This is a genomic window from Buttiauxella cochleicola, assembly GCF_021283185.1.
In the GTDB taxonomy this organism is placed as follows: domain Bacteria; phylum Pseudomonadota; class Gammaproteobacteria; order Enterobacterales; family Enterobacteriaceae; genus Buttiauxella; species Buttiauxella massiliensis.
This window is the reverse complement of sequence record NZ_JAJSOS010000001.1, coordinates 575,364-633,034: the sequence shown is the minus strand read 5'-3', so window position 1 is coordinate 633,034 and position 57,671 is coordinate 575,364. Positions and strand designations below refer to the sequence as shown.

54 protein-coding genes (2 of these 54 cut by a window edge) are annotated in these 57,671 nt (G+C 48.8%); 40 read left to right on the top strand and 14 right to left on the bottom strand.

Going from position 1 to position 57,671, the window contains the following annotated elements; genetic code table 11:
* From LVQ76_RS02820 to dinB, 7 genes are all read left to right on the top strand, one after another.
* Positions 1-85, top strand: partial view of an NADH:ubiquinone reductase (Na(+)-transporting) subunit B gene (locus tag LVQ76_RS02820; protein WP_232904203.1) — the end only. 1,154 nt of this gene lie to the left of the window's left edge; the window shows 85 of its 1,239 coding nt (coding positions 1,155-1,239); its start codon lies beyond the left edge, outside the window; the stop codon is at positions 83-85.
* Complete coding sequence (locus LVQ76_RS02815) at positions 78-872, top strand: Na(+)-translocating NADH-quinone reductase subunit C (RefSeq protein ID WP_034461598.1); 795 nt, start codon at positions 78-80, stop codon at positions 870-872. Before LVQ76_RS02820 ends, LVQ76_RS02815 begins: the two co-directional genes overlap by 8 nt.
* A complete protein-coding gene (locus LVQ76_RS02810) occupies positions 865-1,503 on the top strand; it encodes an NADH:ubiquinone reductase (Na(+)-transporting) subunit D (protein ID WP_232904202.1) in 639 nt (212 codons plus the stop codon). The genes LVQ76_RS02815 and LVQ76_RS02810 overlap by 8 nt, the downstream gene beginning before the upstream one ends.
* 6 nt (positions 1,504-1,509) lie before the next feature.
* Positions 1,510-2,106, top strand: a complete 597-nt coding sequence (gene nqrE / locus LVQ76_RS02805; protein ID WP_034461600.1) for an NADH:ubiquinone reductase (Na(+)-transporting) subunit E — start codon at positions 1,510-1,512, stop codon at positions 2,104-2,106.
* Between the two features lie 12 nt (positions 2,107-2,118).
* The gene (gene nqrF / locus LVQ76_RS02800) at positions 2,119-3,342 is read left to right on the top strand and encodes an NADH:ubiquinone reductase (Na(+)-transporting) subunit F (RefSeq protein WP_232920899.1); all 1,224 of its coding nucleotides are present in this window, start codon (positions 2,119-2,121) and stop codon (positions 3,340-3,342) included.
* Between the two features lie 11 nt (positions 3,343-3,353).
* The gene (nqrM, locus tag LVQ76_RS02795) at positions 3,354-3,578 is read left to right on the top strand and encodes a (Na+)-NQR maturation NqrM (protein ID WP_034461602.1); all 225 of its coding nucleotides are present in this window, start codon (positions 3,354-3,356) and stop codon (positions 3,576-3,578) included.
* A 107-nt stretch (positions 3,579-3,685) separates the two neighbouring features.
* The gene (gene dinB, locus LVQ76_RS02790) at positions 3,686-4,741 is read left to right on the top strand and encodes a DNA polymerase IV (protein WP_232920898.1); all 1,056 of its coding nucleotides are present in this window, start codon (positions 3,686-3,688) and stop codon (positions 4,739-4,741) included.
* Between the two features lie 44 nt (positions 4,742-4,785).
* On the opposite strand, the gene pepD is transcribed toward dinB, so the two are convergent.
* On the bottom strand, positions 4,786-6,243 hold the full coding sequence (pepD, locus tag LVQ76_RS02785) for a beta-Ala-His dipeptidase (RefSeq protein ID WP_232920897.1): 1,458 nt from the start codon (positions 6,241-6,243) through the stop codon (positions 4,786-4,788).
* Positions 6,244-6,508: 265 nt separating this feature from the next.
* On the opposite strand from pepD, the gene gpt reads away from it, so the two are divergent.
* The 3 genes from gpt (at position 6,509) to crl (ending at position 8,916) form a co-directional block, all read left to right on the top strand.
* Positions 6,509-6,967, top strand: a complete 459-nt coding sequence (gene gpt, locus LVQ76_RS02780) for a xanthine phosphoribosyltransferase (RefSeq protein ID WP_232920896.1) — start codon at positions 6,509-6,511, stop codon at positions 6,965-6,967.
* Between the two features lie 242 nt (positions 6,968-7,209).
* Positions 7,210-8,457, top strand: a complete 1,248-nt coding sequence (gene frsA, locus LVQ76_RS02775) for an esterase FrsA (RefSeq protein ID WP_232864057.1) — start codon at positions 7,210-7,212, stop codon at positions 8,455-8,457.
* A gap of 57 nt (positions 8,458-8,514) precedes the next feature.
* Entirely contained in the window at positions 8,515-8,916 is a 402-nt protein-coding gene (gene crl, locus LVQ76_RS02770) for a sigma factor-binding protein Crl (protein WP_232864058.1), read from the top strand.
* A 46-nt stretch (positions 8,917-8,962) separates the two neighbouring features.
* Here the strand turns inward: crl and LVQ76_RS02765 are convergent, their stop codons facing one another.
* A complete protein-coding gene (locus LVQ76_RS02765; protein ID WP_232864059.1) occupies positions 8,963-10,063 on the bottom strand; it encodes a porin in 1,101 nt (366 codons plus the stop codon).
* Positions 10,064-10,358: 295 nt separating this feature from the next.
* On the opposite strand from LVQ76_RS02765, the gene proB reads away from it, so the two are divergent.
* The 4 genes from proB to LVQ76_RS02745 all read left to right on the top strand — a co-directional run bounded on the left by proB (position 10,359) and on the right by LVQ76_RS02745 (position 16,914).
* The gene (proB, locus tag LVQ76_RS02760; RefSeq protein ID WP_232920895.1) at positions 10,359-11,462 is read left to right on the top strand and encodes a glutamate 5-kinase; all 1,104 of its coding nucleotides are present in this window, start codon (positions 10,359-10,361) and stop codon (positions 11,460-11,462) included.
* A gap of 10 nt (positions 11,463-11,472) precedes the next feature.
* Positions 11,473-12,726 carry a glutamate-5-semialdehyde dehydrogenase gene (gene proA / locus LVQ76_RS02755; protein ID WP_232864060.1) on the top strand — a complete coding sequence of 418 codons (1,254 nt, stop codon included), beginning with the start codon at positions 11,473-11,475 and terminating at the stop codon, positions 12,724-12,726.
* Positions 12,727-13,220: 494 nt separating this feature from the next.
* Positions 13,221-16,160, top strand: a complete 2,940-nt coding sequence (gene ehaB / locus LVQ76_RS02750; protein ID WP_232864061.1) for an autotransporter adhesin EhaB — start codon at positions 13,221-13,223, stop codon at positions 16,158-16,160.
* 133 nt (positions 16,161-16,293) lie between these two features.
* Positions 16,294-16,914, top strand: a complete 621-nt coding sequence (locus tag LVQ76_RS02745) for a helix-turn-helix domain-containing protein (RefSeq protein WP_232864062.1) — start codon at positions 16,294-16,296, stop codon at positions 16,912-16,914.
* A gap of 37 nt (positions 16,915-16,951) precedes the next feature.
* Here LVQ76_RS02745 and ampH read toward each other — a convergent pair whose 3' ends face one another.
* Both ampH and LVQ76_RS02735 read right to left on the bottom strand, forming a co-directional pair.
* Positions 16,952-18,103, bottom strand: coding sequence for a D-alanyl-D-alanine-carboxypeptidase/endopeptidase AmpH (gene ampH, locus LVQ76_RS02740; protein ID WP_370640057.1), 1,152 nt, complete (start codon positions 18,101-18,103; stop codon positions 16,952-16,954).
* A 177-nt stretch (positions 18,104-18,280) separates the two neighbouring features.
* Positions 18,281-18,568 carry a hypothetical protein gene (locus tag LVQ76_RS02735; RefSeq protein ID WP_232864063.1) on the bottom strand — a complete coding sequence of 96 codons (288 nt, stop codon included), beginning with the start codon at positions 18,566-18,568 and terminating at the stop codon, positions 18,281-18,283.
* 396 nt (positions 18,569-18,964) lie between these two features.
* Here LVQ76_RS02735 and lpxP point away from each other — a divergent pair, with 396 nt between their 5' ends.
* From lpxP to sbmA, 3 genes are all read left to right on the top strand, one after another.
* Entirely contained in the window at positions 18,965-19,891 is a 927-nt protein-coding gene (gene lpxP, locus LVQ76_RS02730) for a kdo(2)-lipid IV(A) palmitoleoyltransferase (RefSeq protein WP_232864064.1), read from the top strand.
* A 56-nt stretch (positions 19,892-19,947) separates the two neighbouring features.
* Positions 19,948-20,469, top strand: a complete 522-nt coding sequence (locus tag LVQ76_RS02725; RefSeq protein ID WP_151995573.1) for an isochorismatase family protein — start codon at positions 19,948-19,950, stop codon at positions 20,467-20,469.
* Positions 20,470-20,567: 98 nt separating this feature from the next.
* Entirely contained in the window at positions 20,568-21,785 is a 1,218-nt protein-coding gene (gene sbmA, locus LVQ76_RS02720; RefSeq protein ID WP_232920894.1) for a peptide antibiotic transporter SbmA, read from the top strand.
* 36 nt (positions 21,786-21,821) lie between these two features.
* Here the strand turns inward: sbmA and LVQ76_RS02715 are convergent, their stop codons facing one another.
* The 3 genes from LVQ76_RS02715 to LVQ76_RS02705 are packed head-to-tail and all read right to left on the bottom strand — an operon-like array spanning position 21,822 to position 25,022.
* Positions 21,822-23,357, bottom strand: a complete 1,536-nt coding sequence (locus LVQ76_RS02715; RefSeq protein WP_232864066.1) for a DHA2 family efflux MFS transporter permease subunit — start codon at positions 23,355-23,357, stop codon at positions 21,822-21,824.
* Between the two features lie 10 nt (positions 23,358-23,367).
* Entirely contained in the window at positions 23,368-24,546 is a 1,179-nt protein-coding gene (locus LVQ76_RS02710; protein WP_232864067.1) for an HlyD family secretion protein, read from the bottom strand.
* 20 nt (positions 24,547-24,566) lie between these two features.
* The gene (locus LVQ76_RS02705) at positions 24,567-25,022 is read right to left on the bottom strand and encodes a MarR family transcriptional regulator (protein ID WP_232864068.1); all 456 of its coding nucleotides are present in this window, start codon (positions 25,020-25,022) and stop codon (positions 24,567-24,569) included.
* Positions 25,023-25,217: 195 nt separating this feature from the next.
* Here LVQ76_RS02705 and LVQ76_RS02700 point away from each other — a divergent pair, with 195 nt between their 5' ends.
* A complete protein-coding gene (locus LVQ76_RS02700; protein ID WP_232864069.1) occupies positions 25,218-26,327 on the top strand; it encodes a DUF1615 domain-containing protein in 1,110 nt (369 codons plus the stop codon).
* A gap of 88 nt (positions 26,328-26,415) precedes the next feature.
* Here the strand turns inward: LVQ76_RS02700 and LVQ76_RS02695 are convergent, their stop codons facing one another.
* Complete coding sequence (locus LVQ76_RS02695) at positions 26,416-26,742, bottom strand: DUF2755 family protein (RefSeq protein ID WP_370639828.1); 327 nt, start codon at positions 26,740-26,742, stop codon at positions 26,416-26,418.
* A 272-nt stretch (positions 26,743-27,014) separates the two neighbouring features.
* Here LVQ76_RS02695 and LVQ76_RS02690 point away from each other — a divergent pair, with 272 nt between their 5' ends.
* Positions 27,015-27,245 (top strand): DUF2754 family protein, encoded by a 231-nt coding sequence (locus tag LVQ76_RS02690; RefSeq protein WP_232920893.1) that lies wholly within the window; start codon positions 27,015-27,017, stop codon positions 27,243-27,245.
* A 3-nt stretch (positions 27,246-27,248) separates the two neighbouring features.
* On the opposite strand, the gene ddlA is transcribed toward LVQ76_RS02690, so the two are convergent.
* Complete coding sequence (gene ddlA / locus LVQ76_RS02685) at positions 27,249-28,349, bottom strand: D-alanine--D-alanine ligase (RefSeq protein WP_232920892.1); 1,101 nt, start codon at positions 28,347-28,349, stop codon at positions 27,249-27,251.
* Between the two features lie 133 nt (positions 28,350-28,482).
* On the opposite strand from ddlA, the gene LVQ76_RS02680 reads away from it, so the two are divergent.
* From LVQ76_RS02680 to adrA, 5 genes are all read left to right on the top strand, one after another.
* Complete coding sequence (locus LVQ76_RS02680; RefSeq protein WP_232864071.1) at positions 28,483-29,181, top strand: extensin-like domain-containing protein; 699 nt, start codon at positions 28,483-28,485, stop codon at positions 29,179-29,181.
* Positions 29,182-29,251: 70 nt separating this feature from the next.
* Positions 29,252-30,472, top strand: coding sequence for a multidrug efflux MFS transporter (locus LVQ76_RS02675; RefSeq protein ID WP_151995565.1), 1,221 nt, complete (start codon positions 29,252-29,254; stop codon positions 30,470-30,472).
* 230 nt (positions 30,473-30,702) lie between these two features.
* Positions 30,703-30,963 carry an anti-adapter protein IraP gene (gene iraP / locus LVQ76_RS02670; RefSeq protein ID WP_232920891.1) on the top strand — a complete coding sequence of 87 codons (261 nt, stop codon included), beginning with the start codon at positions 30,703-30,705 and terminating at the stop codon, positions 30,961-30,963.
* Between the two features lie 256 nt (positions 30,964-31,219).
* A complete protein-coding gene (locus LVQ76_RS02665) occupies positions 31,220-31,534 on the top strand; it encodes a PsiF family protein (RefSeq protein ID WP_232864073.1) in 315 nt (104 codons plus the stop codon).
* A 93-nt stretch (positions 31,535-31,627) separates the two neighbouring features.
* Positions 31,628-32,755, top strand: coding sequence for a diguanylate cyclase AdrA (gene adrA, locus LVQ76_RS02660; RefSeq protein ID WP_370640052.1), 1,128 nt, complete (start codon positions 31,628-31,630; stop codon positions 32,753-32,755).
* 34 nt (positions 32,756-32,789) lie between these two features.
* On the opposite strand, the gene proC is transcribed toward adrA, so the two are convergent.
* The gene (gene proC / locus LVQ76_RS02655) at positions 32,790-33,599 is read right to left on the bottom strand and encodes a pyrroline-5-carboxylate reductase (protein ID WP_232904190.1); all 810 of its coding nucleotides are present in this window, start codon (positions 33,597-33,599) and stop codon (positions 32,790-32,792) included.
* Between the two features lie 159 nt (positions 33,600-33,758).
* On the opposite strand from proC, the gene LVQ76_RS02650 reads away from it, so the two are divergent.
* From LVQ76_RS02650 to ppnP, 5 genes are all read left to right on the top strand, one after another.
* Complete coding sequence (locus LVQ76_RS02650; RefSeq protein ID WP_064553011.1) at positions 33,759-34,220, top strand: YaiI/YqxD family protein; 462 nt, start codon at positions 33,759-33,761, stop codon at positions 34,218-34,220.
* A 79-nt stretch (positions 34,221-34,299) separates the two neighbouring features.
* Positions 34,300-34,824 (top strand): shikimate kinase AroL, encoded by a 525-nt coding sequence (gene aroL / locus LVQ76_RS02645; RefSeq protein ID WP_232920889.1) that lies wholly within the window; start codon positions 34,300-34,302, stop codon positions 34,822-34,824.
* 44 nt (positions 34,825-34,868) lie between these two features.
* Positions 34,869-35,060: a YaiA family protein gene (locus LVQ76_RS02640; RefSeq protein ID WP_151995559.1), complete on the top strand. Its 192-nt coding sequence runs from the start codon at positions 34,869-34,871 to the stop codon at positions 35,058-35,060.
* 280 nt (positions 35,061-35,340) lie between these two features.
* Positions 35,341-36,018: an AroM family protein gene (locus tag LVQ76_RS02635; RefSeq protein ID WP_232904189.1), complete on the top strand. Its 678-nt coding sequence runs from the start codon at positions 35,341-35,343 to the stop codon at positions 36,016-36,018.
* An 80-nt stretch (positions 36,019-36,098) separates the two neighbouring features.
* Entirely contained in the window at positions 36,099-36,392 is a 294-nt protein-coding gene (ppnP, locus tag LVQ76_RS02630; protein ID WP_034457894.1) for a pyrimidine/purine nucleoside phosphorylase, read from the top strand.
* Between the two features lie 44 nt (positions 36,393-36,436).
* Here ppnP and rdgC read toward each other — a convergent pair whose 3' ends face one another.
* Positions 36,437-37,348: a recombination-associated protein RdgC gene (gene rdgC, locus LVQ76_RS02625; RefSeq protein WP_064516551.1), complete on the bottom strand. Its 912-nt coding sequence runs from the start codon at positions 37,346-37,348 to the stop codon at positions 36,437-36,439.
* A gap of 125 nt (positions 37,349-37,473) precedes the next feature.
* Here rdgC and mak point away from each other — a divergent pair, with 125 nt between their 5' ends.
* Positions 37,474-38,385, top strand: coding sequence for a fructokinase (gene mak, locus LVQ76_RS02620; RefSeq protein ID WP_232864077.1), 912 nt, complete (start codon positions 37,474-37,476; stop codon positions 38,383-38,385).
* Between the two features lie 58 nt (positions 38,386-38,443).
* Here the strand turns inward: mak and sbcC are convergent, their stop codons facing one another.
* Both sbcC and sbcD read right to left on the bottom strand, forming a co-directional pair.
* On the bottom strand, positions 38,444-41,599 hold the full coding sequence (sbcC, locus tag LVQ76_RS02615; RefSeq protein WP_232920888.1) for an exonuclease subunit SbcC: 3,156 nt from the start codon (positions 41,597-41,599) through the stop codon (positions 38,444-38,446).
* Positions 41,596-42,813 carry an exonuclease subunit SbcD gene (gene sbcD / locus LVQ76_RS02610; protein WP_232920887.1) on the bottom strand — a complete coding sequence of 406 codons (1,218 nt, stop codon included), beginning with the start codon at positions 42,811-42,813 and terminating at the stop codon, positions 41,596-41,598. Before sbcD ends, sbcC begins: the two co-directional genes overlap by 4 nt.
* A 191-nt stretch (positions 42,814-43,004) precedes the next feature.
* On the opposite strand from sbcD, the gene phoB reads away from it, so the two are divergent.
* From phoB to proY, 4 genes are all read left to right on the top strand, one after another.
* Positions 43,005-43,694: a phosphate response regulator transcription factor PhoB gene (phoB, locus tag LVQ76_RS02605; protein WP_232864080.1), complete on the top strand. Its 690-nt coding sequence runs from the start codon at positions 43,005-43,007 to the stop codon at positions 43,692-43,694.
* 22 nt (positions 43,695-43,716) lie between these two features.
* Complete coding sequence (gene phoR / locus LVQ76_RS02600) at positions 43,717-45,024, top strand: phosphate regulon sensor histidine kinase PhoR (protein ID WP_232904185.1); 1,308 nt, start codon at positions 43,717-43,719, stop codon at positions 45,022-45,024.
* A gap of 409 nt (positions 45,025-45,433) precedes the next feature.
* Entirely contained in the window at positions 45,434-46,756 is a 1,323-nt protein-coding gene (brnQ, locus tag LVQ76_RS02595; RefSeq protein WP_232864082.1) for a branched-chain amino acid transporter carrier protein BrnQ, read from the top strand.
* A gap of 71 nt (positions 46,757-46,827) precedes the next feature.
* On the top strand, positions 46,828-48,210 hold the full coding sequence (gene proY / locus LVQ76_RS02590) for a proline-specific permease ProY (protein WP_232864083.1): 1,383 nt from the start codon (positions 46,828-46,830) through the stop codon (positions 48,208-48,210).
* A 46-nt stretch (positions 48,211-48,256) separates the two neighbouring features.
* Here the strand turns inward: proY and LVQ76_RS02585 are convergent, their stop codons facing one another.
* Positions 48,257-48,550 carry a YicS family protein gene (locus tag LVQ76_RS02585; protein ID WP_232920886.1) on the bottom strand — a complete coding sequence of 98 codons (294 nt, stop codon included), beginning with the start codon at positions 48,548-48,550 and terminating at the stop codon, positions 48,257-48,259.
* A 171-nt stretch (positions 48,551-48,721) separates the two neighbouring features.
* Between LVQ76_RS02585 and malZ the strand changes: the two genes are divergently transcribed.
* From malZ to LVQ76_RS02555, 6 genes are all read left to right on the top strand, one after another.
* Positions 48,722-50,536 (top strand): maltodextrin glucosidase, encoded by a 1,815-nt coding sequence (gene malZ / locus LVQ76_RS02580; RefSeq protein ID WP_232904184.1) that lies wholly within the window; start codon positions 48,722-48,724, stop codon positions 50,534-50,536.
* Between the two features lie 177 nt (positions 50,537-50,713).
* Positions 50,714-51,355, top strand: coding sequence for a hydrolase (locus LVQ76_RS02575; protein WP_232920885.1), 642 nt, complete (start codon positions 50,714-50,716; stop codon positions 51,353-51,355).
* A gap of 3 nt (positions 51,356-51,358) precedes the next feature.
* A complete protein-coding gene (locus tag LVQ76_RS02570) occupies positions 51,359-51,901 on the top strand; it encodes an antibiotic biosynthesis monooxygenase (protein ID WP_232920884.1) in 543 nt (180 codons plus the stop codon).
* 23 nt (positions 51,902-51,924) lie between these two features.
* Entirely contained in the window at positions 51,925-53,793 is a 1,869-nt protein-coding gene (locus tag LVQ76_RS02565) for an amidohydrolase (protein ID WP_232864087.1), read from the top strand.
* Positions 53,794-53,933: 140 nt separating this feature from the next.
* On the top strand, positions 53,934-56,624 hold the full coding sequence (locus LVQ76_RS02560) for a DUF2339 domain-containing protein (protein WP_232920883.1): 2,691 nt from the start codon (positions 53,934-53,936) through the stop codon (positions 56,622-56,624).
* Positions 56,621-57,671, top strand: the 5' portion of a protein-coding gene (locus LVQ76_RS02555; RefSeq protein WP_232920882.1) for a DUF3999 domain-containing protein. Its footprint extends 347 nt past the window's final position; the window shows 1,051 of its 1,398 coding nt (coding positions 1-1,051); its start codon is at positions 56,621-56,623; its stop codon lies beyond the right edge, outside the window. The genes LVQ76_RS02560 and LVQ76_RS02555 overlap by 4 nt, the downstream gene beginning before the upstream one ends.

Below are 57,671 nucleotides of genomic sequence, written 5' to 3'. Positions count from 1 at the left end.
GATTTTGTTCGCCAACCTCTTTGCACCGTTGTTCGATTACCTGGTGGTGCAAGCCAATATCAAGCGGAGGAAGTCGCGTGGCTGAAGTAAAAAGTAACGATAGCATTGGCAGAACACTGCTGGTGGTGCTGGTGCTTTGCCTGGTTTGCTCCGTTGTGGTGGCGGGTTCTGCTGTTGGGCTTAAAGCTCGTCAGCAAGAGCAAAAAGCCCTCGATAAGCAACGTAACATTCTTGATGTTGCGGGCTTAGCCACACCAAAAATGACAGGTGAAGATGTTAAAGCAGTCTTTGAATCACGCATTACACCGCGTTTGTTGGATTTGAAAAGTGGCGAGTTACTGGATAAAGACTCGTCTAAATTCGACCAGGCGGCAGCATTACGTGACCCTAATCAGAGCAAAGCACTCACATCTGACGAAGATCGTGCCGGGATAAAAAATCGCAGCAATATTGTTGAGATTTACCTGGTGCGAGATGAGCAAAACAAAATCCAGGAAGTTGTCTTGCCCGTGTATGGCAAAGGCTTGTGGTCGATGATGTATGCCTTCGTTTCTCTGCAAACCGATGGCCGTACGGTTAAAGGCATCACTTACTATGACCAGGGTGAAACCCCGGGTCTGGGCGGTGAAGTTGAAAACCCGAACTGGCGTGCGCAGTGGATTGGCAAGAAGCTGCTTGATGATAATGGCAAGCCTGCAATTCGTGTTGTGAAAGGCGGTGCGCGTCAGGGCGATGAATACGGGGTAGATGGTTTATCCGGTGCCACGCTCACAGCAAACGGTGTACAACACACTTTTGATTTCTGGATGGGTGAACTCGGTTTTGGTCCATTCCTGAAACAAGTACGTGAAGGAGCGCTCAACAATGGCTGATATTTCAGACATGAAAGAGGTCAAACGGGTACTGGTTAGTCCTCTTGTGGATAACAACCCGATTGCCTTGCAAATACTCGGTGTCTGTTCGGCGCTGGCTGTAACAACGAAGCTGGAAACAGCATTCGTAATGACCATCGCGGTAACAGTGGTGACAGCGTTCTCCAGCATGTTCATCTCGATGATCCGTAACCTGATCCCAAACAGTGTGCGAATCATCGTACAGATGGCGATCATTGCTTCGTTAGTTATCGTCGTAGATCAGGTTCTGCGTGCTTACGCCTACGAGATCTCCAAACAGCTTTCGGTATTCGTTGGCCTAATCATCACCAACTGTATTGTGATGGGGCGCGCCGAAGCCTACGCCATGAAGTCACCGCCTCTGGCGAGCTTTATGGATGGCATCGGTAACGGCCTGGGTTATGGCGTGATTCTGCTGCTGGTTGGTTTCCTGCGTGAGCTGATAGGAAGCGGCAAACTGTTTGGTATCACGGTGCTTGAAACGGTTCAAAACGGTGGCTGGTACCAGCCAAACGGGATGTTCCTGCTGGCGCCGAGTGCGTTCTTCATTATCGGCCTGTTGATTTGGGCACTGCGTACGCTGAAGCCTGCGCAGCAGGAAAAGGACTAACTGACTATGGAACATATGATTAGTCTGTTTGTGCGTGCCGTGTTTATTGAAAACATGGCGCTCGCGTTCTTCCTTGGCATGTGTACCTTCCTGGCGGTTTCCAAGAAGGTTTCCACGGCATTTGGTTTGGGTGTGGCGGTTACCGTTGTTTTAGGGATTGCTGTTCCGGCGAATAACCTGGTTTATAACCTTGTGCTTCGCGACGGTGCATTGGTTGAAGGTGTTGACCTCAGCTTCCTGAATTTCATCACCTTCATTGGTGTGATTGCAGCGCTGGTGCAAATCCTTGAAATGATCCTCGATCGTTTCTTCCCGGCTCTCTATAACGCGCTGGGTATCTTCCTGCCGCTTATCACCGTTAACTGCGCCATTTTCGGTGGCGTATCGTTTATGGTGCAGCGTGATTACAGCTTTGGCGAATCCATCGTTTATGGTGTCGGTTCCGGTGTGGGCTGGATGCTGGCTATCGTCGCGATGGCTGGTATTCGCGAGAAGATGAAATATGCCAATGTGCCCGCAGGATTGCGTGGCTTAGGAATCACCTTTATCACCACTGGATTGATGGCACTAGGTTTCATGTCATTCTCCGGTGTGCAGCTATAAGGGCGGAAAGGTATGGAAATTATTCTTGGCGTGGTGATGTTCACGCTTATTGTTTTGGCTCTGGCACTGATGATTCTGTTTGCTAAGTCAAAGCTTGTTAACTCCGGCGATGTGCTGATTGAGATTAACAACGAAGCAGACAAAAAGTTCCATGCTCCGGCGGGCGACAAACTGCTCAACACGTTATCAAACCAAGGGATATTTATCTCCTCGGCTTGTGGTGGTGGTGGTTCTTGCGGGCAGTGCCGTGTAACCGTTAAAGAAGGTGGGGGTGATATTCTGCCTACCGAACTTTCGCATATCACCAAGCGTGAAGCGAAAGAGGGTTGCCGTCTTGCCTGTCAGGTTGCCGTTAAGCAGGATATGAAAATTGAGCTGCCAGAGGAAATCTTTGGCGTTAAAAAATGGGAGTGTGAAGTTATCTCTAATGATAACAAAGCGACTTTCATCAAAGAGCTCAAGCTGCGTATTCCTGACGGCGACGTGGTGCCGTTCCGTGCTGGTGGCTATATCCAGATTGAAAGCCCGCCGCATGAAGTTAACTATCAAGACTTCGATGTTCCACAGGAATACCGTGGTGACTGGGACAAGTTCAACCTGTTCCGCTTCAAATCCGTGGTGAAAGAGCCGTGTGTTCGTGCATATTCCATGGCGAACTATCCGGACGAAGCAGGCATTATCATGCTGAACGTGCGTATCGCGACACCTCCGCCGAATGTACCAGATGCTCCTCCGGGGATTATGTCCTCGTATATCTGGTCGCTGAAAGCGGGCGATAAAGTGACAATTTCCGGGCCATTTGGTGAGTTCTTTGCCAAAGAAACGGACGCTGAAATGGTGTTTATTGGCGGTGGTGCGGGTATGGCACCAATGCGTTCACACATCTTTGACCAGCTCAAACGCCTGCACAGCACCCGCAAAATCAGCTTCTGGTATGGTGCTCGTTCTTTACGTGAAATGTTCTACGAAGAAGAGTTTGAAAAGCTGGCGCAGGAGAACCCGAACTTTAGCTTTAATGTGGCGCTTTCTGATCCACAGCCAGAAGATAACTGGACGGGCTATACCGGCTTCATTCACAACGTATTGCTGGAAAACTATCTACGTAGCCATCCGGCGCCGGAAGATTGTGAATTCTATATGTGTGGGCCGCCAATGATGAACGCAGCGGTGATCAAAATGCTCAAAGACCTGGGCGTTGAGGATGAAAATATCATGCTCGACGACTTTGGCGGCTGACGGGAGCCATTATGCTGACGGTATTTTTAGCCACCTTCGTTATATTTTTGCTGGTGATATTTGGTATGTCACTGGGCGTTATCGTGAAGCGCAAAGCGCTTCAGGGTAGCTGTGGTGGCATTGCAGCACTCGGTATGGAGAAGGTTTGCAACTGTCCTGAACCTTGCGATGCGCGTAAAAAACGTATGGCGAAAGCCGAACGACTGGCAAAAATTCAGCAAAACCGCATCATATAAGCCTCTTAAATCCTCCCGCTTTTCGGGAGGATTTCTTTGATACAGACTTTCCCCCTCTCACTAATTGACTGTATACTTATCCAGTAAAATAACTGGTGTGAAAAAGTATGCGTAAAATCATTCATGTCGATATGGACTGCTTTTTTGCAGCCGTTGAGATGCGTGATAACCCGTCCTTACGGGATATCCCGTTAGCGATTGGCGGCAGCGCGCAGCGGCGTGGCGTTATCAGTACAGCAAATTATCCAGCACGGAAATTTGGTGTCCATAGCGCAATGTCGACTGCAATGGCACTCAAATTATGCCCACACCTGACACTTCTGCCTGGGCGTTTTGACGCATACAAAGATGCATCAAATCATATTCGTGAGATATTTAGCCGCTACACCAATCTTATTGAACCGCTATCGCTTGATGAGGCTTATCTGGATGTTACCGATAGCCTGAACTGCCAAGGCTCCGCAACGTTGATGGCGAAGGAAATCCGCCAGTCTATTTCCGACGAACTTAATCTCACAGCCTCTGCGGGGATAGCCCCGGTAAAATTTCTCGCCAAAATTGCTTCCGATCTTAATAAGCCTAACGGGCAGTACGTCATTACGCCCGATGAAATCCCTGCATTTTTAGCAACCTTGCCGTTGGGTAAGATTCCAGGCGTGGGCAAAGTCACCGCTGGAAAACTGGAAAGCCTGGGGCTGCGCACCTGTGCCGATGTACAAAAAACTGATTTAGCCTCGTTACTCAAACGTTTTGGGAAATTTGGGCGGGTACTGTGGGAGCGAAGCCAGGGCATTGACGAGCGGGAGATAAACAATGAACGGCAGCGCAAATCTGTTGGAGTAGAGAAAACATTGGCCGAAGACATTCATGAATGGCATGAGTGTGAAGCCATTATTGAGCAGCTTTATGCTGAACTTGAGCGACGGCTGAAAAAGGTGAAACCAGATTTATTGATTGCTCGTCAGGGAGTCAAACTCAAGTTTAATGATTTCCAGCAAACCACTCAGGAACATGTCTGGCCGCAGCTAAATAAAGCCGATTTAATCGCAACGGCGAAGAAAACATGGGAAGAGCGCCGGGGAGGGCGAGGCGTAAGGCTGGTGGGGCTGCATGTCACGTTACTTGACCCACAGTTGGAGCGTCAACTGGTTCTGGGATTATAAAAAAACCCTCTCAATGAGAGGGTTTTGATCAACATGTATTTGGCTTATTTAGCTGGAATCGCTTTCAGCAACTCAGTCAGCAGGATCCAGTATTGGCCAACGCTTGCAATATGAACTTGTTCATCAGGCGAGTGCGGACCTGTAATGGTCGGCCCAATAGAAACCATATCCATCTCAGGGTAAGGCTTCTTGAACAGACCACATTCCAGACCGGCATGGATAACCATGATGTTTGGCGTCTTGTTGAACAGCTTTTCGTAAGTTTCACGAACCAGTGCCATTACCGGGGATTTAGCATCCGGCTGCCAGCCTGGGTAGCTGCCTTTGGCAACACTTTCTGCGCCAGCAAGCTGACCGAGTGCGTGAAGCATGCCCACCACATAATCTTTACCGCTATCAATCAACGAACGAATCAGGCAGATGATTTCTGCGCTTTCGTCAGTCATTGTCACCACACCCACGTTCAGTGAGGTTTCAACTACGCCTTTTACAGCGTCGGAATTGCGGATAACGCCGTTCGGCATTGCGTTGAGCAAGTTAATGAAAGCTTCGCGGCTTTTTACTGTCAGCGCAGATTTGTCTGTGCTGGTCGCTTCAACCAGAACGGTGGTGTTTTTTTCAACGGCACCCAGCTCATTTTGCAGAATTGACAAGAACTGTGCTGCCAATTGCTTGAGTTGTGCTGCTTTATCGGCAGGTACAGCAAGGATAGCTGAACCTTCACGAGGGATTGCGTTACGCAGCGTACCGCCGTTCAGATCAATCAGACGAGCATCCAGTTCTGCTGCGTGAGCGAACAGGAAACGCGCCAGCAATTTGTTTGCATTGCCCAAACCTAAATGGATCTCAGCGCCAGAGTGACCACCTTTCAGACCTTTGATGGTCAGTTTGTAGGTTTCGTAACCTGCTGGAATCGCTTCACGTTGCAGTGGCAGCGTGGAGATAAAATCAATCCCGCCAGCACAACCCATATAGATCTCACCTTCTTCTTCAGAATCGGTGTTGATCAGGATATCAGCTTGTAACCAGCCAGCTTGCAGGCCAAAAGCGCCATCCATACCCGCTTCTTCGGTCATGGTCAGCAGGACTTCTAACGGGCCATGAGACACGGAATCATCAGCCAGCACTGCCAATGCAGACGCCATACCGATACCGTTATCCGCACCCAGCGTAGTGCCGCGCGCTTTAACCCACTCTCCATCGATATACGGCTGAATCGGGTCTTTGGTGAAATCATGGACAGTGTCGTTATTTTTCTGCGGCACCATATCAAGGTGAGCTTGCAGGACGACCGCTTTACGGTTTTCCATACCAGCTGTTGCAGGTTTGCGGATCAGGATATTACCAACCTGGTCGCGCTCAACATGCAGGCCTTTTTCTTTTGCCCAGGACAGAATATGTTCCGCGAGTTGTTCTTCATGATAAGAAGGGTGCGGAATAGAACAGATTTTGGCAAAAATATCCCACAGCGGCTGCGGAGATAATTGAGACAATTCAGACACGATAAGTCTCCTTGACATCGACTCTGCTGACAATTTTGGTTCGCAGAGCGCAGGATTGATCTTAATGAAATACAACACAAGTAAGCATTGTGCGCTGGCCTGAGAATACCACTATAACTAAGGCTGTGACGACCTAAAGCACGTAAAAACGAGGGAGACAGGCCTACAGTACTGGTTTTTAGTGCGTCAGATCTCTATAATCTCGCGCAACCAAAACCCCTTTGAACATTTTTAAGCCGTTAATAACTGGCTGGGATAATTTCACATGAGCGAAAAATACATCGTCACCTGGGACATGTTGCAGATTCACGCGCGTAAGTTGGCAGGCCGTCTGCTTCCAGCTGAACAGTGGAAAGGCATTATTGCTGTTAGCCGTGGCGGCCTGGTTCCTGGCGCACTGCTAGCACGTGAACTGGGGATTCGTCATGTTGATACCGTATGCATCTCCAGCTATGACCACGACAACCAGCGTGAGCTGACCGTGTTGAAACGTGCTGAAGGTGATGGTGAAGGCTTTATCGTTATCGATGACCTGGTAGACACTGGCGGTACCGCAGTTGCTATCCGTGAAATGTATCCAAAAGCGCATTTCGTCACTATCTTCGCCAAGCCTGCTGGTCAGCCTTTGGTTGACGATTATGTTATCGATATCCCGCAAGATACCTGGATTGAACAGCCGTGGGATATGGGCGTTGTGTTCGTACCACCATTAGCTGGTCGTTAATAGCCGTCATCCTTCGAGTCACACCTGTGTTGGCTACGCTCGCTTACTCCAGTAACTTACTCTAGTAAGCTCCTGGGGATTCGATCACTTGCCGCCTTGTTGTGACACGAATGATTTAGTTATTAATTAATAGCCTGAGAATTTGCACTGATTTACGCCCGGCATAGCCGGGCGTTTGTGTTATTTGGATGCTGACAGAGTACAATAGCCTCATTCCTGACGTTTGTATGGAGGCAGAAACGATGTCACAGGCCAATCTTAGCGAAACCCTGTTTAAACCAAGATTTAAGCACCCCGAAACATCGACTCTGGTTCGGCGCGCTAAGCATCAAGCGGCCCCCGTTATCCAGTCTGCTCTGGACGGTGCAACAGCCCCTCAGTGGTATCGTATGATCAACCGACTGCTCTGGGTTTGGCGCGGTGTCGATCCTCTTGAAATCCTCGAAGTACAGTCGCGAATTGCCATTTGCCAGGCCGAACGTACCAATGATGAGTTATTTGATACGGTCATTGGCTATCGTGGTGGGAACTGGATCTATGAATGGTCAAAGCAAGCAATGCAATGGCAACAGCGAGCTAACCAGGAAACAGACAAGGTGCTTAGCGGCAAGTATTGGTTACAGGCCGCTAATCTTTATAGCATTGCAGCCTACCCGCATCTGAAAGGTGATCAACTTGCAGAACAGGCACAAGTTCTGGCAAATCGCGCGTATGAAGAAGCTGCTCCACGTCTTTCTGGAGGCTTACGCGAACTTGAATTCCCAATTCCTGGTGGCGGAACAATAACCGGATTCTTACACCTTCCAAAAGAAGGGCAGGGGCCATTCCCGACTGTGTTAATTTGCGGTGGCCTTGACGCTTTGCAGAGCGATTATTACAACTTGTTTGATAAGTATTTTGCACCTGAAGGTATGGCGATGTTGACCATTGATATGCCATCGGTCGGGTTTTCTTCAAAATGGAAATTGACTCAGGATTCCAGCCTGTTGCACCAGCATGTGCTTAAAGCATTGCCAAACATACCCTGGATTGACCATACCCGTGTCGCAGCGTTTGGTTTCCGTTTCGGCGCGAACGTCGCAGTGCGCTTAGGCTATATCGAAGCACCACGTTTGAAAGCTGTGGCATGCCTTGGGCCTGTTGTTCATAGCTTACTGAGCGATGCATCACGTCAGGCACAGGTACCGGAGATGTATATTGATGTACTGGCTAGTCGCCTTGGGATGAATGATGCATCAGATAGCGCTTTGCGCGTGGAGTTGAATCGCTATTCATTAAAAACCCAGGGACTGTTAGGGCGCCATTGCCCAACGCCAATGCTATCTGGTTATTGGGAAAACGATCCGTTCAGCCCGGAAGAAGACTCTCGTTTAATCACTTCGTCATCTGCGGATGGTAAGTTGCTAGCGATCCCGTTTAACCCGGTGTATCGCAACTTTGACAAAGCGCTGAAAGAAATTACCGGATGGATCAAGCATAGATTACGTTAATGATTTGCTAAATTTCATTGGTTTGGTAAAACAGTTGCTTCACAACAGGAGATCGCAATGACGTTACCGAGTGGACACCCGAAAAGTAGATTGATTAAAAAATTCGCCTCGCTTGGCCCATATATCCGGGAAGAGCAATGTGAAGATAACCGTTTCTTCTTCGATTGCCTGGCTGTGTGCGTTAATGTGAAGCCTGCACCAGAAAAACGTGAATTTTGGGGCTGGTGGATGGAACTGGAAGCGCAGGAAAAGCAATTTACCTATACATACCATTTTGGTCTGTTCGACAAAGATGGTAAGTGGACTGCAACAGCAGCAAAAGACAAAGAAGTAGATGAAAGACTTGAGCAAACACTGCGTGGTTTCCATGAGCGTCTGCGCGAGTTATTAAGCACTCTGGGTCTGGGTTTGGTGCCTGCAGAAAACTTTGCAGAAAAACCAGTAAAGCTTTCGGCCTGAAATAAAAAACCCCCGCCCATGATGGATGGGGGTTTTCTTTTTCTAATTAGAATTGATAAACAATACCGATTGCAACAACATCATCACTATTCAGATTTAATGCATTGTCATCACTGAGTTGGTTTATTTTGTAATCAACATAAGTAGACATGTTTTTGTTAAAGTAATAAGTGGCAGCGACATCGATATATTTCACTAAATCGGCATCACCGATTCCTTCAATATCTTTGGCTTTTGACTGGACATAACCCAGTGATGGGCGAAGTCCAAAATCAAATTGATACTGTGCAATAACTTCGAATGCCTGGTTTTTATTTGCAAAGCCGCTAATGCTACTATTTATTCCATTAATTGATGCCGTACCAGAAATTGGCGTCATATTACGTGTCTCGGCATACATTGCAGCCAGATACACTTTATTCGCGTCATATTTCACGCCGGTAGTCCAGGCTTCGGCATTCTCACCCTTGCCGTAAGCCTGGTTTTTCTGCGCCAAAGTACGGTTGGAGTTGGCGTAACCCGCACCAACTGTCAGGCCAGTATCGCCAATATCATAAGACAGTGAAGTACCAAAACCGTCACCGTTTTGTTTGCTGGCTGCACGGCCGTCATTCTCGTTTTTTCCTTGATATTGCAGGGAAAGCTTCAGGCCATCAACCAGACCAAAGAAGGTGTTATTGCGATAGGTCGCAACACCATTAGCACGGCCAGTCATAAAGTTATCGGTTTTGGTGTAAGAATCATCACCAAACTCAGGCATCATATCGGTGTAGGAAGCGATGTTGTACAACACGCCGTAGTTACGACCATAATCAAATGAACCAATATCACCCGCTTTTAACCCAGCAAATGCCAGGCGAGTTTTGGTTGTATTAACATCACCTTCGGCTTTGTTAGCGGCAACTTGATATTCCCACTGCCCGAAACCAGTTAGTTGGTCGTTAATTTGAGTCTGGCCTTTAAACCCCAGGCGGACATAAGATTGGTCGCCATCTACAGCGTTATTATCACTTAAATAGTGTTCTGCTTTTACTTTTCCGTAAAGGTCGAGTTTATTGCCATCTTTATTATAAATTTCCGCTGCCTGCGAAGAAGTTGATGACGCCAGAAAACCCAATACCATTAATGCCAGTGTGCTTTTTTTCATTTTCTCATCCCAATGATGTATGCGCGCTAAAATTTAATCGGGAAATATCCCGTTAAAAAACGCAGAGAGTTTTATCGCCTTGAGATGAAAGTTTTATGACATAGTAAGAGAAAGTTTAAATAAACGTAATAATTTATATTTGTCATGAAATTGTCAAAATTTGCCGTTACGGTTATCGATCGTTTACGCGAAGTTAACCGTTTTCCGTGCCGGGGCAGTTGGCATTCATCGCGACTCCTGTTACAACGTCATTTGGCATTTTAAATTTCCAATTTCGCTAACACGGCAGAGAATCATGAGTGACAGCCAGACGCTGGTGGTAAAACTAGGCACGAGCGTATTAACCGGTGGCTCACGCCGCCTGAATCGGGCTCATATTGTTGAGCTGGTGCGCCAATGTGCACAACTTCATGCCTCCGGGCACCGTATCGTTATTGTGACGTCTGGGGCGATTGCCGCAGGACGTGAGCATTTGGGCTACCCCGAACTCCCCGCAACTATTGCGTCGAAACAATTACTGGCCGCTGTTGGGCAAAGCAGGTTGATCCAACTCTGGGAACAGCTATTTTCTATCTATGGCATTCATGTTGGGCAGATGCTGCTCACGCGTGCCGATATGGAAGATCGCGAACGTTTCCTGAATGCGCGAGATACCCTGCGAGCGCTGCTGGACAACAATATCGTACCTATAATCAATGAAAACGATGCTGTTGCGACGGCAGAAATTAAAGTTGGCGATAACGATAACCTTTCTGCACTGGCCGCTATTCTTGCGGGTGCCGATAAGTTGCTCCTGCTGACAGATCAACAAGGGTTATTCACTGCTGATCCGCGTAATAATCCAGCCGCTGAATTAATTAAAGAAGTCCATGGCATTGATGATGCGCTGCGCGCCATCGCCGGTGATAGTGTTTCCGGGCTTGGGACCGGTGGTATGGGCACTAAATTACAAGCTGCTGATGTTGCCTGCCGTGCTGGAATAGATGTTGTGATTGCGGCAGGAAGCAAACCTGGCGTTATTGGTGATGTGATGGCAGGGACTCCTGTCGGAACACGTTTCCATGCGCAGCTGTCCCCGTTAGAAAATCGTAAGCGTTGGATATTTGGCGCACCGCCAGCCGGTGAAATTACAGTTGATGATGGCGCGCTGGCCGCGATCCTTGAACGTGGTAGTTCTTTACTGCCCAAGGGTATCAAAAATGTGACAGGCAACTTCTCTCGTGGAGAAGTTATTCGCATTCGTAGCCTCGAAGGGCGTGATATTGCCCATGGGGTCTGCCGCTATAACAGCGATGCTTTACGTCGTATTGCGGGCCATCACTCTCAAAAAATCGGTGAAATCCTTGGCTACGAATACGGCCCAGTAGCGGTTCATCGTGACGATATGATTGTTAATTAAGGAGCAGGCAATGCTGGAACAAATGGGCAAAGCCGCTAAAGCGGCTTCTTATCAGATGGCCCTGCTCTCCAGTCGCGAAAAAAATCGTGCGCTGGAACGAATTGCAGATTATCTGGAAGAACAAGCTGAAGGTATTTTAACGGCCAACGAGCAGGATTTAGCTGAAGCAAAAGCCAATGGTTTGAGTGAAGCGATGCTCGATCGCCTACAACTTACACCTTCACGTCTGAAAAGCATCGCCGATGATGTTCGCCAGGTTTGCAATTTGGCCGATCCTGTTGGTCAGGTAATAGATGGGGGCTTGCTTGATAGCGGCCTGCGTCTCGAACGTCGCCGTGTTCCATTAGGTGTCGTAGGGGTAATTTATGAGGCCCGCCCTAACGTAACGGTTGATGTAGCCTCATTGTGTCTAAAAACTGGTAATGCAGCGATTCTACGTGGTGGTAAAGAAACATGGCGTACAAACGCCGCGACAGTAAAAGTTATTCAGCAAGCTCTAATGGAGTGCGGTTTACCAGCGGCGGCCGTTCAGGCGATTGAAAGCCCGGATCGCGCCTTGGTGGGCGAGTTACTGCGCATGGATCGCTACGTAGATATGTTAATTCCGCGCGGTGGTGCTGGTCTGCATAAACTTTGCCGTGAGCAATCCACCATTCCGGTGATAACGGGTGGTATCGGTGTTTGTCATATTTTTGTCGATGAAAGTGCGGAGTTTACTCCTGCGTTGAAAATCATCGTAAATGCGAAAACACAACGCCCAAGCACCTGTAATACGGTGGAAACTTTGCTGGTGCATCAGGAAATTGTCGAAACTTTCCTACCGGCTTTAAGTAAGCAAATGGCAGAGTCTGGCGTTACGTTACATGCGGATGAAAAATCGTTGCTACTTTTGCAAAACGGGCCGGCAGAAGTGCTGCCAGTGAAAGCAGAAGATTACGACGATGAATGGTTGTCATTGCATCTGAATGTGAAAGTTGTCGCTGATATTGATGACGCTATCGATCACATTCGGCAGCACGGCACACAGCACTCAGATGCAATTCTGACGCGTACGTTAAGCCACGCGAATCGCTTTGTGAATGAAGTCGATTCTTCAGCTGTTTACGTGAATGCTTCAACGCGTTTCACCGACGGCGCCCAGTTTGGTTTAGGTGCTGAAGTGGCCGTAAGTACACAAAAACTTCACGCACGTGGTCCAATGGGTCTTGAAGCACTGACGACTTATAAATGGATCGGATTCGGCGACGATACCATTCGCGCATAAGTGAATCAAAGGTAATACATATAAATCTGGAAATTATAAGCTTATATGTATTACCTATCACTTTCTTAAATTAAATGCATCTAGCACATTTGATTTTGAAATGAATCAATATCTCTACTGTTCAATTCTGTACTTCTGCGTATAAAAACCATCAGTTATTTACATGTTGTCTATATTACATATCACACTAACTTAATGTTAATTCACTTCATTTAAATAATATATTAATAAAGGTGATTGATACATTTTATATATGATTTGCTTTTATATTTTTGCATGTCGTTAATATATAGGTAATTATTGGTCATAAGTGCTTGCGGCATCTTTGTGATATTTGTCTTTTTTCGTACTTACTAAATAAATTAATTGAACCATTCGCTATCGGGGCATAATAATCTTTCCGCTAACATCATTACATCTATTAGTGATAACCGCTTATTGCATTGACTATTGATGGACCAACATAAGTTCTAGTCCCTGAGGAGGGATGATAAATGCACTCTTGGAAAAAGAAACTCGTTGTATCACAACTTGCATTAGCCTGCACTTTGGCAATTGCTTCTCAGGCACATGCTGCAAGTAAAGATATCTCAGGTACGACATACAATACATACGTTCACTATAATGATTCTACTTTCGCTGACGGTGTTTACTATCAGGGGTATGTGGGCTGGAATAACTATGGTACTGACAGTGTTTACAATGGAAATATTTACCCAGTAATCAATAAATCTACCGTAAATGGTGTTATTTCCACATATTACCTTGATGATGGTATTTCTACCAACACCAATAACAACAGTCTGACAATCGCAAATAGTACCATTCACGGTATGATAACTTCTGATTGTATGACAACTGAGTGTGTTGACCGCACTACTGGTTATGTTTACGACCGTCTGACGCTGACAGTTGATAATTCAACGATTGATGACAACTACGAACACTATACCTATAACGGTACGTATAATGATGCAGCAGATACGCATATTATAAATGTATACAATAAAGGTACAGCCATCACTCTGGATCAGGAAGTTGATCTATCCATTAAAAATAACTCACACGTTGCGGGTATTACGCTGACTCAGGGTTATGAGTGGGAAGATATTGATGACAACACTGTTAGTACTGGCGTAAATAGCGGTGAGGTGTTCAATAATACCATTACTGTGGCCGATTCTACCGTGACTTCAGGTTCATGGACAGATGAAGGTACATCTGGTTGGTTTGGTAATACCAAGAATGCAAGTGATTATAGCAACACTGTTACTCGTGATGATATTGCGATCTCTGCAATTGCCAACCCGAATGCTGACAATGCCATGCAGACAACTGTTAACCTCAGCAATTCCACGCTGATGGGTGATGTTCTCTTCTCAAGTAACTTTGATGAGAACTTCTTCCCGAATGGTGCTGATTCTTATCGCGATACAGATGCAAGTGTTGATACTAACGGCTGGGATGGTACCGACCGTATGGATGTTACCCTAAATAATGGTAGCAAATGGGTCGGTGCAGCAATGTCTGTTCATCAGGTGGATACTGATGGTGATGGTATTTACGACAGTTCCGCATCAGGTACCGATGCAACTGCAACACTGATCGATATCACTGCTAATAGCCTATGGCCATCATCAACTTTCGGTATCGATAACTCTGATACTGCATACAATGAAGGTCACGTTGCTGGTAACGAAGTTTATCAGAGCGGTCTGTTCAACGTTACGTTGAATGGGCGTTCAGAATGGGATACGACTAAAGCATCTCTGATTGATACATTGAGCATCAACAGCGGTTCTCGGGTAAATGTTGTAGATTCTTCCTTGGTTTCTGACTCAATTGCTTTGACCGGCGGTTCTTCTCTGAATATCGGTGAAGATGGTCATGTTGCAACAGATTCTCTGACTATCAATAATAGTACAGTATCTCTCGCTAGTGATGTGTCTGCAGGCTGGACTGCTGCTGATGCTGCTTTGTATGCAAACACAATCACTGTGACCAACAATGGTCTGTTTGATGTGAAAACTGATCAGTCTAATGTTAGTTCGTTCCGTACTGATGTACTGAATGTAACCAGCACAACTGATAGTGCAGGCAACATCCATGCAGGTACGTTCGACATTCATAGTAACCGTTATGTGCTTGATGCTGATCTGAGCAATGACCGTACGAACGATACTTCTAAGTCTAACTATGGCTATGGTGTTGTCGCTATGAACTCTGATGGTCACCTGACCATTAATGGCAATGGCGACGCTTATGACACAAATCACACAGAAGCAGGCCAAAACGAAGTTGATAACGCAGGTGACGTCGTAGCTGCTGCTACCGGTAACTATAAAGTGCGTATCGACAACGCGACTGGTACAGGTTCTGTTGCTGACTATAAAGGTAACGAGCTGGTCTATGTTAACGACAAGAACAGCACTGCAACCTTCTCTGCTGCTAATAAAGCTGACTTGGGTGCCTACACCTACCAAGCTGAGCAGAAAGGTAACACTGTAGTTCTGAAGCAGGATCGTTTGACTGATTACGCTAATATGGCGTTAAGCATCCCTTCAGCTAACACTAATACCTGGAATTTGGAACAAGACGCTCTGGCGACTCGTCTGGCGAATGGTCGCCATACTCCAAATGGTGATACTGGTGGTGCCTGGGTTACTTATATCGGCGGTGGCTTCTCTGGCGATAACGGCACGCTGAACTACGATCAAGACGTAAATGGCATCATGGTTGGTTTGGATAAGCAGATCGACGGCAACTCGGCTAAATGGACTATCGGTGCAGCAGCAGGCTTTGCGAAAGGCAGCATCAGCGATAACAGCGGTAATGTCGATCAAGACAGCCAATCTGCTCGTATCTACTCTTCAGCTCGTTTCCAGAACAATATTTTCCTGGATTCAACGTTGAGCTATAGCCACTACAGCAACGATTTGACTGCACGCATGAGTAACGGATCTGCGGTTGATGGCGATATTTCTTCTGATGCCTGGGGCTTCGGTATGAAACTCGGCTATGACTGGCAGATTAATCAGCAAGGTTACCTGACTCCATATGCTTCTATCTCTGGCTTGTTCCAGGATGGCGACAACTATCAACTTAGTAATAATATGAAAGTGGGTAGCCAGTCATATGACAGCATGCGTTATGAGTTGGGTATGGATGCGGGATACACCTTCAACTACGGTGATCAAGCTCTGACTCCTTACTTCAAACTGGCGTACGTCTATGATGATTCAAACGGCAACAGTGCTAATGTCAACGGTGATGACATCGACAATGGTGTTGAAGGTTCAGCTGTACGTGTAGGTCTGGGTAGCCAGTTCAGCTTTACCAAAAACTTCGCAGCTTATGCTGACACTAACTATCTCGGTGGTGGCGATGTTGATCAGGATTGGTCAGCAAATGTTGGTGTTAAGTACATCTGGTAATAATATAATGAATGACGTGGTTCAAACGATAATCTGAACCATATCTAATATGAATATATTAACAGTAATAAATGCCTGTCTCGAATAGAGACAGGCATTTTCTTGTGGCTCTTAAGATAAAGGAATATCGATTATGCATATGAAACCATTAACCCAGCTCGAAGCTATTCGCAGCAGGTTGGTGGACGCAGGCAAGAGGTTCAATTTGCCTGCAGACAGTGAATTAGGGATGTTCAATGAAGATAACGAGCAACTTATTTTGTTCTTTAGTGAGGGAACGATTGTACTACATCGAGAAGTTGATGGACTTTTGATGGATCTTATATCGGCGCCAACATGTATTGGCCTGGCAAATATATTGAAACCTTCTCAATTTAAATACCGAGTAATTACTCAAACTGATTGTCAGGGATTTACTATTCCCGTAAGCCTTGCATTAGAAATCATCGAAAGAAATAAACTGTGGCAACAGGTTTGTCACTGGACCACCTTCCTATTACATAGTCTTGAGAGTCGTGATGCTCGTTTCATTGGTGCATCAAAGTATTCTCAAATTCGAGCGACCTTGCTCATTATGGATTCATGGAGTCCTGAATTACGTGAGCGTACAGGTGTCATAACGTTTGTACAAAAAAGAACTAAAATATCACGCTCAGTTATTGCGGAAATTTTATCTGCTTTACGCAAAGGTAATTATATTGAGATGGACAAAGGTAAGCTTAAATCAGTCAATCGTTTACCGACTAGTTATTAAAAAATAAGCAGGTCGGCATACCGACCTGCTTTACCACTTAAGAGGCGGGGCTAGTCTGTGGGGTAAACCCACTTAATTCTGAAACTAAATCATTCACACCATTACTCATATTCACGAAACGAGTTAATGATGAGCGAGTGACAACGACAAAAACGCCGACATTGCTTTCCGGGACCATTGCCATATAAGTGATGAAGCCACCACCACCACCAGTTTTCTGCACAATACCTGGTCGGCCATTTTTAGGCGCCATATATACCCAGCCAAGCCCTAAAGCATCTGCTTTTCCTGGGACATCCATGCCGATCACTTTAGTCAGTTGAGTACGTTGATAGATAAGCGTCTGCATTCTGTCTGCCTGGGTATTACGGCGATGGAAATCAGAGCTCAGGAATTGCTGCATCCAGCGCATCATGTCATCAGGCGTGGAGTAAACACCACCGCTTCCAATTGCCGCAAGTGTGTTATCGCACGGGCTCGCCCCTTTTTCAGCGACCATCAGGCGTTTGCACTGGTCAGGTGAAGGAGTGAACGTGGTGTCCTTCATCCCTAGTGGGCGAGTTATCTGTTCTTCGAACAGTGCGGGATACGGTTTCCCTGCTGCCTGAGACAGGGCATCAGCCAGCAAGTCAAAAGCAAGGTTTGAATAAGCGGCGATAGTACCTGGAGAGCTCTTTAAACTTGCAGTGGCAAGCCAGTTCCAGCGCTGATCGCGTGTCGGCCAGGTAAACACAGTTCGATGAGCCGCACCGCCGGGTTGTTCACGGGGTAAGGCACTTGTATGCGTAGCCAGATTAACAAGAGTGATGGGGTTACCATTGTATGTTGGGACCCTGGCTCCCGACGGGGCATATTTACTTAACGGATCATTAAGCTGAACTTTTCCCTGATCCAACATTTTTACCAACATCTCACTGGTCATCAGCTTGGTCAACGATGCAATGCGGATAACAGAGTCAAGCTGCGGACGGACGTTATTTCCGGGCCGTGTTTCACCAAAGCTTCTGAAAACGCGCTGATTACCATCAATCACTACCATTGCCATACCCGTAGCTCCGCTGCTGTAATAAATATGGTTGGCATAACGGTCTGCAATCTCGGAGGCAAAAACCGGATCGGGAGATGTTTGTGCAAAGCTCAAAATTGGCAGCGCAGCAATAACGAGCGCCGCAAGACGCGGGAGAAGAATTTTCAACGCAGGTAATCCATAAACGAAGAGAAGCGATATTGATCGTATTTATACTACTCTATGGCGCTGCGCAAACGCGGAAAATGAGGAATGTGATAAGAAAAAGCGTAACGCGCCATTTCAACGAGTTTTTCGCTCAGTAATGCACCACTGCTTGTCGCCGTGGTGCACCTGATATTAGTTAGTTTTTTGTACGTCTTTCTGCGTTACGTCGTCAGTTGTGCCGCCTTTTTTAAGCATTTTATCGTCGCCTTTGTGCTCAGAACGCATTTCGTGCCCTGATTCGCAGCCTTTTTTGTTTTCGTTTCCAGCTGCACGGCAGTCATCAATAATATGGCCCGGGTTATTGAGTTGTTCTTTCTCAGCCTGCATACCTGAGGTACTGGTAGCTGGGTTTTCGGCAAATGCTCCTGCGGATGCGAACAAAAGAGTGCTTGAAAATAAGGCTAATGTTAGTTTTTTCATAGGGCCAGGTTCCTGAAGTATGTAGGGAAATCCCAATAAGTATTGGCACAAATATCGGTTTGCGACAGGTGAAAAGATGAAAATTTATTCATCAGGAATGGGGGAGTGATTGGTTGCGTTTTACCTTAGAAAGAACAAAATCAGACTTTTGTTGTCTGTTTTTTGAGCTTAAAAGTGCGTATAACGCCTGTTGCTGATGTAATTGTAGGAAATAAGCAAAAAAACTGACAACTCCTATACATAGCTTGATCAGAAAATGCGTATCATCAGCGGAACATTGATTACTGTGCTGCAACTATTACTGCCCGATCGCGTCTTAGTTATGGCACCTCGCTGTACCGCTAATGATTTAACTCCTTATGCGATACACACCAATTACGCATAAAGAAGCAGAAAATGTCTAGCAAACCGTCATTTCGAAAAGATCTCCTTCACCCTCGCTATTGGCTGACCTGGTTTGGTCTTGCCATCTTGTGGCTTTGGGTGCAACTGCCATATCCCGTGCTGCTTAAAATGGGCGACTTAATTGGTCGGGCATCAATGCGTTTTCTTAAACGCCGGGTTTCTATTGCTCGTCAGAATCTCAAACTTTGCTTCCCGCATTATAGCGACGTGCAAATTGAAGAACTCGTTAAGCAGAATTTCTCCTCGTTGGGGATGGGGTTGATTGAAACAGGAATGGCCTGGTTTTGGTCTGATGCGCGGGTTCGGAAATGGTTTGATGTTAGCGGCCTTGAACACATCACTGCAGCTAGTGATAAAGGGAAAGGCGTTCTGGCCATTGGCGTGCATTTCATGTCGCTGGAATTAGGTGGCCGCGTCATGGGCCTTTGCCGACCAATGATGGCGATGTATCGCCCACACAATAATAAAGCGATGGAGTTCGTGCAGACCCGTGGCCGCTCTCGTTCCAATAAAGCCATGATCGACAGGCGTAACTTGAAAGGCATGGTGAAGGCGCTTAAGTCCGGTGAAGCGGTGTGGTTTGCACCCGATCAGGATTACGGCCCAAAAGGCAGTTCATTTGCACCCTTCTTCGCTGTACCGCAGGCAGCAACCACCAACGGGACTTACACTATTGCCCGTCTGGCGAAGCCTGTGCTTCTTACAATTGTTCTGTACCGTAAATCTGATGGCTCAGGTTATCAGTTGGTTATTGGGCCAGAGATGAATGATTACCCGCTCGATGATGAACAAGCCGCAGCGGCATATATGAACCGTAAAATTGAGCATGAAATTATGCGTGCGCCAGAACAGTACCTTTGGTTGCATCGTCGTTTTAAAACCCGGCCTGACGGTCAACCCAAACTTTACACGGTTTAAAGCAAAACCAGGCTTATGCTACGCTCATGACTTCCTTGTTCATTGAGAGCTTAATTATGCCTGCCCAACGTGTACTGATGGTTATCGATATGCAAAACGGGGTATTTGATACCCCACGTTTTAACCGTGAAACCTGCACGACTCGTATTAACCAACTGATCGATGCCGCAGAAAAAGTTATTTTCATCCAACATACAGAACCTGGCTTTGAGCAGGGGAGCACGGCGTTTAGTTTGTTACCTGAGCTAATACAGCCAGCCGATGCGCTGTATGTAACCAAAACAGCCTGTGACGCTTTTTATCGCACGGAACTTGATGAACTGCTTCAACGCCACAAAATAAACGAATTTGTGGTGTGCGGTTGTGCCACAGATTATTGCGTGGACGCTACTATTAAAAATGGAGCCAGTCGCGGCTATGCCATGACTGTTGCCCTTGACGCCCATACCACAGCAAATCGTCCGGCGGCTCTTGCTGAAGTGTTGATCGAGCATTACAACGATGTCTGGCGTAACTTTACGATTCCTGGAAATACTCTGCGGGTAAAATCTACCGCAGAAATCCTTGAGCAATGGTAGAGCTGCACTAACCCTTACATCTCTTGATACAACATTCAGTGAGCCTTATTTTTCCGGGAAAGTTATAACAATAAGAGTGTGTTTTCAGGAGTGTTGTAATGTTTAAATCGTTTTTCCCACGCCCGACAGCATTTTTCGTGTCGGCTTTTATCTGGGCAATGATCGCCGTTATTTTCTGGCAGGCTGGTGGAGGCAACTGGCTTGAGCATATCACCGGCGCGAGTGGCGAAGTGCCAATCAGTGCTGCTCGTTTCTGGTCGATAAGCTATCTAGTGTTTTACGCCTATTACGCTCTTTGCGTGGGTATGTTTGCACTATTCTGGTTTATCTACAGCCCGCACCGTTGGCAGTATTGGTCTATTCTCGGCTCCTCGCTGATTATTTTCGTGACCTGGTTCCTGGTGGAAGTCGGGGTGGCGGTGAATGCGTGGTATGCCCCATTCTACGATTTAATCCAGACTGCGCTCAGTTCTCCCCATAAAGTGACCATTGAGCAGTTCTATCATGAGGTTGGCGTATTTCTCGGTATTGCACTGATTGCGGTGATCGTTGGTGTGATGAATAACTTTTTCGTCAGCCACTATGTCTTCCGCTGGCGTACCGCAATGAACGAATACTACATGGAGAACTGGCAGATGCTGCGCCATATCGAAGGTGCCGCACAGCGTGTGCAGGAAGATACCATGCGCTTTGCTTCCACTCTCGAAGATATGGGCGTCAGCTTTATTAACGCGATTATGACGTTAATTGCCTTCCTGCCTGTGTTAGTCACTCTGTCAGCTCACGTTCCAGATTTACCGATTGTTGGGCATATTCCTTACGGTCTGGTGATTGCTGCCATTATCTGGTCACTTCTGGGAACAGGGTTGCTGGCTGTGGTAGGGATTAAACTGCCAGGGCTTGAGTTCAAAAATCAGCGTGTTGAAGCTGCGTACCGTAAAGAGCTGGTTTATGGCGAGGACGACCCATCTCGTGCTTCTCCACCAACAGTAAAAGAGCTGTTTGATGGTGTGCGCAGAAACTATTTCCGACTCTATTTCCATTATATGTACTTCAACATTGCACGTATTCTCTACTTGCAGGTTGATAATGTGTTCGGCTTGTTCCTGCTGTTCCCATCGATTGTGGCTGGGACTATTACGCTTGGCTTGATGACGCAAATCACCAACGTGTTTGGTCAGGTTCGTGGTTCATTCCAGTATTTGATTAGCTCGTGGACTACGCTTGTTGAGCTGATGTCTATCTATAAACGTCTGCGTAGTTTTGAGCGCACGTTGCAGGATATTCCGGTAGAAGCGGCAGGTGAGTCGGTCTAAAAAGAGAAATCTGGCGGGTATTCCCGCCAGATTGATTTAATGCCCCGCAGACGGAGCGCTTGGTGCGCCCGAACGTACAAACGGCGGGCGCGCGAACCAAATCACGATAATCAGCGCCATAAACCCCCAGCCTAAAATCCAGAAATAATCGATGGTCGACATCATGTACGCCTGCTGCTCAATGGTTTTATCGATAAACGCCATATGCTGCTGCGTCGCGCCACCCATTTTATCCAGATAATCCACCGCCGCCGGGTTGTAGTTGGATACGCTCTCCGTAAGGTTGGCGTGATGGAAAACCTCACGGCGCGACCAAATCCACGTTGTCAGTGAAGAGGCAAATGAGCCGCCTAATACACGGAAAAACGTCGCCAGGCCTGAACCTTCAGCCACTTGCGCACCGTTCAAGTTCGACAGCACAATGGTGGTAATCGGCATAAAGAAGAACGCCACGCCAATCCCCATAAACAGCTGCACTTCGGCGATAGTGCGGAAATCCACGTCGGTGTTGAACTGCGCGCGAATCAGACAAGACGCGCCCATGGTCAGGAACGACAGCGAAGCCAGAATGCGCAGATCAAACTTACTGGCGTAGCGCCCGATAATCGGCGTCATCATTAGCGGTAACACCCCCATTGGCGCGGCGGCAAGCCCGGCCCAAATCGCGGTATAACCCATCTGCGTTTGCAGCCATTGTGGCAAAATAATATTGATGGCAAAGAATGCGGCATAACCCAATGTGAGCGACAGCGTGCCAATCGCAAAGTTGCGATCCTTGAACAGGCGCAGGTTCACAATCGGGTGGCGCTCGCCCAGTTCCCACATCACAAACGAAACCAGTGAGATAGCCGAAATGACCGACATAATAATAATGTGCGGCGAGGCGAACCAGTCGAGGTCGTTGCCCTTATCCAGCACCACCTGTAGCAGCCCAACGCCAAGCACCAACAACGCAATGCCGATATAGTCAATTGGCGCGTGTGTCGTGGTTTCTTCGCGAGCACGTAACTGCGTCCAGACCACAATCGAGGCGAAAATTCCAATTGGCACGTTGATATAGAAAATCCACGGCCACGAGTAATTATCGGTGATCCAACCGCCGGTAATCGGCCCGACAATCGGCGCAACCACGGTCACCATCGATAACAGCGCCAGCGCCATACTGCGTTTGCTGGAGGGGAAGATAACCAGCAGGAGCGTCTGGCACATCGGGAACATTGGCCCGGCGAAGAAACCTTGCAGGGCGCGGAAGAAAATCAGCTCGGTCATGCTGTGTGCAAAACCGCACAGGAACGAGGTGAGGGTGAACATCACCACCGAGCCAATAAACAGCTTGAGCTGCCCAAAGCGCCGGGTAAACCAGCCGGTCAGCGGTAGGGCAATAGCGTTACACACCGCAAACGAAGTGATAACCCACGTGCCTTGATCCGCACTGACGCCGAGATTACCGGCGATGGTCGGCAACGCCACATTGGCGATGGTGGAATCCAGCACCTGCATAAATGTAGCCAGCGATAGCGCGAGCACCGCCAGCCACATATTGGGAGGCGTAAATGCAGCCTTATCTTGCATAACGTCTCTCTTAACGGGCGCTTGCGGCTACCGTTTTGCTATTGTCATGAAGGATTTTAGCCACCAGTTTGTCCGCTTCAGCCAGCGGGTTTTGATACACATCCGTTGTGAAACGCGGGGCGCTAACCGTTTGCTGTGGCAGAAGATGACCGCCTTCATCACGAATATCGACACGGACATTCATCGACAGGCCCACGCGCAATGGGTGCTTCTGCATATCGTGTGGATCAAGTGTTATACGAACAGGCAAACGCTGAACAATCTTGATCCAGTTACCGCTGGCGTTCTGGGCAGGCAGCAGTGAGAACGCGCTACCGGTGCCAATCCCGAGGCTTTCAATCGTGCCGTGGTATTCCACATCATCACCGTACAGATCGGCGTTGAGCGTCACTTTTTGCCCCAGGCGCATGGTGTTCATCTGGCTCTCTTTAAAGTTGGCATCCACCCACACTTCATTAAGCGGCACGATAGCCAGAAGTGTGGTTCCCGAAGTGACTCGCATCCCGAGCTGCACGGCGCGTTTAGCAACAAACCCGCTTACTGGCGCAACGATAGTGCTACGTGAGTTATCAAGGTACCGCTGGCGAAGAGTGGCGACCGCGCTTTTGATCTCTGGATGGCTATCAATAACGGTGTCATCCACCATCGCGGTATTGGTGCGTAACGCCTCTTGTGCGGCGGCCAAATCACTCTGTGCGCTGGTCACAGCGTCGCGGTAATGGGAAAGATCTTCAGCCGCTATAGCGCCGGTTGAGAAGATTTTCTGGCGGCGAGCGTAATCGTTTTGCGCCGTTTGCAGGGCGACTTTTTTCGCTGCGACTTGTGCACGGTAATTATCCGCAGTGCTGTACAACCCGCGAACCTGGCGAACGGTATTCGCCAGATTGGCCTCCGCTTGCTGAAGCGCGATTTCGGTATCACTCGGATCAAGCAGCACCAGCGGCTGGCCTTTTTGCACGTAATCACCTTCGTCAACGCTCACCTGCGTCACCGTGCCTGCAATCTGCGGCGTTAACGTGACCTGGTTGCCATTCACATAGGCGTCGTCAGTTGACTCGTAATAACGGGCATATAACAAATACCAAGCCAGACAACCCGCGGCTGCCAGCACAAGAATCAGGATAAGAATAATAAAATTACGTTTGCGCTTACTGGAACGCTGAACGTGGACTTCTGGAGTGGTTTCCATTATTTGGCCTTTATTCGCTGTTATCGATGTGGCGCAGTAATGTCGTCGGGCAACATTTTGGTAATCAATGCTACCAATTGTTCCGATTCATCCTGCGTCAGGCGTGCGGTGAGATCGCCGATGATCGAGGCGAGCGCTTCATTTTGAAAATGGTCGCAAATTATCTGGCCTTTATCGGTCAGAGCCAGAATCACCTGGCGCTTATCGTGTGGATTTGGGGAGCGAACGATCAGTTCGCGTTTGACCATACGATCAACCATGCGGCTCATTGCGCCAGCATCCATCACTAGAGTTTTGCTGATTTCGACCGGGCTTGTGACACCTTTATAAATATTAATCAGCACCTTAAATTGCGCGGCGGTAATATCCATACCAGAGAAATACTGGCTGATAAGCTGGTCTTTAAACTGGTTCGCAAGGTGGATAAGCAAACCGAGATGAAATTTGTTGTCGATAATACCCGGATTGTTTTTCATGATATTTGCCTGGTCAGTAATTACACGTGAAATTACTGACCAGGCAGTCAAGTGTCAAGTTTATGTCAAGAAGATCGCACTTTATGTCAGCGAGCCGATGGCCCTTAGCATTTATCAGTCAATCTCTGATAAACGGCAGATTGCAGAACTGCTATTGTTTCATCCTGCCTTAGAAAACAATTACAACGGAACGTTATGACCACAGTCACTTTAAGCAGACAGCATGGGCTTTTTGCCCTCAGCCTCGGTGCTATTTTTGTCCTGGCTGGGTGTGCCACTAAAAGCACGCCCTCTGTTTCGGAAACCAAAAAACCTGTTGATGTTGAAAGTGTAGTGAAGCAAAAAATCCCTGCCAGCGTGAAAGACCGCAACAGTTGGGCTAAGGATTTGGCAACCACGTTTAAGAGCCAGAATATTGCCCCAAGTGAAGAGAATATCTGTTCGGTGTTGGCGGTGGCGCAGCAGGAATCCAATTTGGTTGCTGACCCGGCGGTGCCAAATCTAAACAAAATTGCCTGGAAGGAGATCGACCGTCGCGCTGAAAAAATGCATATCCCGGTTTTTCTGGTCCACACCGCGTTATTAATTAAATCGCCAAATGGGAAGAGCTACAGCGAGCGCCTGGATAATGTGAAAACCGAAGGGCAGCTGAGTGCGATCTTTGATGATTTTATCGACATGGTACCAATGGGGCAGAAACTTTTCGGCAATCTGAACCCGGTACACACTGGCGGGCCAATGCAAGTTAGCATCGCTTTTGCTGAGCAACACACTTCAGGTTACCCGTGGAAGATGGAAGGCACAGTGCGCCAGGAAGTGTTCACTCGGCGTGGTGGATTATGGTTCGGTACCTATCATTTGCTGAATTACCCGGCAAATTATACTCAGCCGCTATATCGTTTTGCCGACTTCAATGCGGGCTGGTACGCCAGTCGTAATGCGGCATTCCAGAGTGCGGTCAGTAAGGCAACCGGTGTGAAACTGGAGCTGGATGGCGACTTAATTTTGTATAACACCGACAAAGCAGGCAGCACTGAACTGGCGGTCAGGAAACTGGCTGGAAAACTCGACATGGGCGAAAGCCAGATTCATCGTGCTTTGCAAAAAGGTGACAGCATCGACTTCGAAAAAACGGAGTTATACCAGCAGGTTTATGCGATAGCAGAGAAAAAAGCGGGCAAGAAATTGCCGCGTGAAATGTTGCCGGGTATTACGCTTGAGAGTCCGAAAATTACGCGTAATTTGACGACAGCATGGTTTGCAAAGCGGGTTGATGAGCGGCGTGCAGCGTGTATGAAATTGTAAGTCAGACTGCCAGGGCGGCTAAGTGAGTGATGCTTTGCTTACCCGCCCTACGAACGAAGTTTTCGGCTCTGCTTTGAATAAGACACCTTTAAAAATGGTGGCGTTGGTAGAATTTTAGCGCAAGGCTAATCAAACCGATGACCGTACATCCTGCGAGGAATGGCACCAGTCCAAATACAGTGCTTACTGCAAATCCCATTTCAATGTGCGGACGTGACGCATCATTACCCTGCGCGAGATGTTCAAGTACTCCAGGAGAGTGAACCATCAAACTCAGTATCTGCGTACCGACCCAAAAGCAGAACAAAATGAACACAGCGTAAGCCAGATTACTCCGGGTAGATCCCTCTGCTTTCGTTGTTGAAATCGTGGTTATTACAGGAACAACCTGTTTCGACAAACTCATATCAGCCATCACGACCTCCCATGCAACAGTAAAACGATTCAGGCTGCGGCCTGCTACTTCAATTGCGTTGAGTTTGGCAGGTCATATGGGTTGTCAATATCAGATTGTTGGTAATTTAACGGGCGGAATGCTCCTGGTTTGTGAATGTATGTTTGAGATCACATATTTGTAACTTAAATGGAATTTGCGTAACAATATTCTGTTTAGCCCGCATTAACGTGCGGATTCTCGTTTCTCCCTATGCCACAATAAGTCCTCTTTTTGCCCTGACGGATTGCACCATGTCTGCGAAAACACTCTCTTTAAAAATGCGCCGTGACTGGCACTATTACGCTGTAGCGATTGGTTTGATCTTTATTTTTAATGGTGTGATTGGCTTGCTGGGGTTTAAAACCGAAGGCTGGCAAAATTATGCTGTTGGGCTTGTGACTTGGGTAATTTGTTTCTGGCTGGCTGGGTTTATTATTCGCCGTCGTCCAGAACCCGAGGATACGGAGACGGCGAAAGAGTAAGGCTTAGGCCGTAATCGAACTCTTCAGAGCGCAATCTTGTAGATGGCGCTCAAGAGCCAGTTCAATTAAACGTGTAATCAGTGTCTGATAATCTAAACCGCTTGCCTGCCACAGTTTTGGATACATGCTGATATTAGTAAAACCTGGCAGTGTGTTGATCTCATTGATAATGACTTCATTATCAGCTGTCAGGAATACGTCAACTCGCGCCATTCCGCTGCATGCCAGGGTCTGATAAGCACGTACTGCAATCTCACGGATTTTGTCGTTAATATCTGCCGGGATAGATGCAGGAACAACAACTTGCGCGCCTTTATCATCGATGTACTTAGTGTCGTAAGAGTAGAAATCACTGCTTACCACCACTTCACCACAGGTACTCGCTTGTGGCTCATCGTTACCTAACACAGCACATTCAATCTCACGGCCTTTAATGCCGGTTTCCACCACAACTTTATGGTCAAACTCGAAGGCTAAAGTGACTGCCGTTTCATATTGCTCAGCGGTGTTTATTTTGCTGACGCCGACGGATGAACCCTGGTTGGCAGGTTTAATGAACAACGGCAGGCCAAGTTTTGCTTCGACTTCGGCAAAGCTGGTTTTGTTTCGGTTTGAACGGGTGAGGGTAATAAATGGAGCAACATTCAGACCAGCGTCACGTAACAGGCGCTTAGTGACATCTTTGTCCATGCTTACGGCGGAACCCAGCACACCCGAGCCAACGAATGGTAAGTTAGCCATGCGCAGCATGCCTTGCAAAGAGCCATCTTCGCCCAACGTGCCGTGAACAATCGGGAAAATGACATCTACAGGCGCTAAAAACTCGGCGGAGGAGGATTCAATCAGTTGGTTTTCTGTTTGACCAGGCACTACGGCAACATTAGTCCCTGAGCGATTCAGAGCGATTAATGCCGGGTTTTCTGCATTTAACAGATAGTTGGACGCATCATTGATATGCCACTGGCCTTGTTTATCAATACCCAGTAACACGACTTCAAACTTTGATTTATCAATGGCGTCGACAATATTTTTCGCCGACTGTAATGAAACTTCGTGCTCAGCTGACTTGCCCCCAAACACGATACCAACCCGCAGTTTTGCCATGCCCAAATCCATCCTTAAACAGTACAAAGGCGGACAACATACCACGCTCATTACGAGGATTCATGTGCTTCCTGCCGCTTAAAACCGACCGGCTTCTATAATGATTATTCCGTAAACAATATCAGGTGATGGGATGGCAAAAGGAGTGACGATTGTGATTGGAATGGTCATCGTGGCGACGGCTGGCTTTTGGCTCTATGAGCGGCTGCCCGCGCAGTACAATCCGTTTGCCCCACTTTCCATTGATGACCCGCCGACGCTGGTCACGCGCTATAAACTCCGGGCGTTGGCTAATCATCCGCAAGCCTGCCTTGCACTGTTAGAACAGGCAAAATCCCGTGGGCAGCTGAATTTCCGTAGGGTGTCCGATACCACTGGCAATTGCCCGCTGACCGATGCTGTACGCGTGCAGGATTTTGGCAGTGTTACGCTGAGCAGCAGTTTTCTGGCTAGTTGCCCATTGGCAGTAAGCAGCACAATGTTTGTTCACCAACGCGCGGCACCGCTAGCGCAAACAGAATTTGACAGCAAACTCACACGCATTAATCACTTAGGCAGTTTCGCCTGTCGGAATATTTACAATCGAGAAGGCGCACGTTTAAGCGAGCATGCCACGGCGGATGCGCTGGATATCAGTGGATTTGGTTTTGCCAACAAGCAACAAATCAGCGTCCTGAAGGGTTGGCGTGCGAATGGGAAAGGGCGGGAATATCTTCATGCCGTGTTTGAAAATGGCTGCCCATTTTTTGGCAACTCCCTCGGACCAGAATACAACGCAGCGCATGCTGACCATTTCCATCTCGGGATGCGCGGCCATGGGCTTTGTCGATAAAATTAATTTGTATGATAAACTTCACATTATTCTGCTGTTCTTTTTATCCCACTAATAAAGCGTAAACGGTATGGAATCCTGGAAGGTCAACATTATCTCGGTGTGGTTCGGTTGTTTTTTTACCGGGCTTGCCATTAGCCAAATACTGCCGTTTTTACCGCTTTATGTAGAACAACTTGGTGTGACTTCTCACGAAGCGTTATCAATGTGGTCGGGTCTGACCTTTAGCGTGACGTTTCTGGTGTCCGCCATTGTTTCTCCGATGTGGGGAAGCCTTGCAGACCGCAAAGGCCGAAAATTAATGCTGCTGCGTGCTTCTCTGGGCATGGCGGTCGCTATTTTGCTACAGGCATTTGCCACTAATGTTTGGCAACTCTTTATTTTACGCGCTGTGATGGGGTTAACCTCCGGTTATATTCCAAACGCGATGGCGCTGGTGGCTTCTCAAGTTCCAAGAGAACGCAGTGGCTGGGCGTTAAGTACACTTTCCACCGCACAAATCAGTGGTGTTATTGTTGGTCCACTTTTGGGTGGATATATGGCTGATACTCTTGGGTTGCGGATGGTTTTCTACGTCACGGCTGCATTGTTGATGGTAAGTTTTTTAGTGACGTTATTTCTGATAAAAGAAGGCGCGCGTCCCAATATTAGCAAGGCCGATCGTTTATCGGGTAAAGCTGTGTTTGCGTCATTACCTTATCCTAAATTAATGATAAGTCTGTTCGTCACCACGATGGTCATTCAACTTTGTAATGGTTCAGTCGGGCCAATACTCGCCCTTTTCATCAAGCATCTTTCCCCTGAAAGCAATAATATTGCATTCATTAGTGGTTTTATTGCTGCTGTTCCAGGTATATCAGCTCTTATTTCTGCTCCCAGATTAGGTAAGTTAGGAGACAGAATCGGCACAGCCAGAGTATTAATGGCGACGCTAATCTTTGCAGTAATATTATTTTTTGCTATGTCCTGGGTAACATCACCGCTGCAATTGGCTGTATTGCGCTTTTTACTTGGCTTTGCAGATGGTGCGATGCTACCTGCGGTTCAAACTTTGCTAGTTAAGTATTCCAGTGACCAGGTTACAGGAAGAATTTTTGGATATAATCAGTCATTTATGTATCTTGGAAACGTTGTTGGGCCGCTCATGGGGGCTGGCGTTTCCGCGATGGCGGGTTACCGTTGGGTATTTCTTGCTACCGCGTTGGTTGTATTGCTGAATGTCTGGCAACTGGCGGTAATGTTACGGCGCAAAAAGCAACAAGATGCCCAGAGAAAACAGTTTGGCTCATAATTTATCCCATTTATTCTGAAGCTATTTTTTATTGATTGCTTAAAAAATAGTCAGTCATGAAATTACTATACCATAGTTGTCATTCATTTTAGTGTCGGAATAGTTACCTGATAATATTTTTGGGCTCCGGCACATATTTAATAAGTCATATAAAAATATTCGCTTCAGCCTCTAGGCAATCTGAAATCATAATGCTAACGTCATGCTTCAAATCCCTGGTGGTTAGAACTATGAAAAACCTTATTTCTGAGTTACTGACTAAACTCGCTGAAAAAGAAGAAGAGTCAAAAGAGTTTGTTGCACAGATAGAAGCCCTGGAAATAGTGATTTTCGCCATTCTCGAAAGAATGGAGCGCAGCGAACGACTAGCAATAATCACAAATATTGAAGATGCTTTAAATGAAACTCAGCCTGATGATTCAGTGACTGCTAATGATAATACTGTGCTTAAACAATATTTATCGCGATTATTGACTCCTCTGGCTACTTGATTTCATCTATTCTTAATTTCTTTTGTGGGAGTTTCACATTATTTATTTTCTTATTATTAATTAGAATAACTAAAGTACATTAGCATCCAGCTATCTTATCTCTCCTGGTACATTTTAATCCACCTGAAACCCGGTGCCGATTGCTGCGCTTTATCGCTTCGCTTAAGCAATAGACAGAGCAATACACGGCCTGCCGGTTCGCCATTTTCCCAACTACAGACCAAAATTAATGCACCACAATAAAAAGGATGGTGCTATGAAAACTGTATTGATAATGGTGTTAATGGCGGGTGTGATGGGGTCGGCGGCGGCGGCAGATAAAGCGATGACGCCGCAGCAGCAACGTATGACGTCGTGTAACCAACAGGCGACCTCTCAAACTCTGAAAGGGGACGCCCGTAAAACGTATATGAGCAATTGCCTGAAAAACAGTCAGTCAGCGCCAGCAGATAAAAGTCTGACGCCGCAGCAGCAGAAAATGAAAGACTGTAATGCTGAAGCAGGCAAAAAAACATTATCCGGCGATACACGAAAAACTTTTATGAGTAATTGCCTGAAAAAACAATCCTGATAGCCTAAATGGGTGAGTCGGTTCGCTGACTCACTCATAAAATCATACTTTCCCCCGGGTTAAATTTTCTATAATTACGGCAAATATTTCAGAATGTTCCTAATTATCATGAAAGATGAACACAGTTCTGGAAGATGGCTTCCTGGGGGATTTATGGAGAGCGCAACGTACCTTGATGAAGACCGGCATCGCTCGGCGCGACGATTTGCCCGACGACTTTACATCCCTCGAATCATAGGATTAGCGACAGGTTTTTTCTGTGTCTCCTCAGTGCTCGTTATGCAACCGGTGTCGGGGTGGTGGTGGTTGCTACTGGTCGCCTATAGTTTTATCTGGCCACACTTCGCATGGCAAACTGCAGATCGTGCATCCGATCCCGCTCGAGCCGAAATCCGTAACTTAATGGTCGATTCTTTGATGGGTGGCGTGTGGATTGCGGTGATGGGGTTGAACGCTTTACCATCAGCGCTAATTATCGCAATGTTGTGTATGAATAACGTCGGCTGTGGCGGATTGAAATTGTTCCTGGGTGGCTTGGGTGTAATTGTGCTGAGTTGCCTGCTGACGTTGGGTTTGTTTCACATGCCGCTCAATCTACAAACCATGCCATCACAGGTATGGATTTGTCTGCCATTCCTGCTGATTTACCCGAGTTACTTTGGTCTGGTCAGTTACCGAACTGCGCTCAAACTCTCCGAACATAAACGGCGTTTAATGTATATGAGCACTCGCGATGGCATGACGGGTGTATATAACCGCCGCCACTGGGAGCACCTGCTGCATGGCGAGTATGATAATTGCCAGCGTTACCAGCGTAGTGCCACTTTGTTACTCATTGATATTGATTACTTTAAATCAATTAATGACTCATACGGGCACGATGTGGGGGATGAGGCTATTCTGGCGCTTACCGAGCATCTGCAACTGACTCTGCGTATTACCGATGTTATCGGGCGCTTTGGTGGGGATGAGTTTGGCGTAATTATGTCCGGCACGGCTCAAGAAAGCGCAATACAGGCGATGGCACGAGTACGGGAATATCTTGAAGAGTTTCGCATACCTCATGCACCGCGTATTTCGCTGCGCATCAGCGTAGGAGTGGCGGAATTTGATAAAAGTATGGTTAATTATCGTGAATGGCTAAAAGCGGCCGATGTGGCGCTATATAAAGCCAAAAACCTGGGTCGTAGCCGCACTGAGGTCGCCGATATTGCGGCTTAAAACCCCCTCCAATTACAGGAGAGGGCAGAAAAAATTATGATTTACCTAAGTGCTCGGATTTCGCCATACATTTCACTACGGCTTCCATCACTGCGGCTCTGAACCCTTTTTCTTCCAGAACTTTTACCGCTTCAATCGTTGTACCGCCCGGTGAACACACCATATCTTTCAACTCACCAGGATGCTGGCCTGTTTCCAATACCATTTTGGCTGAACCCATCACTGCCTGTGCTGCAAACTGATACGCTTGCTTGCGCGGCATTCCACCTAGTACTGCGGCATCAGCCATAGCTTCGATAAACATAAAGACATAAGCCGGTGCTGAACCACTGACACCAACGACCGGGTGGATCATGTTTTCAGAGACGACTTCGGCAAGCCCGAAGCTGCGGAAAATATTCACCGCATCGGCAATATCTTCTGAAGTAACCAGGGCGTTTGGCGTAATCGAGGTCATACCTGCATTCACTAATGCTGGTGTGTTAGGCATTGCGCGGATAATTTTGCGGTCATGGCCTAATGCTTTAGCCAACGAATCCAGCGTAATGCCTGCGGCAATTGAAATCACCACGGTATCTTTATTCAGGCTGGAATTAACTTCACCGAGAACTTTTAGCATCACATTGGGTTTCACTGCACCGAAGACGATATCGGCGATCTGCGCCACTTCTTGTGCACTTTGCGCCGCATTAATACCGTACTGGTCGCGTAATGCTTCCACTTTATCGGGCGACGGTGTGTAGACCCAGATATTACCTGGAAGTACCTGTCCACTGGCTATCAGGCCACCCAGGATGGCTTTTCCCATGTTGCCGCAACCAATAAATCCAATTTTCTTATCCAAAGTCTCACTCCATCTTTTGAGTTGTGTGATGAGCATAGCTTACCGTGCTTTCAGGCGCTCACGCTACGTCCAGGCGGAACAGCAAGCAAAGATAAAGTTGGCGATTGACGGTAAAGCACGGCAAGATCGCCCCATTCCCACAGACAATCAGGAGTCGTCATGCAAATTTGGGTGGATGCCGATGCGTGTCCAAAAGTCATAAAAGAAGTGCTGTTTCGTGCGGCTGAGCGCGCGCAAATTGTGGTAACTCTGGTAGCCAATCAGGGGCTGAAAACCCCACCTTCACGCTTTATTCGTACCCTGCAAGTAGCGACGGGGTTTGATGTGGCTGACAACGAAATTGTGCGCCGTTGTGAAAAAGGTGACTTAGTGGTCACGGCTGACATACCGCTCGCAGCGGATGTGCTGGAAAAGGGGGCGATTGCTCTTAATCCTCGCGGTGAGCTTTACACACCTGCTACCATTCGTGAGCGCCTGACGATGCGCGATTTTATGGATACATTAAGAGCCAGTGGGGTGCAAACTGGTGGGCCTGATAGTCTTAATCAGCGCGACCGCCAGATGTTTGCCAATGAACTGGAAAAATGGCTGCTTGTCGCCGGTCGTTCAAAAAGCGCTTAATACCGATGTAATTCTATTCCACGTACTAGCTTGCTGGTATGATGGCAACCTTTGGCGGACTTCTAAGGATTAGCCACCGATGACTCAACCCATTTATTTAGTCGGCGCGCGAGGTTGTGGCAAAACAACCGTCGGTGTTGCATTAGCGCAGGCATTGGGCTGTAACTTTGTTGATACCGACCACCACCTTTTAACCAGCACCAAGATGAGTGTTGCTGATATTGTGGCGCAAGAAGGATGGGACGGTTTTCGTCGCCGAGAATCTGGCGCACTGAAAAGTGTCACGGCCCCCAATACGGTCATCGCAACCGGCGGCGGTATGGTACTGGCTGAAAGTAATCGCCAGTTTATGCGTGAGCATGGTGTAGTTATCTATTTACGTGCACCGGCGCAAATCCTTGCTTCACGTTTAGAAGCCTTCCCGGAAGAGGGCCAACGCCCAACACTGACTGGCAGACCTATTACCGACGAAATCGTTGATGTTCTCGCGGCGCGTGAAGCGCTGTACAACCAGGCTGCACACCATGTGATTGATGCCACTCGTCCGCCAGCCGAGATTGTCGAAGCGGTCATTACAGCATTGCATACGGTTCGTGCCAGCTAATCATTGTCTATACTTAACGCTCATCCATAACCTAAGGAAGAGCGATGGCGAGCAATCCTCCCTATCCCCGAGAAGCACGAATTGTTACTGTTGAAAAAGGCGCTACTGACCAGACCGTGACCTGGTATCAACTCCGTGCTGACCATCCCCATCCTGATACGCTGATTAGTGAACACGAAACAGAACAAGAAGCGCTGGATGCGAAGCGGCGTTATGAAGATCCGCAAAAAACGTAGTACCTCGGCATGGACGCCATGATTACTCCCCTGTTTTCCGAATTAACTCAATGACCTGGTCACTAATCACACCTTTCGTTTAATCTTGTTGTTAACAAATCATTATCGTGATGTTGTATATATGTCGTTGACGTTTCGTTGAACATTCCGGCAGATGCTCTGCAATTATGCTGCTACGCTTTGTGGTTAATTATTGAGCGACCTTCAGCAGAGTATCATTCACAGGAAAGATACCAGTGCAGCAGTGAAGGACTGATATGGGACAAGGGCGGAACGAAACATGAAACAAACTTTGGCAATTCTCACCATTGGTGTCGTCCCGGTCAGTGAAATACTGCCGCTACTCACAGACCATATTTCTGAAGAACAAATTAAAACTTTCAGTCTGTTAGGTAATCTTTCTTATGACGAAGTGATGGAAGAATTTTCACCGTCACCCGATGAAGAACAACTTCTGACGCTGTTAACCGGTAATGTTTTGGCTTACGTGGGGAAGCAGAAAGTAGAGCGAGCGTTGCAAAGTGTTATTGAGGTGCTGGATAACCAGGGTTTCGATGTCATTTTATTGATGAGCACACACCGCTTAGCCAACCTCTCGGTGCGTAAAGGTATCTTGCTGGAGCCTGAGCGAATTATTCCGCCGCTTGTGGCTTCAATAGTCGATGGACACCAGGTCGGTATCATTCTTCCCGTTCCCGAAATGATGAAATATCAGAATAAAAAATGGGAGTTACTCCCCATTGAGCCGCTGTATGAACTGGCTAACCCTGTTCATGGAACTGAGCAAGATCTCATCGATGCAGGAAAAAAACTGGTAGAAAGTGGTGCAGATGTTTTGGTGCTGGACTGCCTTGGATTCCATCAAAAACATCGCGATTTGTTGCAAAAATCCTTAGATGTCCCGGTATTGTTATCGAACGTGTTGATTGCACGTTTAGCCTCGGAATTGCTCGCATAACGGCAGGTAATAATTTGCGTGACAGGCTCTCAAGTTCCCCTCTATATTGTTTTTTCAACTATTTTAAAAAGGGCCTGGTCATGCTTCAAAGTAATGAGTACTTTTCCGGTAAAGTGAAATCTATTGGTTTTACAAGCAGCAGCACTGGCCGCGCGAGTGTTGGGGTCATGGTTGAAGGTGAATACACTTTTGGCACGGCTCAACCAGAAGAAATGACCGTCATCAGTGGTGCATTACACGTTTTACTACCGGGTGAAACCGAGTGGAAAACTTATGCAGCGGGCACCGTGTTCCATGTTCCTGGACACAGTGAATTCCATTTACAAGTGGCTGAACCGACTTCCTATCTTTGCCGCTATCTTGCCGATAAGTAAGAATTTTATGTCCCTCTACCTCACAGGAAGAGGGACTCGCAATTTTAACGCTGGGCTTCGCCGCCTAACGCTTCAACCAGGTTCTTAATCAACGCTGCCAGTTCACCCGTCATCAGAATAAAATCTGCATCAAAACGAGCACCGAAATCTTCACGGTCAATATCCTCATTTTGGTCGCGCAGCGTATCGGCAAACTTCAGGCGCTTAATCGAACCGTCATCAGCAATCAAAAACTGAATACGTTCTTGCCAGTCGAGAGCCAGTTTGGTTACCACTTTGTCAGCTTCGATATGGGCTGCAATCTCATCACAAACCAGATCCTGCTGCTTGCAGCGAATCACACCGCCGCCTTCGAGAATAGCTTTAAGCTCAGCTTCATCCATCAGCGCAAAGCCAGGAGGCACATCGCCAGAACGCACCCACTCAGTCAGCGTCAGCTCAATAGGGGTTTCCAGCGCAAGTGGCACAACAGGCAGCGAACCGAGGCTTTTACGCAGCAGCGCCAGCGTATCTTCAGCTTTTTTAGCACTGGCACAATCGACCATGATCAAACCGTTGACGGTATCGATCCACATCATTGTTTGATTGAAACGGCTGAAAGCACGTGGCAGTAAAGAGTGCAGCACTTCATCTTTCAGAGAATCTTTCTCGGTCTTTTTCAGCTTACGAGCTTGTTCGGCTTCAAGACGGCTGATCTTCGCTTCCAGTTCTTGTTTAATCACCGGGGCCGGGAGGATTTTTTCTTCTTTACGGGCGCAAATCACAATCTGCCCGTTGGCTACATGGGTTAATGCATCGCTGTGCGAACCCATTGGCGACACCCAGCCAGTCTTCGCCATATCCTGGCTGCCACATGGGGTGAAAGTAAACGCGGCCAACTGTTTTTCCATCTCATCCGCTGAAAGCGTGATGTCACGGCTTAAACGGTAAACCATTAAATTTTTGAACCACAACATGATTATTTCCCGGACTGTCAGTTAAACGCAGCGGGCATGATAACCAATCAGCCGCTGTGTTTCATTGCCTTTACGGGGCCGTACTTCTATTCTGTTGATAACACTAATTAAATGAGGGCATCGCTGTGCGCATTGGTATCGACTTAGGTGGAACAAAAACAGAAGTGATCGCACTGGCGGATGATGGTAAACAACTTTTCCGTCATCGCCTGCCAACACCGAAAAATGATTATCAGCAAACCATTGGCACCATTGCTGAATTGGTACGCCTGGCTGAGGAGGCCACAGGTGAGAAGGGAACGGTCGGCGTTGGTATCCCAGGCTCGATTTCGCCCTACACCCGGGTGGTAAAAAATGCCAACTCAACCTGGCTCAATGGCCAACCTTTCGACAAAGACTTATGCGATGCGCTAAGCCGTGAAGTGCGTTTGGCAAACGATGCCAACTGCCTGGCGGTTTCCGAAGCCATAGACGGTGCAGCAGCAGGGGCAGCGATTGTTTTTGCGGTGATCATCGGAACCGGCTGTGGCTCAGGTATTGCCATTAATGGCCGCAGTTTGATTGGTGGCAACGGTACTGCGGGCGAATGGGGGCACAACCCATTACCGTGGATGGACGAAGACGAGCTACGTTTTCGCGAGGAAGTGCCTTGCTACTGTGGCAAACAAGGGTGCATCGAAACCTTTATTTCCGGTACCGGCTTTGGCACGGATTACCATCGCCTGAGCGGAAAACAGCTCAAAGGCAATGAGATCATGCATTTAGTCGATCAACAAGATCCTGTCGCTGAGCTGGCGATCGCGCGTTACGAAATGCGTCTCGCAAAATCACTGGCGCACATCGTCAATATTCTCGATCCCGATGTGATCGTATTGGGCGGTGGGATGAGCAACAACGAACGCTTGTACAAAACGGTGCCGCAGCTAGTGAAACCATGGGTATTTGGTGGAGAGTGCGAAACCCCAATTCGTAAAGCGGTGCACGGTGATTCCAGCGGCGTCCGTGGTGCTGCATGGTTGTGGCCATTAGAGAAATAAAAGCGGGCCTATGACGCTGTGCCTGTAGCTCAGATAAGCGCAGCGTCATCGACAAAAATCACCCGACAGCAAACTCCTTCGCCAGGCGACTCACTCCCAATCCGTTGATTTTTTTAACCTTGATCTGTACCGGAATGCGCTCTTTCATTGCTTCAACATGGCTGATAACACCGATAGTTTTTCCACTGGCGTTAAGTGTATCCAGCGCATCTAGCGCGGTATCCAATGTTTCAGCGTCCAGCGTGCCAAAGCCTTCATCAAGGAACAGCGAGTCGATACGCGTTTTATGGCTCACCAGATCGGAGAGCGCCAGTGCCAGCGCGAGGCTGACCAGGAAGCTCTCGCCACCAGAAAGTGTACGCGTGTCACGCACCGCATCAGCCTGCCAGGTATCCACCACTTGTAATTCCAGCGCTTCGCTGTCTTTTCGTTGTAGCAAATAGCGGCCATGCAGTCGGTTGAGCTGGTTGTTGGCAAGCCATACCAGGTTGTCGAGCGTCAGCCCCTGGGCAAACTTACGGAATTTGTCGCCTTCTTTTGAGCCAATCAGCGCATTGAGATAACCCCAGTCTTCAACTTGCTGCTGGCACTCAACAATGGCCTGCATCAGCCCTTGTTGGCGCTGACGGTTTTCCACGTCATGTTGTAACTGTTGTTGAATTTGCCCTTGCTGAGTGGTGTTCTCGCGCAGCTGTTGGTTGCAGCGAGCCAGTTGTTCTTGCAGTACGCTCAGTTGTATATCTTCCGCAAGTGCTTGCGGACGAGCCGCAATATGCTCTGCTAGCGCTTTCTCAGCCTGCTGGCAGAGCACGGTTTGCTGCTGGTGCTGTTGCTCAAGCTGCTGTTTCTTCTGCTCAAGCATCTGGCGTTCGTTTTCATCCAGCAACGCAGTCTGGAATGATTCGACATCGGCAAAGGGACTTGCGGCAAGCGCACTCAGGAATTGTGCGTTTGCCTGAGTAACACGAGTTTCCTCTTGCTGCAGTTGCTGTTGCAGCGTTTGCCATTGGCTCTCTAGTGCGATGCAATCGCTGTGCAACTGGTGCCAGTTTTGTAATGCTGCGATTTGTTCGCTTTCGGATAGCAACGCTGGCACGGTGCCATCGTCAATAAAGGCACTTAACACACCCTCAAGGCTTGCCAGTTGTTGCTGCAAACGCGGTAACTGTTCACTGCGTTGCTGCCAGAGTTGCGATTCCTGCTGTCGCTGTGCCAGCCAGTTATTTTCTTCACCGTGAGCGGGATGTTGCAGGCCAACATTTTCCAGGGCGGTGTTCAACGCTTCACGTTGGGTTGCAATTTCATCGGCAAGTTTATGATGCTGGACTTTCGCCTGAGTTAGCTGTTCTTCCAGCACAATGCGCTGGCTAAGCTGATGCAGCTGTTGTTCGCGCTGCTCCTCACTTTCGAGCCAGTGCTGAATATCATCTTCGGGTGCCAGTACCAATTGCAGGCTGGCGCACAGTTGTTGCCAGTGAGCACGCAGCTCATTTTCCTCTTCATCCAGACTCTTGATGGTATGAATAAGGTTTTCACGTTGTTTACGCTGTGTATCAAGCTGGCCTTTCATCGCAAAACCTGCTTCTGCAAGGCTTGCCACTTCCAGTTTTAATTTATCCAGGCGCTGCTGGTTTTCACCTGGTTGTATCGCCTGGTAATCAGCGACCGCCGGGTGTTGCGTGGAGCCGCATAATGGGCAGGGTTGCTCAGGCTGCAAAAGGGCGCGTTCAGCTTCCAGGCTGACAATGCGTTTTTCCAATTCACAGACTTTCTCCAAATCACTCTCATGCTGGCGGCGTTCTTTATATTGCTGACGTTTAAGCACCAGCTGCGCATCGCCCTCGGTAATCTGTTTCTCAAGAATGGCTAGCTCTTGTTGCTGAAGAGCTTTGCGCTTGAGTAATGAGGAGATCTGCGGTTGAAGCGTTGCAAGCCTCTGGCGCTGAGGGCGTGCGGCAATCGTCGTCTGTAAATGAGCACTAACTTCATCTGCGCTAAGAGAAAATTCAATGACGGGCAGCAGAGCGAGTTTTTTCTGGCTGGCGTCGATATCTCGTTGCAAAGTTTGTAGCTGAGTGGCATCACGCTGCTGCTGGCTGAAAGCCATTCGCCAGCCCGCCAGTTCTGCGCCCCACAAGCGAAAATGTCCGTGGGTTTTCAGCCATTCCTGAAGTTGAGTGTTCTCATCAGTTAGTTTTGCAGCCTGGCTTGCTGCAGCGAGCCGGGTTTGCTGGCGGCGTACCTTTGTCTGAAGTAAGCGAGTGTTCACTTCTTCAGTTTTAATGAGCGTTGCTTGTAGAGTGGTTTGTAACTCCTGTAACCGTTTCCAGTCCGGGCGCAATTTTTCTGCGGGTTGCGCTCGGGTGAGTTTTTCTAACTGCGGTGCCGCTTCTGTTATCGCATGGGTTGCTGCATTCAACGCCTGTTGGGTCTGCGTATGCTTATGCGTGAACTGCGAAAGCAGGCCGAGCCACTGCTGCTGCTGTTGGAGTTTAATCTGTTCTGCAAGCTGTACTTTTTCTTCAGTAGTAAGTGCCTGCAAACTCTCAGAAAGCTGCTGACGCTGCTCTTCGCTTAATAACGCCACACCCGCAGCCTGGGCTTGCAGATTCTCAAGTTGGCTGCGCACATTTTTATGGTTTTCGAATACTGCCGCTGAAACGGTACCGTAAATCTCAGTACCAGTCAGCTCTTCAAGCAAGGATGCGCGGTCATTGGCATCGGCATTTAAAAAGGCAGCGAACTGCCCTTGGGAGAGCATCATCGAACGGGTAAAGCGGTCGTAATCCAGCCCGGTCAATTTGGCGGTCATATCAAGCTTATCTTTGACTTTATCGGCGACAATCTTGCCGCTTTCCACTTCAGCAAGTTCTACGCGCGGGGCTTGCAGATTGCCGTTTACCGCGTTGCGTGCCCGGTTCTGGCTCCAGAAAGCACGGTACGCCACGCCTTTAACTTCAAACTCCACTTCCGCCAGGCATTCGGCGGTGTCTCGTGTCATTAAATCATTTTGCGACTGTGAGACAGTATTGAGGCGCGGGGTCTTGTGGTAAAGCGCGAGACAAATCGCATCGAGCAGCGTGGTTTTCCCTGCACCGGTTGGCCCGGTGATAGCAAATAATCCGTTGCTGGCAAAAGGCTCACTGGTGAAATCAATTTTCCATTCCCCTTTCAGGGAGTTGAGGTTTTTTAACCGCAGGCTAAGGATTTTCATGCCTGTTCCTCCGTGTCATGCAGGCTTGCTACGGTTTGAGCAAACAGAGTGCGCAGGCGTTGCGCGCGTTCTTCGGTGGTCTCTTCCTGAACCAAACGGCGCTCAAATACTTCCTCAACCGTCAGTTCACTCAGCGTTTCTTTATGCTGCTGAGCAATTACGCGCTCTCGCTGCTCACGGCTGCGACGTAGCAAAACCACCTCCACGGGGAGTGTTTCGGTCAGTTGCTGAATATGGCGTTGCATATCATGTAGATATTCGTCGGTAGCAATTTCAATATCCAGCCACACTTTGGGTTCTGCGGGGGCATCACGCCACTGTTCTAGTTGCTGTTCAATCTCAGACAGCGAGCCTTTGATAACGGCTAAAGGTTGGCTGACAGGAACCGTCAGCGGGGTAACTTCGTGAAGCTTACCTTCATTAAACTCAACCAGATAAACGCTCTTATTCTTGCCTGTTTCGTCAAAACTAAGCGGAATAGGTGAACCGCTGTAACGGATATGTTCGGTACCGCCAATTAATTGCGCACGATGAATATGGCCAAGCGCGATGTAATCGGCATCCGGGAAATGCTGCGCCGGGAAAGCATCAAGCGTGCCAATATAGATGTCACGCACCGCATCGCTTTTGGTGACGCCTACTGTAGTTAAATGCCCGGTAGCGATAATTGGCAGCCTGGCATCAGCGCGTAAATCGCAGGCCGCGCGATAGCACTGTTGATAGTGCTCGCTGATGGCTTCCATTAAAGAACGCTGTTTCTCATGGCCGGACAGCCCCGCCTGGCTATTTTGAATATCGCGTGGGCGCAAAAATGGAATAGGGCAGAGAATCGCACCGGGTTGACCGCTTTTGGATTTTAGAACAATAGCTTGCTGGCTGGTATCATGGCGTGCGCTGGCAATCACATATGTGTTCAGGCAGGCCATGAGTTCGCGAGACTCATTAAGCGTCGCGACGGAATCATGGTTTCCGGCAAGCACCACGAGCGAGCATCCCGTCGCCTGAAGCTGCACCACAAAGCGGTTATACAATTCTCGCGCATAGCTTGGCGGCGAGCCGGTATCAAAAATGTCACCCGCAACGATTATGGCATCCACATCATTTTCAACGACAGCGTTGAGCAGCCATTCAAGAAAAGCCTGGTGCTCAGGACCGCGACTTTTGGTATAAAAATTTTGACCAAGATGCCAGTCTGATGTGTGAATTATGCGCATGACCTGTCCGGTGGCTTAAAAATGAAGTCCCGATTATAAGGGGACGAGGCAAAAAACGGCATATGTCTCTGTGTCATAAATCAAAGTGATGGGTCATCAAACAGTCATGTTTTTCATAAATCTGTCATAAATCTGACGCATAATGGCGCTGCATTGAAACAACAATAATTATTCCTTGAGCAGGGCGAATCATGGCGAAGCGTATTTTAGTCGTAGAAGATGAAGCTCCAATCCGTGAGATGGTGAGCTTTGTGCTCGAACAAAACGGTTTTCAACCTGTAGAAGCGGAAGATTATGACAGCGCAGTGAATCTGCTGATTGAACCCTTTCCTGACCTGATTTTGCTGGACTGGATGCTACCAGGCGGCTCTGGTATTCAGTTTATTAAACATCTGAAACGTGAAGCATTGACCCGCGAGATCCCGGTGATGATGCTGACAGCGCGTGGCGAAGAAGAAGATCGTGTGCGTGGCCTTGAAGTCGGGGCTGATGATTATATTACAAAGCCATTTTCCCCGAAGGAGCTGGTGGCACGCATTAAAGCTGTCATGCGTCGTATTTCTCCTATGGCAGTAGAAGAAGTGATCGATATGCAGGGGCTAACACTTGATCCGTCGTCGCACCGCGTCATGGCTGGTGAAAACCCACTGGATATGGGGCCAACCGAGTTTAAGTTATTACACTTCTTTATGACGCACCCGGAGCGGGTGTATAGCCGTGAACAATTGCTCAATCATGTATGGGGCACCAATGTGTATGTCGAAGACCGAACGGTGGACGTACATATTCGGCGGTTACGCAAAGCGCTCGAACATAGTGGGCATGACAGAATGGTACAAACAGTACGCGGTACGGGTTATCGGTTCTCAACCCGCTTTTAATTCCTTATCAGGAGAGTGACGCGTGCTGGAACGGTTGTCATGGAAAAGGCTGGTACTGGAGCTGCTGCTCTGTTGTATACCTGCCGTCATTTTAGGCCTTATTTTTGGCCATTTACCCTGGTTTTTATTACTGGCAGTCACTGGGCTGCTGGTTTGGCATTTCTGGAATTTGCTGCGTTTGTCGTGGTGGTTGTGGGTTGATCGCAGCATGACGCCTCCGCCAGGGCGGGGGAGCTGGGATCCGTTGCTCTACGGCCTTCACCAGATGCAGTTGCGTAATAAAAAACGCCGCAAAGAGTTAGGTAACCTGATTAAGCGCTTTCGTAGCGGTGCAGAATCATTGCCCGATGCAGTAGTGCTCACCACCGAAGAAGGGACGATTTTTTGGTGTAACGGCCTGGCTCAACAGTTGCTGGGCTTACGCTGGCCGGACGATAACGGGCAAAACATCCTTAACTTGCTGCGTTACCCTGAATTTACCCGCTATTTGTCGCAGAAAGATTTTGCTCGCCCGCTGACTCTCGTGCTCAACAATGGCCGTCATCTGGAATTTCGCGTAATGCCTTACAGCGACGAACAGTGGCTGCTGGTGGCGCGTGATGTGACTCAGATGCACCAACTTGAAGGGGCACGCCGTAACTTTTTTGCCAACGTTAGCCATGAACTCCGTACACCATTGACGGTGCTGCAAGGTTACCTGGAAATGATGCAGGACCAAACCCTTGAAGGCCCGCTGCGCGAGAAAGCGCTGGGCACGATGCGCGAACAAACCTCGCGTATGGAAGGGCTGGTTAAGCAGCTTCTCACGCTGTCAAAAATTGAAGCGGCTCCGGCGATGGTGCTCAATGAAAAGATTGATGTGCCACTGATGTTGCGTGTGGTGGAGCGCGAAGCGCAAACCCTCAGCCAGCAAAGACAGACGTTACAGTTTGATATCGACTCAACCCTGAAAGTGTTTGGTAATGAAGAACAATTGCGCAGTGCGATTTCGAACCTCGTATACAACGCAGTAAACCATACGCCAGATGGCACATATATTACGGTGAGCTGGAAAAGGATTGCCGGTGGTGCCTGCTTTAGTGTTGCAGACACAGGGCCTGGCATTTCAGCTGAACACATTCCGCGATTGACCGAGCGTTTCTACCGTGTCGACAAAGCGCGTTCACGGCAAACCGGTGGCAGTGGACTGGGGCTGGCGATAGTAAAACATGCTTTGAGCCACCACGATGCGCGGCTCCATATCGAAAGCCAACTGGGTATAGGAACGACGTTTTCCTTTGTACTGCCTGAGCGTCTCATTGTTAACGAGAAAGCCATTCAGGCAGAGTAGCTTACTCAAACCGTGTCAAAATAACTTTCCACAGGCCAGTCTTCTGGTCTGTCTTTTTTTTACTCAGATGTAAATCAAAAATCCTCCGTTGGTGATATTTTAACCATATAAACGACCATAATCATTTCTGATGGATAAACTAATCCTCTGCTTTCATGGTTAATTTAAGTATATCAATCTGGTTTTTGGATCCCTTCTTGCCTTCATTCGCTATAAGCGTTTTAATTGCGGCCCTGTAATTAGTAGTCCGACTGGATTTGAGTGGTAATTCAAACAACTATTCTTCTCCACCGATCCCGGAAAGGATTTTCCGCTGTCGTAACTACCAATTGCCGCTTTTATGCCGAGTTAACAGGTATAAAAATTTGAATACTTTCAACACCACACATCCACAGGCTGCATAAATTTTATGACTCATCATTTGAAATCTCGAGACATCCTCGCACTGGGCTTTATGACCTTTGCGCTGTTTGTCGGAGCAGGCAATATCATTTTCCCGCCAATGGTGGGTTTACAGGCTGGTGAGCATGTCTGGATTGCCTCCCTTGGCTTCCTGGTCACCGCAGTTGGCCTGCCCGTTCTGACTATTGTCGCTATCGCCCGCGTTGGTGGTGGTATTGATAGCCTGAGCTCGCCAATCGGCCGCCGTGCCGGGGTGCTGTTGGCCACCGTTTGTTATCTGGCCGTTGGCCCACTGTTTGCGACACCTCGTACAGCGACTGTCTCCTTCGAAGTGGGGATTGCACCGTTGGTAGGCAGCAGTGAACTTGCGCTGTTTATCTACAGCCTGGTTTATTTTGCCATTGTTATGGCCATCTCTTTGTATCCGGGAAAATTGCTGGATACCGTCGGTCATGTGCTGGCTCCGGTAAAAATTGTCGCGTTATTGGCGTTGTCAGTCGGCGCGATTCTGTGGCCTGCAGGCGGTATCAGCACCGCGACCGAAGCATACCAACATGCGGCGTTTTCTAACGGCTTCGTCAATGGTTATCTGACCATGGATACGCTGGCATCATTGGTCTTCGGGATTGTCATTGTTAACGCGGCGCGTTCGCGTGGCGTTACTGAATCTCGTTTGCTGACGCGCTATACCATCTGGGCTGGCCTGATTGCAGGTGTTGGTTTAACGCTGATTTACCTTGCTCTGTTCCGCCTGGGTTCTGACAGTGCATCGCTGGTTAGCGATCAAAACGCGAACGGTGCCGCAATTCTGCATGCGTATGTTGCTCATACCTTCGGTGGTGCCGGTAGCTTCTTCCTCGCGGCACTGATTTTCCTGGCGTGTATGGTAACGGCGATTGGCCTGACTTGTGCGTGTGCTGAGTTCTTCAGCCAGTATCTGCCGCTGTCTTACCGCTCGCTGGTGTTTATCCTTGGCCTGTTCTCGATGGTGGTTTCTAACCTCGGTCTGAGCCATTTGATTCAGATTTCGATTCCAGTGCTGACGGCGATTTACCCACCGTGTATTGCGCTGGTGGTACTGAGTTTCACCCGTCCGTGGTGGCATAATTCAACTCGCGTTATCGCTCCGGCAATGATCATCAGTACCTTGTTCGGTATCCTTGATGGGATTAAAGCTTCGGCAATCAGTGATGTTTTACCAGCCTGGACGGCGCGTTTACCGCTTGCGGATCAGGGGTTGGCATGGCTGGCACCAACGGTTGTCATGGTGGTTATTGCCATCATTTGGGACCGCGCCGCAGGGCGACAGGTGGCATCCGCCGCCCACTAAAAATTAAAATTATGTTCAACCACGGGGCTTAGCTCCGTGGTTTTTTTTATTGTTAAGCAGGTATGGAATCAATGGAAAACGCTAATAAACTTAAGCGTGGCTTGAGTACCCGACACATACGCTTTATGGCGTTGGGTTCGGCAATTGGCACCGGGCTGTTTTATGGCTCGGCAGATGCTATCAAAATGGCCGGGCCGAGTGTGTTGCTGGCCTACATCATTGGCGGTGTTGCTGCATATATCATTATGCGTGCACTTGGTGAGATGTCGGTTCATAACCCTTCAGCCAGTTCATTTTCGCGTTACGCGCAAGATAACCTTGGCCCGCTGGCGGGTTACATCACTGGCTGGACCTACTGTTTTGAAATCCTGATAGTAGCGATTGCGGATGTTACCGCCTTCGGTATCTATATGGGGCTCTGGTTCCCAGCAGTGCCGCATTGGGTCTGGGTTTTGAGCGTTGTATTGATTATCTGTGCCATCAACCTGATGAGCGTGAAAGTGTTTGGCGAACTGGAGTTCTGGTTCTCGTTCTTTAAAGTTGCCACCATCATCATCATGATTGCTGCCGGTATCGGTATCATCGTGTGGGGTATTGGTAACGGCGGCCAGCCAACAGGTATTCATAACTTATGGAGCAATGGCGGCTTCTTCAGCAATGGCTGGATAGGCATGATTATGTCATTGCAGATGGTGATGTTTGCCTACGGCGGCATTGAAATCATCGGTATTACTGCCGGTGAAGCGAAAGACCCGGAAAAATCTATTCCGCGCGCCATCAACTCCGTACCGCTGCGTATCCTGGTGTTTTATGTGGGTACGCTGTTTGTGATCATGTCGATTTACCCATGGAACCTCGTGGGAACCGGAGGCAGCCCGTTCGTGCTGACCTTCCAGCATATGGGGATAACGGCGGCGGCAGGTATTCTGAACTTTGTGGTGATCACCGCTTCACTTTCTGCGATTAACAGCGATGTATTTGGCGTGGGTCGCATGTTACACGGCATGGCAGAGCAGGGCAGTGCGCCGAAAGTCTTCGCTAAAACCTCACGTAATGGTATCCCGTGGGTGACGGTTTTAGTGATGTGTTTCGCGTTGTTGCTGGCGGTAGTGTTAAATTACCTAATTCCAGAAAATGTCTTCCTGGTGATTGCGTCGCTGGCAACCTTTGCCACCGTGTGGGTATGGATAATGATTCTGCTGTCGCAGATTGCTTTCCGCCGCAAACTCTCACCAGAACAAACAAAGGCGCTGAAATTCCCGGTACCGGGCGGCGTTGCAACTACAGCAGTCGGGCTAGTGTTCCTGGTGTTTATTATCGCGCTTATCGGCTGGCACCCGGACACCCGCATTTCACTGTATGTTGGCTGTGTGTGGATAGTTTTGCTGTTGGTCGGTTGGCTATTCAAACGCCGCCAGATTCTCGCCGCAAGCGAAAGCAGCAACGGAGTATAATCACCGTTGTCAGGTGGACTAGCGAAAGCGACATCCACCTTCTTGCTTACATCTCCGGGCATTCCACTTTACTTATTGCATCCCAGTAGTTTTTCTCGTTGTTGCGCTCAAGCGCAATCCTCGCATCACGGATATAGGCTTTGTTATCCTCGTTAGAGAGGATTTTATTCGCCCAAACCTCATCAGATGTCTTCTTCTGCGGGTGGCAAGTCTTCTTCAAGTCATTGATAATTTGCTGTTTATATTTGCCAAACTGCAGAGATTCGTAAGCCGAATTTGCCAGAGAATTGGCAGACCAGACCACGCAAAGAAGCAGCGTAATATTTCGGACGATAGACATAACGGTCTCCTGAACGGTGAGAATATTCTCACTATAGGTAGCGCTAACTTATTAAGCAAACGGCTCAATTTCTCATCCCCCGCTTTCATCCCCCAATAAAAATAGCAACGATGAGTGATAGCCAGCTACGCTGTGGCAAGGTGGCGCAATAAATTTTCTGGGGATACGATTATGTTGAATGCATGGCACCTTCCGGTGCCCCCTTTCATACAAACACGTAAAGACAAGTTGTATATCACGCTGTGGGTTTCTGGCGATGATTTACCGCAGCGTGTAGTTCTGCGTTACGAAAAGGATAATGAAGAAACCTCAATACAGATGACGCGCCAAAAAGTGGCTCCTGAAGAAGGAGTGGTGGCATGGCGCGGCGTGATTGATCTAACCGAAGGGCAGCCGCGCCGACGCTACAGCTTCAAGCTGCTGTGGTTGGATAAACAGCGCTGGCTAACACCGCAAGGTTTGGGATCAATTCCGCCTGCAAGACTTGAGCAGTTTGCGGTTGATCTTCCGGATGACGGCCCGCAATGGGTACAGGATCAGATCTTCTATCAAATTTTCCCCGATCGTTTTGCGCGTAGTGAGCAACGCTCGCCCGAGCAGGATCAGGTTTATTATCACCATGCGGCAAAACGCGACATTGTTTTGCGCAATTGGGACGAACCGCTCAGTGGAGATGCCGGCGGATCGACATTTTATGGCGGCGATCTGGATGGGATTAGCGAAAACCTGCCGTACCTGAAAAAGCTGGGTGTCACCGCGCTGTATCTCAATCCGATCTTTACCGCGCCGAGCGTACATAAATACGATACTCAGGATTATCGCCACGTAGATGTGCAGTTCGGCGGCGATCACGCCTTTTTACGTTTGCGTAAAAATACTCAGAAATACGGCATGCGCCTGATGCTCGATGGGGTGTTTAACCACAGTGGTGATACGCATCAGTGGTTTGACAGGCAGCAAACTCATGGAGAGGGGGCGAGCCACAATCCACAATCTCCATGGCGTGATTTTTACAGCTATAACCAGGAGGGGCATGCGCTCGACTGGCTTGGGTACTCCAGTTTGCCAAAGCTCGATTATCAATCTGCCACCCTAGTTGATGAAATTTACCAGGGCGAAGACAGCGTTGTGCGCCACTGGCTGCGTGAACCGTGGGGCATCGACGGCTGGCGGCTTGATGTGGTGCATATGCTTGGTGAAGCGGGCGGGGCAAAAAACAATTTGCTGCACGTCAGCGGTATCACCAAAGCGGCGAAAGAAACTAATCCCGAAGCCTATATTTTGGGTGAGCATTTTGGTGATGCGCGCCAGTGGTTACAGACCGACGCCGAAGATGCGGCGATGAACTATCGCGGTTTTACTTTCCCAGTCTGGGGCTTCCTTGCAAATACCGATATTTCTTACGATCCGCAGCATATCGACGCACAAACATGTATGGCCTGGATGGATGAATATCGTGCGGGGCTTTCTCAGCAGCAGCAATTGCGCATGTTTAACCAGCTTGATAGTCATGACACTGCACGTTTCAAGTCGATCCTCGGTAAGGATGTTGCGCGATTGCCGCTGGCTGTAGTGTGGCTGTATTGCTGGCCTGGTGTGCCTTGTGTTTACTACGGCGATGAAGTCGGTCTGGATGGTAATAACGACCCGTTCTGCCGCAAGCCATTCCCATGGGACCCCGATCGGCAGGATCAGGATTTGCTGGCGCTTTACCAGCGCCTTGGCAAATTGCGCCACAAAAGCCGCGCTTTGCGCCACGGCGGCTGTCAGGTGATTTACGCCGAAGGCGACGTGGTGGTCTTTGTGCGTGTTTACCAGGGTGAGCGCGTACTGGTAGCGATCAACCGTGGTGAACAAGCCGCAGTCACGTTGCCGTGGGAACCGCTGTTAAACGACAAAGTCTGGACGCAGCTGGAAGGTGAAGCGACGTTTGAAAACTGCGAACTGTTGCTGCCTGCGGTTTCAGTTTCAGTGTGGCGTAATTAGGTATCCTGAAACCGGTTTCCCTTTTGCCGAGCGAAGGGGAAAACCGGTGCTATTCTTAGTTTTCGTTCCCTTCAATAAGATCCCCTTAAGTTAGACATTTCCAGATCTCATACCGTTTGGGAGGCAGCCGCTTGGACTATCTCCCTAATCAATTAGATGAAATTTAAGGAAAACTTTATGTCTATACGTGAACTGATCGACCCGAATAACTCCACTCTGATTTTTATCGACCATCAGCCACAAATGTCTTTTGGCGTCGCCAATATTGACCGCCAAGCTTTGAAAAACAACACGGTAGCACTGGCAAAAGCGGGCAAGATCTTTAACGTTCCTACCATTTATACCTCGGTCGAAACTAAAAGCTTCAGCGGTTACATCTGGCCCGAACTGCTGGCTGTTCATCCTGAAATAACCCCAATCGAACGCACCTCAATGAACTCCTGGGAAGATGCTGCTTTTGTTGCAGCGGTGAAAGCGACCGGGCGCAAGAAGCTGATTATCTCTGCGCTGTGGACCGAAGTATGCCTGACATTCCCGGCGCTAATGGCACTAGAAGAGGGCTTCGAGGTTTACGTAGTGACTGATACCTCAGGCGGCACGTCGGTGGATGCGCACGAGCGCTCAATCGACCGCATGGTGCAGGCGGGTGCGGTTCCTGTCACCTGGCAGCAAGTACTGCTGGAATACCAGCGCGATTGGGCGCGACGCGACACTTACGATGCGGTGATGGATCTGGTGCGCGAGCATAGCGGCGCGTATGGCATTGGGGTCGATTATGCCTACACCATGGTTCATGGTGCGCCGGAACGGAAAGCCTGATCTATGGCGGACAACAACACGGTTACGCTGGTGATTACTCATGCCCTTAAAGCGGGGCAGGCCGCGCGTTATGAGCAGTGGCTTGAGAAAATCATGCCTGCCGCCGCTCGTTATCCAGGGCATCGCGGTGTGCATGTTATTCGCCCTACGGCTGGAAATGATGTGTACAACATCGTTATCCGCTTCGACACGCTGGAGAATCTCACCACCTGGACGAAATCGGCTGAGCGTGAAGCTCTGGTTGATGAGATCAAACCGATCCTCAGCCAGGACGATCATCTGGAAGTGCGCACCGAAAATGCATTTTGGTTCACCCCGGAAACACCAACGATCAAACGTCCGGCACAGTGGAAGCAATTCCTGATAACGCTGGCCGTGATTTTCCCAAGCACTAATGTAGTGCCACGCATCACCGCCATGATTTTCCCTTCGCTGCATGGGTCGCTTTTGTTACATCTCATCAATGACGCGTTAGTGGTGGCGTTAGTGGTGTGGCTATGGATGCCCATCATGACGCGTCTGTTTGCGGGCTGGCTGAAAAAATAACGTTTCACCGAGGAGAACAGGTTATGTCGCAATCTGCTTCACTAATTCTCACCAACGGGCAGTTTCACACGCTCGATAGCGAAGCGCCGCTGGCTGAAGCGGTGGCTATCAAAGACGGCAAAATTATCGCAGTAGGAAATGAGTCGTGGGTGATGAGCTTTGCGAGTGGGGAAACACAGCGAGTTGATCTTCAGGGCCATACGGTAATACCCGGCCTTAATGACTCACATTTGCACCTTATTCGTGGTGGGCTCAATTACAACCTGGAACTGCGTTGGGAAGGTGTGCCATCGCTTGCGGATGCACTGCGGATGCTAAAAGAGCAGGCTTTGCGTACCCCTTCGCCGCAGTGGGTACGTGTGGTTGGAGGGTGGACGGAGTTTCAGTTTGCTGAGCGCCGTATGCCAACGCTTGAAGAACTCAACGAGGCGGCTCCAGATACGCCCGTTTTTGTGCTGCATCTTTACGACCGTGCATTGCTAAACCAGGCGGCACTTCGAGCGGTGGGTTACACCAAAGAGACGCCCAATCCGCCGGGCGGTGAAATCATGCGCGATCGCAACGGCAACCCAACCGGGATGCTGATAGCCAAGCCGAATGCGATGATCTTGTATTCGACGCTGGCAAAAGGGCCGAAGCTGCCGCTGGAGATGCAGGTTAATTCCACGCGCCAGTTTATGCGCGAACTCAATCGACTCGGCGTGACCAGCGCCATTGACGCGGGGGGCGGCTTCCAGAATTACCCCGAGGATTACCAGATTGTCGACCAGCTTCACGCGCAAAAACAGATGACGGTGCGCATTGCCTACAACCTGTTTACCCAGCGCCCACAGCATGAGCTGGAAGATTTTGAAAAATGGACGGATATGCTCAAACCGGGGCAGGGAACGGATTTCTATCGCGCGAATGGCGCGGGTGAAATGCTGGTGTTTTCCGCCGCTGATTTTGAAGACTTTTTGCAACCACGCCCCGATTTGCCAGAAGGCATGGAGCAAGAGCTGGAACGAGTGGTACGCCATTTAGTAGAGCATCGTTGGCCATTCCGTTTGCACGCGACCTATAACGAATCCATCAGCCGTATGTTGGATGTGTTTGAAAAGGTGAATCGCGATATCCCGTTTAATGGTTTGCATTGGTTTTTCGACCATGCAGAAACGATTACCGAGAAAAATATCGAGCGTGTTAAAGCGTTGGGCGGTGGGATTGCTGTACAGCACCGTATGGCGTTTCAGGGGGAATATTATGCCGCACGCTATGGCATCGAAGCCGTCAAACAAACGCCACCGATTGCCAAAATGCTTGCCGCTGAACTCCCTGTTGGATTAGGCACAGATGCGACACGAGTTGCCAGCTACAACCCATGGACGGCGCTTTACTGGCTGGTATCGGGGCGTACCGTTGGCGGCATGCAAATGTATGACGACAATAACCGGCTTTCACGCGAAGTGGCACTGGAGTTGTGGACGGCAGGCAGCGCATGGTTTTCCAGTGAACAAGGTAAAAAAGGTCGCATTAAAACCGGGCAACTGGCGGATTTGGTCGTGCTTTCGAAAGATTTCTTCAAAGTAACCGAGGATGAAATTAAAGGGATTGAATCGGTGCTTACGCTGGTGGATGGGAAAGTGGTGTATGCCGCTGGGGCATTTACGCCGTTGGCACCGCCGCCAATTCCGGTCGTGCCTGAATGGTCACCGGTCACCACTGTGCCTGGACATTACCGCTCAGCACCACCAGAAGCCGCGAAAGTTGGCATGATGGCGCAGGTTCATCAGTGTTGTGGGAGTTGTAATGTGCATGGTCACCAGCATGACACTGCGCGTAAATCGGCAATCCCGATTGCGGATGAAGGGGCATTCTGGGGTGTGATGGGATGTTCTTGTTTTGCGTTTTAATCCCCGGGTCATCATATCCACCAGGATAATCCTCTCAGGACAAATTCCTATTTTTTGCCGTTTGTCAGTCGTAAATGGTGTACCGATATTTAGTGTGCCAAAGTTAAACAATATGCCTCTTCCTGGATGAAGGTCATGACATGGACGATTTAATAATTCTTGCGGGTATAGTTCTATTTTTAGTTTTGGTGATTGCGCCCATTCTGGCTATTGGGGCATGGCGCCGAAGCGGGCAGGCGCGCGATGAAATAATATTGCTCAGAAAGCGTATTGAAACCCTCGAGCAAAATCGTACTGAATCGCCGTCTTCGCCATTGAGTGTTGAGGAGGGAGTGGTTTCGTCACCGCCATCTCAGGTACCTTCTCAAATTGCCGCTGATGAGTTTGTCGCAGAAAATGTGCCGCAAAATGTTGCGGCCCCAGTGGTAGCAAACCTCTGGGCCAACAATTCAACTTCGGTTGAGCGAGTTTACGAAAAAGTAGATACAAACACGGCACCTGCGGAACAAGACAAATTGCTTAGCGGCGTGGTGACATCGCTGGTGCGTTGGTTTATGCGCGGAAATCCACTGGCAAAGCTGGGTATTATCCTGCTATTTCTTGGGTTTTCGTTTCTGCTGCGCTACACCGTTGAACGCTCGCTTTTCCCACTCGAACTGCGGGTGATAACGGTGGCGCTGGGTGCTTTGGTGTTGCTGGTATTTGGCTGGCGGCTTAGGCATAAACAGCCGGTTTACGCGCTTATCCTACAGGGTGGGGCAACAGGCACGCTCTATTTGACCATCTTTGGCGCTTTCCGGTTGTGGCAAATGCTGCCGATGGGGCTGGCTTTTGCGTTACTGATTCTGGTCTGTGCGGCAAGTGTTGCGCTGGCTGTATTGCAGCGGGCATTGAGCCTGGCAATGCTTGCAAGCCTTGGCGGTTACCTGGCTCCGATACTGCTTTCTACCGGGGGAGGCAGTCATGTCGCTCTCTTCTCGTTCTATTTGTTGCTCTCTGGTGGGATTCTGGCGATCAGTGCCTGGCAGCACTGGCGTGAACTCAATCTATTGGGAATGCTCTTCACTTTTGGTATTGGCGGAATTTGTGGAATGCAGGACTACCAGCCAGCGTTTTACCTGAGCTGCCAGCTATTTCTGATCGCGAACATTTTATTGTTTGGTGTCTTGAGCGTGGCCTTATCGTTGCGTGCGCAAAATAAAGGGGCGCGCATTATCGACGGGGTACTGCTGTTTGCCCCGCCGCTGGTGGGGTTTGGCATGCAGTATGCCATTACACAGCACTTCGTCTGGGGACCGGCGTTAAGTGCACTCAGTTATGGTGGCGCTTACTTGATGCTCGGCTGGATGGTACTCAAACGCTATCCTTCAGCAGGAAAACCTTTGGTTCTGGCGGCTCTTGCCTTGGGAGGGGCTTTCGCCACGCTGGCTATCCCTCTGGCACTCTCTGCTCGTTGGACATCAATGGCCTGGGCTCTGGAAGGGTTGGGAATATTGTGGCTGGGTGTTCAACAACATCAGCGCCGTATGAGTTACAGCGGCACCGGTTTACTGGTCTTGGCGTGGCTCAGCGCGATGTGGGCTTGCATTGACGATGTGAGACCCCTTTCAACATTAATGATCTTTGCCATTTTGAGCGCGACCTGGCTTGCTGCCGCGTGGCTATGGCGTGGTATCCAGGCCTATATCAGTCATGCTTTGCTCGCCGGTGGGATAATTTTCTGGTGTGTCGCGCTCAGCGGAGGTTCGTTGCTGGCGTTCCACACTCAACCGGCAGCCGGGTTTGGCGTGCTTGCCTTAGTCGGCCTGTCAGTTTGGTTATGGCGCTACGGCAGTATGAATCTGGCATGGCCGGAGATGAAATGGGCGCAATGGCTCTTGTGGCCAGCAATCCTGCTGGGACTGAGCTATCAATTGGCTGAACAGCAACATCTGTTTAGCCTTGACTGGAAAAACCTTGCCTGGTGCGTCGCATTCCCATCGGCAGTATTGATGCTGTGGAAAGAAGGTGACAGGGAGCCTGTAAAAATTTCTCAGGGGCTACATTTATCCCTTTTCTGGCTGATATTGATGGCGTTGGGGATGGAATATTACTGGTTTATCGAATCGCTGGGCTGGGGAATGGAGGCGTGGCGAGCCGGATTGACGATGGCCTTTGGGGCAATAATTATCTTGCTGGTTCAGGCTGGCGCGAAACGTAATGTATGGCCATTTAGAAACTGGCCGGTGGTTTACAATGTGTTGGGCGTCGCTCCTGTGCTGCCAATCCTGGTTTTACTGCTGGTGTTTGGCAATTTGTTGGATGGTGTGGTCTTCCAGCATCGTTATATTCCGCTGGTCAATCCACTCGAGGAAGGTGCCGGTTTCGCGATACTTGCTGTGTTCTGCTATGCACGTCACCTTTTCCAGCAAGTCCCTGCGTGGGCAGTACGTCGGCAGTATCTGCTGATGGTGATGGCAGGGCTGGTGTTCTGGTGGGGAAATGGGCTTTTGCTACGCGCACTTGCGGCTTATGGCGATATTGCCTGGTATGTTGAAAGCCTGTGGCAATCGCGTTTGGTGCAAACCAGCTTTGCCCTTTTCTGGATGTTGGGGGCATTGGTCACCATGCTCTACGCAACACGCCGGGGTTCACGGCAGGTATGGGTAGCAGGGGCCGTTCTGCTGGGAATTGTGATTGTAAAATTGATGCTGGTAGACAGCGCCAGAGGCGGCGGGCTGGCACGGGCGATTGCCTTTATTGGCGTGGCTGTGCTGGTATTGATTGTGGGCTATTTCTCGCCTCTGCCACCAAAGGCAGGGCTGGCGCTGAAAAAGGGAGAAGAGGAATGAAATGGAATAAAGGATTTATGCTCGGGGCAATGTTATGCGCCGCACTTCCCGTTTTGGCCGTGGAAGAAATAGCACAGACACCACAGGATTATGCCTATGGCAGCGAGTTGTACCTGGCTGCGCCATCTCCCTGGTATCGTGTTGAATTACCAATCAATGTCTATCAACAAAGCGTCTGGCCAGACCTGCGCGATGTGCGCGTTTTTAACCATCAGGGTGAAGCCGTTCCGTTTAGTCTTGAGGCGCAAACCTCTTCGGCTGTGGTTTCTGAACCGGTTGCTTTGCGTATTTTCACGCTGGACTCTTCTGCGGATACCCGAGCCAACCAGCAAGCGGGCGTACGTTCGGAGTCGGTTATCCTGCGTTCAAAAAATGGGATTGAGATCCGGCTGGAAGGTGAAAATGTTAAAAGCATGGGGCAAAGTTATTTGCTGACGCTTCCAGAAAATCAGCAGCAACCCCTCAATATTTCCCAGTTGCAACTTATGTGGGATAAGCCAGCAGAAAACTGGCAAGGTAAAGTTTCGCTCTATTACAGCTATGACCTTCGGGAATGGAATCAGCTTTCCGACGGCGCACCGCTGATGGACTTAAGCAGTGGGAGCGACAGGCTCACCCTCGATAAACTGGACATAAATGTAACGATGACGCCAAATAAGCTGCGTTATTTGTTGCTGGTGTTTGACGCTCAGCCGCATTCGGTTCAGCTAACCGGTGTCAATGCTGTAAGAGAGCATGAGTCACCAACGCAGGAACGTATCAGTCTGACCGCCACGGCGAGTAAAACTTCTCTGACTGAAGCGGTGTGGCACTGGTCGCACCCGCAGCCGCTGACTTCACTGGAGATTACCCTTCACGAAGATGGGGTGTTACCGATTGAAATGGCCTGGCGTCGTGCAGAAAGTGATGAGTGGCATCCGCTCGCGAAACAGGTTATCTATCAGCTAAATGGTAAAGCATCTGCGCCGATTATTATGCCGAATGAACCTGTTCAGGCGGTAAAAATAACAACGCTTAACGCGCGCCTTCCTGAATCGCTTCCTGAAA

Bases quoted from the DNA above. Each gene is read 5' to 3' on its own strand.
- LVQ76_RS02810 (WP_232904202.1), top strand. From the start codon at position 865: ATGGCTGATATTTCAGACATGAAAGAGGTCAAACGGGTACTGGTTAGT.
- nqrE (WP_034461600.1), top strand. From the start codon at position 1,510: ATGGAACATATGATTAGTCTGTTTGTGCGTGCCGTGTTTATTGAAAAC.
- nqrF (WP_232920899.1), top strand. From the start codon at position 2,119: ATGGAAATTATTCTTGGCGTGGTGATGTTCACGCTTATTGTTTTGGCT.
- nqrM (WP_034461602.1), top strand. From the start codon at position 3,354: ATGCTGACGGTATTTTTAGCCACCTTCGTTATATTTTTGCTGGTGATA.
- dinB (WP_232920898.1), top strand. From the start codon at position 3,686: ATGCGTAAAATCATTCATGTCGATATGGACTGCTTTTTTGCAGCCGTT.
- gpt (WP_232920896.1), top strand. From the start codon at position 6,509: ATGAGCGAAAAATACATCGTCACCTGGGACATGTTGCAGATTCACGCG.
- frsA (WP_232864057.1), top strand. From the start codon at position 7,210: ATGTCACAGGCCAATCTTAGCGAAACCCTGTTTAAACCAAGATTTAAG.
- crl (WP_232864058.1), top strand. From the start codon at position 8,515: ATGACGTTACCGAGTGGACACCCGAAAAGTAGATTGATTAAAAAATTC.
- LVQ76_RS02765 (WP_232864059.1), bottom strand. From the start codon at position 10,063: ATGAAAAAAAGCACACTGGCATTAATGGTATTGGGTTTTCTGGCGTCA.
- proB (WP_232920895.1), top strand. From the start codon at position 10,359: ATGAGTGACAGCCAGACGCTGGTGGTAAAACTAGGCACGAGCGTATTA.
- proA (WP_232864060.1), top strand. From the start codon at position 11,473: ATGCTGGAACAAATGGGCAAAGCCGCTAAAGCGGCTTCTTATCAGATG.
- ehaB (WP_232864061.1), top strand. From the start codon at position 13,221: ATGCACTCTTGGAAAAAGAAACTCGTTGTATCACAACTTGCATTAGCC.
- LVQ76_RS02745 (WP_232864062.1), top strand. From the start codon at position 16,294: ATGCATATGAAACCATTAACCCAGCTCGAAGCTATTCGCAGCAGGTTG.
- LVQ76_RS02735 (WP_232864063.1), bottom strand. From the start codon at position 18,568: ATGAAAAAACTAACATTAGCCTTATTTTCAAGCACTCTTTTGTTCGCA.
- lpxP (WP_232864064.1), top strand. From the start codon at position 18,965: ATGTCTAGCAAACCGTCATTTCGAAAAGATCTCCTTCACCCTCGCTAT.
- LVQ76_RS02725 (WP_151995573.1), top strand. From the start codon at position 19,948: ATGCCTGCCCAACGTGTACTGATGGTTATCGATATGCAAAACGGGGTA.
- sbmA (WP_232920894.1), top strand. From the start codon at position 20,568: ATGTTTAAATCGTTTTTCCCACGCCCGACAGCATTTTTCGTGTCGGCT.
- LVQ76_RS02715 (WP_232864066.1), bottom strand. From the start codon at position 23,357: ATGCAAGATAAGGCTGCATTTACGCCTCCCAATATGTGGCTGGCGGTG.
- LVQ76_RS02710 (WP_232864067.1), bottom strand. From the start codon at position 24,546: ATGGAAACCACTCCAGAAGTCCACGTTCAGCGTTCCAGTAAGCGCAAA.
- LVQ76_RS02705 (WP_232864068.1), bottom strand. From the start codon at position 25,022: ATGAAAAACAATCCGGGTATTATCGACAACAAATTTCATCTCGGTTTG.
- LVQ76_RS02700 (WP_232864069.1), top strand. From the start codon at position 25,218: ATGACCACAGTCACTTTAAGCAGACAGCATGGGCTTTTTGCCCTCAGC.
- LVQ76_RS02695 (WP_370639828.1), bottom strand. From the start codon at position 26,742: ATGGCTGATATGAGTTTGTCGAAACAGGTTGTTCCTGTAATAACCACG.
- LVQ76_RS02690 (WP_232920893.1), top strand. From the start codon at position 27,015: ATGTCTGCGAAAACACTCTCTTTAAAAATGCGCCGTGACTGGCACTAT.
- ddlA (WP_232920892.1), bottom strand. From the start codon at position 28,349: ATGGCAAAACTGCGGGTTGGTATCGTGTTTGGGGGCAAGTCAGCTGAG.
- LVQ76_RS02680 (WP_232864071.1), top strand. From the start codon at position 28,483: ATGGCAAAAGGAGTGACGATTGTGATTGGAATGGTCATCGTGGCGACG.
- LVQ76_RS02675 (WP_151995565.1), top strand. From the start codon at position 29,252: ATGGAATCCTGGAAGGTCAACATTATCTCGGTGTGGTTCGGTTGTTTT.
- iraP (WP_232920891.1), top strand. From the start codon at position 30,703: ATGAAAAACCTTATTTCTGAGTTACTGACTAAACTCGCTGAAAAAGAA.
- LVQ76_RS02665 (WP_232864073.1), top strand. From the start codon at position 31,220: ATGAAAACTGTATTGATAATGGTGTTAATGGCGGGTGTGATGGGGTCG.
- adrA (WP_370640052.1), top strand. From the start codon at position 31,628: ATGTTCCTAATTATCATGAAAGATGAACACAGTTCTGGAAGATGGCTT.
- LVQ76_RS02650 (WP_064553011.1), top strand. From the start codon at position 33,759: ATGCAAATTTGGGTGGATGCCGATGCGTGTCCAAAAGTCATAAAAGAA.
- aroL (WP_232920889.1), top strand. From the start codon at position 34,300: ATGACTCAACCCATTTATTTAGTCGGCGCGCGAGGTTGTGGCAAAACA.
- LVQ76_RS02640 (WP_151995559.1), top strand. From the start codon at position 34,869: ATGGCGAGCAATCCTCCCTATCCCCGAGAAGCACGAATTGTTACTGTT.
- LVQ76_RS02635 (WP_232904189.1), top strand. From the start codon at position 35,341: ATGAAACAAACTTTGGCAATTCTCACCATTGGTGTCGTCCCGGTCAGT.
- ppnP (WP_034457894.1), top strand. From the start codon at position 36,099: ATGCTTCAAAGTAATGAGTACTTTTCCGGTAAAGTGAAATCTATTGGT.
- rdgC (WP_064516551.1), bottom strand. From the start codon at position 37,348: ATGTTGTGGTTCAAAAATTTAATGGTTTACCGTTTAAGCCGTGACATC.
- sbcC (WP_232920888.1), bottom strand. From the start codon at position 41,599: ATGAAAATCCTTAGCCTGCGGTTAAAAAACCTCAACTCCCTGAAAGGG.
- sbcD (WP_232920887.1), bottom strand. From the start codon at position 42,813: ATGCGCATAATTCACACATCAGACTGGCATCTTGGTCAAAATTTTTAT.
- phoB (WP_232864080.1), top strand. From the start codon at position 43,005: ATGGCGAAGCGTATTTTAGTCGTAGAAGATGAAGCTCCAATCCGTGAG.
- brnQ (WP_232864082.1), top strand. From the start codon at position 45,434: ATGACTCATCATTTGAAATCTCGAGACATCCTCGCACTGGGCTTTATG.
- proY (WP_232864083.1), top strand. From the start codon at position 46,828: ATGGAAAACGCTAATAAACTTAAGCGTGGCTTGAGTACCCGACACATA.
- LVQ76_RS02585 (WP_232920886.1), bottom strand. From the start codon at position 48,550: ATGTCTATCGTCCGAAATATTACGCTGCTTCTTTGCGTGGTCTGGTCT.
- malZ (WP_232904184.1), top strand. From the start codon at position 48,722: ATGTTGAATGCATGGCACCTTCCGGTGCCCCCTTTCATACAAACACGT.
- LVQ76_RS02575 (WP_232920885.1), top strand. From the start codon at position 50,714: ATGTCTATACGTGAACTGATCGACCCGAATAACTCCACTCTGATTTTT.
- LVQ76_RS02570 (WP_232920884.1), top strand. From the start codon at position 51,359: ATGGCGGACAACAACACGGTTACGCTGGTGATTACTCATGCCCTTAAA.
- LVQ76_RS02565 (WP_232864087.1), top strand. From the start codon at position 51,925: ATGTCGCAATCTGCTTCACTAATTCTCACCAACGGGCAGTTTCACACG.
- LVQ76_RS02560 (WP_232920883.1), top strand. From the start codon at position 53,934: ATGGACGATTTAATAATTCTTGCGGGTATAGTTCTATTTTTAGTTTTG.